The organism is Achromobacter kerstersii, from assembly GCF_902859595.1.
Classification (GTDB): Bacteria; Pseudomonadota; Gammaproteobacteria; order Burkholderiales; family Burkholderiaceae_B; genus Achromobacter; species Achromobacter kerstersii.
The window spans coordinates 114,404-172,074 of the sequence record NZ_CADIJQ010000003.1; the positions used below are offsets into that span (position 1 = coordinate 114,404).

37 protein-coding genes, 1 tRNA gene and 1 pseudogene (1 of these 39 cut by a window edge) are annotated in these 57,671 nt (G+C 62.5%); 22 read left to right on the plus strand and 17 right to left on the minus strand.

Annotated elements, in window-relative coordinates; translation table 11 throughout:
• The 5 genes and pseudogenes from HV765_RS11955 to HV765_RS31850 all read left to right on the plus strand — a co-directional run.
• A protein-coding gene (locus HV765_RS11955) for a type II and III secretion system protein family protein (RefSeq protein ID WP_175169813.1) crosses the window boundary here: on the plus strand, positions 1-137 show its end. It extends 1,264 nt beyond the left edge of the window; 137 of the gene's 1,401 nt are visible here — the last part of the coding sequence; its start codon lies beyond the left edge, outside the window; the stop codon is at positions 135-137.
• A 13-nt stretch (positions 138-150) separates the two neighbouring features.
• On the plus strand, positions 151-1,839 hold the full coding sequence (locus tag HV765_RS11960; RefSeq protein WP_254600543.1) for a TadA family conjugal transfer-associated ATPase: 1,689 nt from the start codon (positions 151-153) through the stop codon (positions 1,837-1,839).
• Complete coding sequence (locus HV765_RS11965) at positions 1,836-2,681, plus strand: type II secretion system F family protein (RefSeq protein ID WP_054427470.1); 846 nt, start codon at positions 1,836-1,838, stop codon at positions 2,679-2,681. Before HV765_RS11960 ends, HV765_RS11965 begins: the two co-directional genes overlap by 4 nt.
• Positions 2,682-2,692: 11 nt before the next feature.
• Positions 2,693-3,562 carry a type II secretion system F family protein gene (locus HV765_RS11970; protein WP_175170010.1) on the plus strand — a complete coding sequence of 290 codons (870 nt, stop codon included), beginning with the start codon at positions 2,693-2,695 and terminating at the stop codon, positions 3,560-3,562.
• A 119-nt stretch (positions 3,563-3,681) separates the two neighbouring features.
• Positions 3,682-3,792, plus strand: a pseudogene (locus HV765_RS31850) (DUF192 domain-containing protein); the annotation flags it as partial.
• A gap of 6 nt (positions 3,793-3,798) precedes the next feature.
• On the opposite strand, the gene HV765_RS31855 reads toward HV765_RS31850, so the two are convergent.
• Both HV765_RS31855 and HV765_RS11980 read right to left on the minus strand, forming a co-directional pair.
• Positions 3,799-4,602, minus strand: a complete 804-nt coding sequence (locus HV765_RS31855) for a BPSS1780 family membrane protein (protein ID WP_054427471.1) — start codon at positions 4,600-4,602, stop codon at positions 3,799-3,801.
• A gap of 66 nt (positions 4,603-4,668) precedes the next feature.
• On the minus strand, positions 4,669-5,637 hold the full coding sequence (locus HV765_RS11980; protein ID WP_175169815.1) for a homoserine kinase: 969 nt from the start codon (positions 5,635-5,637) through the stop codon (positions 4,669-4,671).
• 183 nt (positions 5,638-5,820) lie between these two features.
• Here HV765_RS11980 and dusA point away from each other — a divergent pair, with 183 nt between their 5' ends.
• A complete protein-coding gene (dusA, locus tag HV765_RS11985; RefSeq protein ID WP_082387277.1) occupies positions 5,821-6,837 on the plus strand; it encodes a tRNA dihydrouridine(20/20a) synthase DusA in 1,017 nt (338 codons plus the stop codon).
• Positions 6,838-6,928: 91 nt separating this feature from the next.
• Here the strand turns inward: dusA and HV765_RS11990 are convergent, their stop codons facing one another.
• Entirely contained in the window at positions 6,929-7,387 is a 459-nt protein-coding gene (locus HV765_RS11990) for a CBS domain-containing protein (protein WP_006218678.1), read from the minus strand.
• A 36-nt stretch (positions 7,388-7,423) separates the two neighbouring features.
• Positions 7,424-8,737, minus strand: a complete 1,314-nt coding sequence (locus HV765_RS11995; protein WP_054427474.1) for a YihY family inner membrane protein — start codon at positions 8,735-8,737, stop codon at positions 7,424-7,426.
• 17 nt (positions 8,738-8,754) lie between these two features.
• Here HV765_RS11995 and HV765_RS12000 point away from each other — a divergent pair, with 17 nt between their 5' ends.
• The 3 genes from HV765_RS12000 (at position 8,755) to HV765_RS12010 (ending at position 11,556) form a co-directional block, all read left to right on the plus strand.
• The gene (locus tag HV765_RS12000) at positions 8,755-9,126 is read left to right on the plus strand and encodes a DUF2069 domain-containing protein (RefSeq protein WP_054427475.1); all 372 of its coding nucleotides are present in this window, start codon (positions 8,755-8,757) and stop codon (positions 9,124-9,126) included.
• Complete coding sequence (locus HV765_RS12005) at positions 9,123-10,622, plus strand: protein adenylyltransferase SelO (RefSeq protein WP_175169816.1); 1,500 nt, start codon at positions 9,123-9,125, stop codon at positions 10,620-10,622. The genes HV765_RS12000 and HV765_RS12005 overlap by 4 nt, the downstream gene beginning before the upstream one ends.
• A 214-nt stretch (positions 10,623-10,836) precedes the next feature.
• Positions 10,837-11,556, plus strand: coding sequence for a response regulator transcription factor (locus HV765_RS12010; protein WP_054427477.1), 720 nt, complete (start codon positions 10,837-10,839; stop codon positions 11,554-11,556).
• On the opposite strand, the gene HV765_RS12015 is transcribed toward HV765_RS12010, so the two are convergent.
• Positions 11,538-13,136, minus strand: a complete 1,599-nt coding sequence (locus tag HV765_RS12015; protein WP_338077797.1) for a sensor histidine kinase — start codon at positions 13,134-13,136, stop codon at positions 11,538-11,540. The genes HV765_RS12010 and HV765_RS12015 overlap by 19 nt on opposite strands.
• 47 nt (positions 13,137-13,183) lie before the next feature.
• On the minus strand, positions 13,184-15,076 hold the full coding sequence (locus tag HV765_RS12020; RefSeq protein WP_254600545.1) for a bifunctional diguanylate cyclase/phosphodiesterase: 1,893 nt from the start codon (positions 15,074-15,076) through the stop codon (positions 13,184-13,186).
• Between the two features lie 606 nt (positions 15,077-15,682).
• Between HV765_RS12020 and HV765_RS12025 the strand changes: the two genes are divergently transcribed.
• Genes HV765_RS12025 through HV765_RS12035 form a run of 3 tightly spaced genes read left to right on the plus strand, consistent with a single transcriptional unit; the run spans position 15,683 to position 19,039 of the window.
• Positions 15,683-17,065, plus strand: coding sequence for a putative bifunctional diguanylate cyclase/phosphodiesterase (locus HV765_RS12025; RefSeq protein WP_175169818.1), 1,383 nt, complete (start codon positions 15,683-15,685; stop codon positions 17,063-17,065).
• A gap of 36 nt (positions 17,066-17,101) precedes the next feature.
• On the plus strand, positions 17,102-18,169 hold the full coding sequence (aroC, locus tag HV765_RS12030; protein ID WP_054427479.1) for a chorismate synthase: 1,068 nt from the start codon (positions 17,102-17,104) through the stop codon (positions 18,167-18,169).
• Positions 18,170-18,211: 42 nt separating this feature from the next.
• Positions 18,212-19,039 carry a M48 family metallopeptidase gene (locus tag HV765_RS12035; protein ID WP_175169819.1) on the plus strand — a complete coding sequence of 276 codons (828 nt, stop codon included), beginning with the start codon at positions 18,212-18,214 and terminating at the stop codon, positions 19,037-19,039.
• Here HV765_RS12035 and HV765_RS12040 read toward each other — a convergent pair.
• From HV765_RS12040 to HV765_RS12075, 8 genes are all read right to left on the minus strand, one after another.
• The gene (locus tag HV765_RS12040; protein ID WP_175169820.1) at positions 19,029-20,981 is read right to left on the minus strand and encodes a bifunctional diguanylate cyclase/phosphodiesterase; all 1,953 of its coding nucleotides are present in this window, start codon (positions 20,979-20,981) and stop codon (positions 19,029-19,031) included. The genes HV765_RS12035 and HV765_RS12040 overlap by 11 nt on opposite strands.
• Positions 20,982-20,998: 17 nt before the next feature.
• Positions 20,999-21,682: a transglutaminase-like cysteine peptidase gene (locus HV765_RS12045; protein WP_054427494.1), complete on the minus strand. Its 684-nt coding sequence runs from the start codon at positions 21,680-21,682 to the stop codon at positions 20,999-21,001.
• 119 nt (positions 21,683-21,801) lie between these two features.
• A complete protein-coding gene (locus HV765_RS12050; protein ID WP_175169821.1) occupies positions 21,802-39,192 on the minus strand; it encodes a VCBS domain-containing protein in 17,391 nt (5,796 codons plus the stop codon).
• Positions 39,193-39,278: 86 nt separating this feature from the next.
• Complete coding sequence (locus HV765_RS12055; RefSeq protein WP_054422379.1) at positions 39,279-39,935, minus strand: response regulator transcription factor; 657 nt, start codon at positions 39,933-39,935, stop codon at positions 39,279-39,281.
• Between the two features lie 18 nt (positions 39,936-39,953).
• On the minus strand, positions 39,954-41,375 hold the full coding sequence (locus HV765_RS12060; protein ID WP_054422378.1) for an HlyD family type I secretion periplasmic adaptor subunit: 1,422 nt from the start codon (positions 41,373-41,375) through the stop codon (positions 39,954-39,956).
• A gap of 7 nt (positions 41,376-41,382) precedes the next feature.
• The gene (locus HV765_RS12065; protein ID WP_420840115.1) at positions 41,383-43,548 is read right to left on the minus strand and encodes a type I secretion system permease/ATPase; all 2,166 of its coding nucleotides are present in this window, start codon (positions 43,546-43,548) and stop codon (positions 41,383-41,385) included.
• Positions 43,532-43,744 carry a hypothetical protein gene (locus HV765_RS12070; RefSeq protein WP_006226998.1) on the minus strand — a complete coding sequence of 71 codons (213 nt, stop codon included), beginning with the start codon at positions 43,742-43,744 and terminating at the stop codon, positions 43,532-43,534. Before HV765_RS12070 ends, HV765_RS12065 begins: the two co-directional genes overlap by 17 nt.
• 26 nt (positions 43,745-43,770) lie before the next feature.
• Positions 43,771-45,273 (minus strand): TolC family outer membrane protein, encoded by a 1,503-nt coding sequence (locus HV765_RS12075; protein WP_054422376.1) that lies wholly within the window; start codon positions 45,271-45,273, stop codon positions 43,771-43,773.
• Between the two features lie 528 nt (positions 45,274-45,801).
• On the opposite strand from HV765_RS12075, the gene leuC reads away from it, so the two are divergent.
• The 10 genes from leuC to HV765_RS12125 all read left to right on the plus strand — a co-directional run bounded on the left by leuC (position 45,802) and on the right by HV765_RS12125 (position 56,415).
• On the plus strand, positions 45,802-47,205 hold the full coding sequence (gene leuC, locus HV765_RS12080; protein WP_054422375.1) for a 3-isopropylmalate dehydratase large subunit: 1,404 nt from the start codon (positions 45,802-45,804) through the stop codon (positions 47,203-47,205).
• Positions 47,206-47,231: 26 nt separating this feature from the next.
• Positions 47,232-47,882: a 3-isopropylmalate dehydratase small subunit gene (gene leuD / locus HV765_RS12085; RefSeq protein ID WP_054422374.1), complete on the plus strand. Its 651-nt coding sequence runs from the start codon at positions 47,232-47,234 to the stop codon at positions 47,880-47,882.
• 31 nt (positions 47,883-47,913) lie between these two features.
• On the plus strand, positions 47,914-48,990 hold the full coding sequence (gene leuB / locus HV765_RS12090) for a 3-isopropylmalate dehydrogenase (protein WP_054422373.1): 1,077 nt from the start codon (positions 47,914-47,916) through the stop codon (positions 48,988-48,990).
• A 278-nt stretch (positions 48,991-49,268) separates the two neighbouring features.
• Positions 49,269-50,399 (plus strand): aspartate-semialdehyde dehydrogenase, encoded by a 1,131-nt coding sequence (gene asd, locus HV765_RS12095; protein ID WP_175169823.1) that lies wholly within the window; start codon positions 49,269-49,271, stop codon positions 50,397-50,399.
• 256 nt (positions 50,400-50,655) lie between these two features.
• Entirely contained in the window at positions 50,656-52,653 is a 1,998-nt protein-coding gene (locus HV765_RS12100) for a type IV pilus assembly protein FimV (protein WP_175169824.1), read from the plus strand.
• A gap of 3 nt (positions 52,654-52,656) precedes the next feature.
• A complete protein-coding gene (gene truA, locus HV765_RS12105; protein ID WP_054422370.1) occupies positions 52,657-53,466 on the plus strand; it encodes a tRNA pseudouridine(38-40) synthase TruA in 810 nt (269 codons plus the stop codon).
• 51 nt (positions 53,467-53,517) lie between these two features.
• Complete coding sequence (locus HV765_RS12110; protein WP_175169825.1) at positions 53,518-54,612, plus strand: TRAP transporter substrate-binding protein; 1,095 nt, start codon at positions 53,518-53,520, stop codon at positions 54,610-54,612.
• A 61-nt stretch (positions 54,613-54,673) separates the two neighbouring features.
• Positions 54,674-55,348 (plus strand): phosphoribosylanthranilate isomerase, encoded by a 675-nt coding sequence (locus HV765_RS12115; protein ID WP_276529728.1) that lies wholly within the window; start codon positions 54,674-54,676, stop codon positions 55,346-55,348.
• A gap of 177 nt (positions 55,349-55,525) precedes the next feature.
• Positions 55,526-55,602: transfer RNA gene (locus HV765_RS12120), tRNA-Val, on the plus strand.
• 243 nt (positions 55,603-55,845) lie between these two features.
• Positions 55,846-56,415: a hypothetical protein gene (locus tag HV765_RS12125; protein ID WP_175169827.1), complete on the plus strand. Its 570-nt coding sequence runs from the start codon at positions 55,846-55,848 to the stop codon at positions 56,413-56,415.
• A gap of 233 nt (positions 56,416-56,648) precedes the next feature.
• On the opposite strand, the gene HV765_RS12130 is transcribed toward HV765_RS12125, so the two are convergent.
• From HV765_RS12130 to HV765_RS12140, 3 genes are all read right to left on the minus strand, one after another.
• On the minus strand, positions 56,649-56,897 hold the full coding sequence (locus HV765_RS12130; RefSeq protein ID WP_420840116.1) for a hypothetical protein: 249 nt from the start codon (positions 56,895-56,897) through the stop codon (positions 56,649-56,651).
• Between the two features lie 71 nt (positions 56,898-56,968).
• Positions 56,969-57,181: a hypothetical protein gene (locus HV765_RS12135; RefSeq protein WP_175169770.1), complete on the minus strand. Its 213-nt coding sequence runs from the start codon at positions 57,179-57,181 to the stop codon at positions 56,969-56,971.
• A 9-nt stretch (positions 57,182-57,190) separates the two neighbouring features.
• Entirely contained in the window at positions 57,191-57,469 is a 279-nt protein-coding gene (locus HV765_RS12140; protein WP_175169829.1) for a hypothetical protein, read from the minus strand.
• Positions 57,470-57,671 lie beyond the last annotated feature (202 nt).

Sequence of the window (57,671 nt, forward strand, 5' to 3'; positions counted from 1 at the left end):
CGGCGACGCCCGCCGTCATCGACGGATGGAATCCGTATTCGGGCGAGGGTTCCCAATGGATTGGGCAAGGCAGGACTGCGCAGGACAGGATTGCACAAGACAGGACTGCACAAGACAGCGCAACGCAAAAGCGATAACGGGGGAATTTACATGCTGGATATCGAGATGACGTTTGAAGACTCGGGCGTTCGCCGCCAGACTGCCCACGTGCCGGTGTTGATTGGCAGGGGCGCGCAATGCGACTTGCGTATCGTGAACTGGCGGGTGGGGCGTCAGCACGCCAGGTTGTCGCGCGAAGATACCGATATTGTGCTGGAGGATCTGGGCACGCTTGCCGGCACCCTGGTGAACGGCGTCAGGGTGGCGCGGCATGCGCCGGTGCTGCCTGACGATGACATCCTGATCGGCCCATGCCGCCTGAGGGTGCGATGGGCTGCGAACGGCGACGCCAATCAATTGAGCGCGCCGCCGCACGGGCCGTCCGAAGCCGCCGACCCCCTTCCCGAGGCGGCGCTGCCAACGGGCACGGTGGCAGCCATTACGCCAATGGCGCCGCAGCGGTTGCACGAACGGCGGCGTTTGCATGCGGCGTTGCTGGAAGCGCTGGATTTGCGCAGGCGCGATGTGGCTGGCATGAGCGATGACACGTTGCGTGCTGAAGCCGAGCGGCTGCTCACGCATATCGTGGCTACCGATATTGACGTGCCCGCGGAGGCGGACCGAGCGGCGTTGTGCCAAGAGGTGCTGGACGAGGCCGTGGGTTTGGGTCCCCTCGAACCTTTGCTGGCCGCGCCAGAAATTACCGAAATCATGGTCAACCGCTATGACGAGATCTATGTCGAGCGCGGCGGACGGCTGTGGCGGCATCCGGCGGCATTCACCAGCGAACAGTCGGTGCGCTGGGTGATCGAACGCATTGTCACGCCGTTGGGCCGCCGTATCGACGAAAGCTCGCCAATGGTGGATGCGCGCCTGCCAGATGGGTCGCGGGTGCACGCCATCATTCCGCCTGTGGCGATGAAAGGCGCCAGCCTGACGATACGGAAGTTCCCGCAGCGGCGTCCCAAAATGCCCGATCTGATTGCGGCGGCATCGCTGAGCAACGCGATGGCGCAGTTTCTCTCGTTGTGCGTGAAGATGCGCAAGAACCTCGTCGTGTCGGGCGGGACAGGCTCGGGCAAGACGACCTTGCTGAACATCTTATCCAATGAAATCCCAGATGGCGAGCGCATTGTCACCATCGAAGATGCCGCCGAGTTGCGGTTGAATCACGATCATCTGGTGGCGCTGGAGGCGCGGCCGGCCAACCAAGAGGGCAGGGGGCATATCGATATCCGCGAACTGGTGCGCAACGCCTTGCGCATGCGGCCGGATCGGATTGTCGTCGGCGAATGCCGGGGAGCGGAAGCGTTCGATATGTTGACGGCGATGAACACTGGCCACGAAGGGTCATTGACGACCTTGCATGCGAATTCGCCGCGTGACGCGCTCGGCCGCCTGGAGTCGATGATCCTGATGGCGGGCCTGGATTTACCGCTGGGCGCAGTGCGTGAACACATTGCCGCCAGCGTGGATCTGGTCGTGCAGCAGGCCCGGCTGGCGGACGGGCGGCGCGTTGTGACGTCTATCGCGGAAGTCGCGGGCATGGAAAGCGGCCGCATTCAACTGCAGGATCTGTTTCGGTTTGACCGCCAGTCTGGCTTTATAGGTTGTGGTGCGTTGCCAGGCTTTGCGCAGACGTGGGCGGATGAGGGGGCCACGCTAGACCCCGGCTGGTTTACGGAAGTGGGTGGTCCGGTCAGTCCGATTGCCGCCACGTTTTCACAAGGCTCGCCGTGATCTGGCTGGCGGCGTCGGCCGCGATGTGCTGTGTCGCACTATTGGCTTGGCATGCCCAGGTGTGGTTCGCGCCTGCGTTGCGCAAGTATCGTGAACTCTACACGCAAGACGCTGGCGTCCGCTTAAGTGAAGTGTTTCTCTTTATTGATCCGGCCCAGCTATGGATGGCGGCCGTTGCCTGCGCGGGCGTGACGGCCACGCTGGTGTTTTCAGTGACGGCAAGCGCAGTGGCGGCGGCGCTGTCGGCCGGGGTCGCGTCAAGGGCGCCACGCATGATGGTCGATGTGCTGCGCCGCAGGCGGGCTTGCCGTTTCGAACAGCAGTTGCCAATGGCGTTGCTGATGTTGGCGTCGGCATTGCGGGCGGGCGTCGCGTTGCCTACGGGTTTGCGTCATGTGGTGGAACAGAGCGGCGCGCCGCTGGCGCAGGAATTCGGGCTGATGCTGCGCGAGCAACGGCTGGGCGTGACCTGGGATGCCGCGCTGGAAAATCTGCAGCAGCGTATGCCGGCGGATTCAACCGCCTTGGTGGTTGCCGCCATGCGTATCGCCGCGCAAACGGGCGGCAATCTTGCCGAGGCGCTGGAGAGCATCGCGCAGACCTTGCGCGCCCGGCTGCAGTTGCAGGCGAAATTGCAGGCGCTGACGTCTCAAGGGCGATTACAGGCCTGGATCGTGGGGGCGTTGCCCTTGGTGTTATTGGCGGTGCTTGATCAACTTGAGCCGGAAGTCATGGGTTTGTTGTGGCACACCCCGATGGGGTGGGGCGTGCTGGCGATCATAGTGGTGCTTGAAACCGCTGGCGTACTGCTGATCCGGCGAATCATCCGGATTGATATCTGACGGGGGCAATGATGTGGCTGACTCTGGGAATGTTGACGGCAGCGGCAGGCGCCGGGGGGCTGACGTGGTTGGCGTTGCGGCCATTGCTGTGGAGTAAGCAGGGGGTATCTGCCGACTTGCCGTGGTGGTGGCGGGCTGCCTGGCCTTGGGTGTCGGCGGTGGCGCCGTTGCTGGGGCCGCTGTGTTCCTGGCGATTGCGCGTTCGCCTGACCCGGCTGATTGAGCAGGCGGCGTTACCCGCCAGCGTAGGCTATGCGCATATCGCCGCGTTGTCCGCCAGTGTTGCGCTTGTCGCGGGCATGGCCGCGGCCGGGCTCTTGTTGCTCAACGATTATCCGGTGGGGTTGGCGTTGCCATGGACGGCGATTCCGGTTTTGGCCGCGGGCATCGCACCAGGGTTATGGTTGCGCAGCCTGGCGGAAAAGCGCCGCCGCAGTATCGAACGCGATCTGCCTTTCGTGTTCGACATGATGACCCTGTGCGTGGAGGCCGGTTTAAGTGTGCAAGGCGCATTACAAACCGCCGCGCAGAGCGGACCGCCCGGGGCCTTGCGAGACGCCCTGGCCGATGCCCTGGCCGAGATGCGCGCAGGGGTGGCGCGCACCGCCGCGATCAAGGCGTTGGCGGAACGCAGCAACAGCCCGCTTGCCCGGACATGGGCTGCGGCGCTGGCACAGGCGGAAGCATTGGGCATCAGTCTGGGGCCGGTGCTGCGTGCCCAGGCTGCACAATGCCGCAGTGACCGGCACCTGCGCGCCGAGCAACTGGCCATGCAGGCGCCTGTGAAAATGCTGTTGCCGCTGATCGGATGCATCTTTCCATGCACTTTCATCGTGCTGGCGTTTCCGATTGCCATCCAACTGCTTCAAAGCGTGCAATGAGCCGTCATCCTCCACTGACCAGGGATCGGCTGCGGTTGCTGCGAGTAAACAGCTGGGTGGGGCGGATGCGGGGGCTGCTGGGACGAAGGCCGCCCGGTGGGCGGTCCGGCATCTTGTTGATGCCGTGCGCGGCAGTGCATACCTTTGGTATGCGTTACCCCATCGACGTGGCGTTTGTGTCGCGCGAGTTAAGCGTGATGCGGGTATGCAGGGCGCTGCCGCCCTGCCGCATCGCCTTATGCCTGGGCGCTATTGCTGTTGTCGAGCTGCGAGCTGGCGTTATTGATGCCGAACACCGAGGTATAGGCCGGATAGAAGCTGCAATACAACACGCCACCCGCCGCGATGTTGAACGGGATCTGCAACGTGCCGGCGAATTGGGGCGACAGCCCCATCGACACCAGCAAACCCGCGCACAAATCTATGAACAGGAATATCAAGGCCCAGGTGGCGCCATAGACCAGGAACGGCCACTTGTTGCGCCAGCAGGCGATGCCAGAAAAGAACAGCGCCTGTACCAAGCGCAGGCCATGCCAGGCAACCAAGACCGGGGCATGCCAGAACAGCGCCGCAATGATCACATAGAGGATCGCGAAGATGGTCAGCGGCACTCGCATGGCCAGCAGGACGGGTTCCAACGTGCGCTCAACCGAGGCGATGCGGAACGCTTCGGCCATTGAGTCCATGAACGGCAGGAACGTCAGCAGGCCAGTCACCATGCTCAGCCCCGCGTACAACAACCCCATCAGAAAGAGTTTGCGGAATACGCCGGGCTGCTTGAGGGGCTTGCCCCACATCGATGGAAGCATGACGCGGTCGGCGTCCACGTGCTTGCACGCCGATAGCGTCATGAGGGTGATGATGGGCATGAGCGCCACGACCAGAATCGGTCCCACCGGCGGCGTCGCGCTGGCGAAGACCACCAAAAGGCTGATGAACATGGCCCAGGTGAACATGGCCAGAGGTTGTTTGCGGAACAGACGGAAGCCGTCTCGAACCCATTGCCAGCCGGATGTCGCGGGTAGGAATGCTGCTTGCATGGCTCTCTAAAGGGTGTGATCTCTCAAAAATTGGACGCGCTAGCCCCATTATGGGGGGCGTAACGGTTACGGCAATATTGGCAAGCCGGGGCGGTGGCGTGCTTGCAACACTCTTTCGAAGTGACGCGGGTCGTGTGGCTTCAGGGTTTGCGCCGGCCGGGGCAGGAAAAAGTCGTACAGGCGCGACACCCAGAAGCGCAGGGCGGCAGCGCGCAACATCAACGGCCAGACTTCGCGTTCCGCATCGGTAAACGGGCGGACGCTGGCGTAGGCGGCGAGCCAGGATTGCACCAGTTCCGGAATGAACTCCCCCGTATCGCGGTCAATGCACCAGTCGTTGACGCTGACTGCCACGTCGAACAGCCAGGTGTCGCAGCCCGCGAAATAGAAGTCGATGATGCCGCCCATGAGCGGGTCTTCGAAGGTGCCGGCGAACAGCACGTTGTCGCGGAAAAGATCGCAGTGCGCCGGGCCGGTCTGCAGCGCTTGCCAGGCGGGCGTTGCGACGGCGGCCTGCTGAGCAGCCAGCTCGGCGCTCAGCAACAGGGCTTGCGCGGGTTCCAGGAACGGCATGACCTTGGGCGCCGTTTCCACCCACCAGGACAGGCCACGCAGATTGGGCTGGTGAATCGGGAAGTTCTGGGCGGCCAGATGGGCGCGGGCCAGGGTGGCGCCAGCCAGGGCGCAGTGCGCGGCCCCGGGGGCAGGTTCATAGCCGCCGGGCAGGCGCGAAACAATGGCGGTGGGCTTGCCATGCAGCGTGGTCAGCCGCGTGCCGTCGCGCAGGGTCTGGGGCTGCGGCACCGGGATGCCGCGCTCTGCCAGGTGATACATCAGTTCGATGTAGAAGGGCAGTTGGGCGTGCGTCAACACTTCGAACAGCGTCAGGACGTATTCGCCCCGCGTGGTGTAGAGGAAGTAGTTGGTGTTCTCGATACCCGCCGTAATCCCTCGAAGCGAGACAAACTCGCCCAGGTCGAATTGCGCCAGAAGGGCGCGCGCGTCGTCGTCAGATACGGGAGTGAATACGGCCATTGATATGCAAAGGTGATGGGTTAACGGACGCTCGGACATGCCTGTGCGGCGGCGGCGGCGCAATTTTAGACCACATAGCGGGTGGGGTTGCGCAGAGCCCGAAGGCCCGGCCGCGCACGCACGCCGGACATAATGCCGCTAAGCCCGTAAAATACCGCATCCCCTTGTTTTGTAGAGTGATTCTTGGACTCCCCCGACTGGCGGCTGTGTGTCGCCCCGATGATTGACGTGACCGACCGCCATTGCCGCTATTTCCACCGGCTGCTGGCCCCCCGCGCACGCTTGTATACGGAAATGATCACGACGGGCGCGCTGCTGCACGGCAATGTCCCGCGTCATCTGGATTTCGACGAAGCCGAGCATCCGGTGGCGTTGCAGCTGGGCGGCAGCGAGCCTGACGCCTTGGCGCAAGCGGCCAAGCTGGGCCGCCAATGGGGCTATGACGAAATCAACCTGAATTGCGGCTGCCCGTCGGAGCGCGTGCAAAAGGGCGCATTCGGCGCCTGCCTGATGGCGGAGCCGGCGTTGGTGGCGGATTGCATGAAAGCCATGCAGGACGCCGTCGATATCCCCGTCACCGTCAAACATCGCCTGGGCTTGGATTACGAAGAATCCTACGCATTCGTCCGAGACTTCGTCGGCAAAATCTACGACACGGGATGCCGGATTTTCATTGCCCACGCCCGGAACGCGGTGCTCAAGGGTCTGTCACCCAAGGACAACCGCGAAATTCCGCCGTTGCGCTATGACGTGGTCAAGCAGCTGAAACAAGACTTTCCCGACTGCACGTTCGTGCTGAATGGCGGGCTGGCTGATGCGGAGCAATCCGTCCAGGCTGCGGACGAGTTTGATGGCGTGATGCTGGGCCGCGCGGCGTGGCACACCCCGCGCGTGCTGTCGGAAGTCTCGTTGCGGCTGTGGCCGTCGGTGCGCCTGCCCAGCGATGCGCAGGTCGTGGACGCCATGACCGAATACGCCGCCCGGCAAGTCGCCAAGGGCGTGCCGCTGCGTGTGATGACGCGGCCGATGCTGGGGTTGGTGAATGGTCAGTCAGGCGCGCGCCGCTGGCGCCGCATGTTGTCGGACCCGGCGCTGCTGGCCGCCAACAACCCTGACCTGATCTACGACGCCTGGCGCAGCCAGCGGCAGGCGCCGGAAATGCGCGGCGCCGCATTTCAAGCGGCGCCGGCGGGGGTGTAGCAAGCAGGGGGTGGTAGCGAGCAGTGGGTGGGTAATTGCCAGCCGTTGCCGCCAGAAGACTGCGGGGGACCGCAGTCTGACCCCCTGGCAGTTATGACTTGGCCGGTTCGGCGGTTTCCGCGGGCCAATCGCGGATATACGCCTTTAGCATGTTGTTTTCGAACTGCTGGGCGGCAACGATGGCCTGCGCCATGTCATAGAACGAAATCACGCCCATCAGCGTCGGGCCGTCCATGACCGGGATGTAGCGCGCGTGCTTTTCCAGCATCAGGCGCTGTACTTCGTCGGCGCTGGTGTTGGGCGACACGCTTACCGGGGCGTCATCCATGATCGAGCGGATGGTGGTTTCACCGGCGCCGCCATGGGCATGCATGTGACGGATGATTTCGCGGAACGTCAGCATGCCGGTCAGCGTGCCGAATTCCATGATCACCAGCGAGCCTATGTCCTGCTCGCTCATGGTTTGCACGGCCTGGGACACAGGCATGTCGGGCGACGCCGTATAGAGCGTATCGCCCTTGACGCGCAAAATCTCGCTGACCTTCAACATCGGTTCCTCCTGGGCGGACTACGCCCGAATGCATTGCTATTTCTTATTCGCTTCCAATTGCAGCAAGGGAGCGATTCCATTTTCGGTATTCTGCGCTTCTCCGCACAGTTCTTCCAGCGTGGGCGTATTTTGCTGGGAAATTACGGCTGAAGCGACTCGCAATATCTCCGGGTCGTCGCGGACCCTGGGCTGATTGCGGTCAAGCAGGAAATTGTCCACCACGGGCGCCATCGACGTTTCGCGTGCGTCGCACGTCAGCACCCAATTGTCGTCGGGGGTGCGCGTGGCCAGCCCCATGGCATTCAGCGTTTCAAGCACCTCGTTCAGTTCGTCCTGGTGCAGGTGCAGCTCAGACGCCAGCACATTGGCCGGCATGCCGGGCGGGTTGGCGGACTGGACGCGGCGCAGCGCGCGCAACGCATCCAGCGCATCAACAAACTGCGCGCCCGGATAACGGTTTATTTCCCAGCGGCCCAGGCGGATCAGCGGGGCGCTCGAGGCCAGGGTGGCGCCCAGCAGCACTGCCAACCAGGACAAATAGATCCACAGCAGGAAGATCGGCAGCGTTGCGAACGCGCCATAAATGATGGTGTACGTGGGAAACCGGGTCAGGTAATAAGCGAACCCCGACTTCATGACCTCAAGCACGATGGCCGTCACGCAGCCGCCCACCAGCGCGTCGCGCCACAGCACTTCGCGGTTGGGCACGACGACGAACAGGGCGGCGAAACCCAGCGCAGTCAGTATTAGAGGGATGAAGGAAATGGCGATGCTGATGACTTCGGGCACATCCGCCACCAGCCCCAGCGATTCGCGCGCCACGAACGACGTGGCCCACAAACTGGCCCCCGCCAGCACCGGCCCCAGCGTGATGATGGCCCAATAGACCAGCGCCCGTTGCGGCAGGGGGCGCTGGCGCGTCACGTGCCAGATGTCGTTGAAAGCCTGGTCGATCGTCATGATCAGCAACAGGGAGGTCACCAGCAGGAACGCGCCGCCGATCGCGGTCAGGCGCGAGGCCTGGCGGGCGAACTGGTTCAGGTATTCCATGATGTTGTCCGAGACGGACGGCGGCATCAGGCTGTTGGTCAGGAAGTCTTCCAGGGCAACGCGGAATTCCTGGAACACCGGGAAGGCAGTGAACAACGACAGCACCACGGCCAGCATGGGCACGATGGCCAGCACCGTGGTGAACGTGAGGCTGGAGGCGACTTGAAGCAGCTTTTCTTCGTTCGCGCGTTGCGCGGTGAATCGGAAGACGCGTCCGGCCCTCGCGACCCATGAAGAGCGCGAAGTCGAGGGGTCGGTAGCCGCCGGGGTTGCGGCGTCGGGCTCGGCGGGGCGATTCATCAGGCGATAATAGCAGCATGAACCCTGAACTCAACCCCCGCTTGCGCCTCGTGGCCTCGGTTTCACTGTTCGCCCTGATCGTCTTGTGCGTCACCTGGGAAACCGTGGTGGCGCCGGTGCGGCCGGGCGGTTCCTGGATGCTGCTGAAGGCGCTGCCGCTGGCGTTTCCCTTGCGCGGCATCCTGCGCGGAAATCTCTATACCTATCAGTGGGCGTCGATGTTGTCGTTGCTGTATTTGATGGAAGGGGCCGTGCGCGCGATGTCCGATCCCGCTCCGCTTTCCGTGCTGATGGCATGGGGCGAGATCATCCTTTCGGCGACCTTCTTTCTTAGCGCCATTTTCTATGTGCGGCCCGCCAAACGGGCTGCCAGGAGCCAACGCGCATGAGCGTCCCTTCGAGCGTCCATTCCCTGTCAGATCTCCAGGCAGACAATTCATTCGCGGCGCTGCCCGCGGCGTTCTATACCCGTTTGACGCCCCAAGGGCTGAATAATCCACGCCTGTTGCATGCCAACGCGGATGCGGCGGCGCTGATCGGCCTGGACCCGTCGGCGTTTTCCACGCCTGAATTCCTGCAAGTATTTTCCGGTGCGCAGCCCTTGCCAGGCGGGGACACGCTAGCGGCCGTTTATAGCGGCCATCAGTTTGGGGTGTGGGCGGGGCAACTGGGGGATGGGCGCGCCCATCTGCTGGGTGAAATCAAGGGCCCGGCGGGCGGCTGGGAATTGCAATTGAAGGGCGCGGGCATGACGCCGTATTCCCGCATGGGGGATGGCCGCGCCGTCTTGCGGTCGTCGGTGCGCGAATATCTGGCCAGCGAAGCCATGCATGGGCTGGGCATTCCCACCACGCGCGCGCTGGCGCTGGTGGTGTCCGATGATCCGGTCATGCGTGAAACCGTCGAAACCGCCGCCATCGTGACGCGTATGTCGCCTAGTTTTGTGCGTTTCGGCTCGTTCGAGCATTGGTCGTCTCGCCGCCAGCCAGACATGCTCAAAACGCTGGCCGATTATGTCGTTGACCGCTTCTATCCGGAATGCCGCGAGGCGTCAGCGGGCGAGCCGCGGACTGATGCGGCCGTCTATATGAATCTGCTGCGCGCCGTCACGCGGCGTACCGCCTTGCTGATGGCCGATTGGCAGGCGGTGGGGTTTTGCCACGGGGTGATGAATACCGACAATATGTCGATCCTGGGCCTGACGCTGGACTACGGTCCGTATGGCTTCATGGATGGATTCCGTCTGGGCCATGTCTGCAACCATTCCGACACGGAAGGGCGCTATTCCTGGAACCGGCAGCCGTCAGTGGCGCTGTGGAATCTGTATCGCCTGGGCGGCAGCCTGCACACGCTCGTTCAAGACGTGGAAGGGCTGCGCGCGGTGTTGGACGAGTACGAAGCGGTGTTCACCCGTGCCTTCCATGACCGGATGGGCGCCAAGCTGGGCTTGGCGGCATGGCGGCCGGCTGACGAACCCTTGTTGGACGACCTGCTCAAGCTGATGGACGCCAACCAGGCGGATTTCACCTTGTCTTGGCGCAGGCTGGCGGATGCCGTGCTGGGGCAGCGCAGCGCGTTTGAGGATTTATTCATTGACCGAGCCTCGGCCGCAGCCTGGCTGGACCGGCTGCTGGCGCGCCATCAGGAAGAGGGGCGGTCGGCGCAAGACGTGGCAGACGCCATGAACCGCGTCAACCCGCTCTATGTCTTGCGTAATCATTTGGCCGAAGAGGCCATTCGCGCGGCGAAGACGGGCGATGTCAGCGAGATCGATACGCTGATGACGCTGTTGCGCAATCCGTATGTGGCTCAAGCGGGCTATGAAAGGTATGCCGGGCTGCCGCCGGATTGGGCGGGCAGTTTGGAAGTCAGTTGCTCGTCTTGACGCAAAATGCGTTCGTTTCCGAAAATAAACTAACCAATTCTTGTGCTTTTACGAGAAAAAGCGGTGATAGGCAGTGAAATATGGCGTTTTTTTTCACTGCAATCATTCGTTTCCATTGTAAATCTCGTAAGATTGTCGCCTGCGGGACACTCAGGATGGTATGCCGCATCCTTGGGGCATTTGTCGACAATTTTCAATATAAAGCACTCTGAATATGCCTGGCGCAGATGGTTTGCTATGTATCGGTCTGCTCGAGGATGATGCCGACTTCCGTGAGGAGTTGGCGTTAGGCTTGGGCGGATATGGTTTTCGGGTGGCATTTGCTTGCGACAATGCTGCGGCGTTTTATCGCCGATTGCAGGAGCAGCCGTGCGATATCGTCATTTTGGATGCTCACCTGCCCGGCGAAGACGGATTCTCCGTCGCCACCCGCCTGCGCGCGTTGAGTCCGGTTGGCATCGTCATGCTGACGGGGCGCAGTGCGCTTGAGGATCGCGTGCGGGGGCTGGAAGGCGGGGCGGACGTCTATATGACAAAGCCCGTGGATTTGCTGGAGCTGAGCTCGGTCATTCGCAGCCTGGCCCGACGCATGCGTCTGGCCAAAGCCCCGCGCCCTGCGGATACCGAAACGCGGGCCTCGGCAGACAGCACGTGGTCATTGCAGGACGGAGGCTGGATTCTGGTGGCCCCCGACGGTGCGTCGCTGCATCTGAGCGCGCAGGAGCGAACCTTTCTGATGGCCTTGATGGATGCCGCCGGCAGCGCGGTCAGCCGCCAGGTCTTGGCGGAACTATTCCTGCCGGACAGCCCCGGTGGATTCGAACTGCGCCGCATCGACGTGCTGGTGAGCCGTCTGCGCGCCAAGGCGCAAAGCGCGGGGCTCAAATTGCCGGTGCTGTCTGTGCGCGGCCAGGGTTACGTGTTCGCGGCCTGAGCGTCTGGCGAATCTGACGAATCGGCTGCGCTGGCGGGATTTGCCGGATTTTCCGAGCTCGCTGCGTTTACCTGGTCTGGCGAGTTTGCCGAATTTGCCTTCACTGGCAGCGTAATCACAAACCGGGTCCCCACGCCGACCGTGCTCTGCATGGTCAGAGACCCACCTTGGTTCTGGCAAATGCGGCGCGCCAGATACAGCCCGATCCCCATGCCCTGCGTTTCCCGGTGCGCGGAGCGCCGGAAATGCGGCTCGAAAATTCGAGTTTGTTCTTCCTCGCCAATGCCCGGGCCGCGGTCAACCACGGCAATCCACGCCATCGGCACGTCATTAACGCGAACCTGGCCGGCTTCGATCTTGACCGGCTCGTTGGCAGGCGAATATTTGATGGCGTTGTGGATCAGGTTACGCACGACCACGCTGGTCAGCGGGCGGTCGCAATAAACAGGCAATTGATCATCGGCCTGTACCACGAGCGCGTGCGCGGTGTCGGGCTGCATGGCGGTCACGACGTCGCGGGCCAGTTCGGCCAGATCGGTGTATTCGCCACGCGGCGTCCAGGCCTGCTCTTCAAGTCGGTCCTGATTCAGCAGTTGGTCCATCAGCTCTGTCATGCGGGCAACCGAGCGATGAATGCGGCCCAAGCGATTGTCAACGGCTTCGCCACTGTCAGACAGAATCATGTCCAGCGATTGCGCCGCCGCGCTGATCGTCGCCAGCGGCGCGCGCAATTCGTGGGAGATCAACGCATTCATCTGCCGCTGGGTGTCCAGCGCGCCCGCCAACTCGGCCAGGCGCAGCTCACCTTGGGCGACATGTTCGGCATCGGCGTAATCGTGTGCTGGCTGTTTTGCGCTGAGGGGCGGGCGGCTCTGCCGCGCCAGGGCCACACTGAGCAAGGCGCCAAAAACCAATAGCAACCGGACCAGTTCGGCCACGGTGCCGGCGTTGTCGGCTCCATCGGACAACCATGCGTCATGCCCCAGCATCCACGCTGACGCTACATACACACCGGCCAAGGCGAGCGACAGCAGGCGATCCGTCTTGCGCAGCAATGTGCGTGCGCCGAACCACAGGCAAAGCGGCACGCTGATGCCCGCACAGACGCCGGCGATCAAGGCGGGGATCAGGCCGTTCTCGGTTTCATAGACGAAGATCAGCGCCAGCGCGGCCACGCCCGCAAGCACGATGGCAAGTCCGCGGCAAGCGCTCGCCAGCAAGGAAGCTTGCGGGGTATCGGCAAACCGCGTGGCAAGCAGTGGCGCGGTCAGCGCCAGCAAGGCAGCAAAGGAACCGGCTTGCAATGCGCCGGGAGGCAAGAAGGCGGGCAGCGACCGGAACAGGCCTTCCAGCAGCATGAAGGCCAGTCCCGCGCCGAAGAGGGCGTCACGGGTGTAGCCCCACGCCACCACGCACGCCAGGCCGCAAGCCATCGCGACCCCGGCCGTCAGGCCAAGTTGCATGTCGTCGTAGGAGCCATTCAAGCCATACGCCCACACCACACCCGGCCAGAGCAACACGCACAGCAGCATGCCGAATCGCGACAGCGAGGCTTGCGATCCGGCGAGGGCACGATGCACACGTTGTTGGCGAAAACGCCAGCGGGTGCGAAGAAACAATCCTTCCGTCAACTAGGAACCCATTGGTGATCCGGCGCGAGGCCGCGCGTATGGGCGAAGTTTACGACAGCCCCGCGGATTGCGCGGACGCCAAGGTCTTCCAAAATCTCTTGGGTGGCGGAATCGGGCACATCTTCGGCGTAAACCGCCATGTCCAATGTCGTGGCCGTGGCCACGACCGTGGCGGCCAGATGTTGGCTGCCAGGGCTGTGAAGCAAGCCGGTAATAAAGCCGCCGCACAGTTTCAGATACGACACCGGGTACTCATGCAGCCGTTCCATCGCGCCGAATTGCTGTGACAGCCGCGACACCCCGACACGTGCGCCGGCGGCGGTGACGATGTCGCACAGCTGGCGCAGGTCGCTGCCTTGCTCGACGAGGCCTGCGGCGTCCACTTCAATGATCAGGCGTGCCGTCAGCGCCGGCCGGTCTGCCAGCATGCGCTCCAATCGGGAAAGAAAGGACGTCTGCGCGAGCGAGGCCAGTGATACGGGCACCGTCAGCGATTCGGAATGCGTGAACAGCCAATCCATGCCCAGGCGGATAGCCTGAATATCGCATTCGGCTGACAGGCCCAGCCGGACGGCAGGCGGCATGAAAATCGAAGCTGGAACGGGATCGCCGCCAGAGGTGTCGTGCAGGGTCAAGCTGGCTTCGTAATGCAGCAGTGCGCCCGACACGTCATAGAGCGGCAATACCGATAGCGAAAAGCGGTGCTGCTCCAGCGCCGTCGCCAAGGCGTCGTGCCAGCTGTATTCACCTATACGCGTGCTGTCGGCCGCTTGGCTGGCGGGCGCAATCTGGTCATCGTCGGCACTTTCCGCGCACATCAGCGCATGGTCCAGCCGCGCCAGCGTATCGCTCATGTTGTCGCCCGGCGCGAACGCCGTCATGGCCAGCGCCCAGCGGCACCACCCGTACTTATCCATCGGCACCCGCAGCGACCGCAGCTCACGGCGCACGCGTTCGGCCAGCAGGCTGGCTTGCGGCGCGGACGTGCGGGGCATGAGGAGAGCGAAGTCCGAACCGCTGATGCGTGCGATTTGCGCATCCGGCCCGCCGAACTCGGCAATCAGCTTGCGTAGACGGTCCGAGGATGAACGCAGCCACTGGTCCGTAAACGCCCGCGACAAATGGCGATTAATCTGCGCCAGGTCACGCTGCCGGAACATCAGGATATGGCCTGCGGATTCAGACGACTTGTCAGCCAGCGCCGACCTGAACTGGTCAACAAAATATTTGCGGTTGTGCAGGCGGGTGATGGGGTCCCGATAGATCTCGCTTTGCAGGGACTCGATCTTGGCGTTCTGTTCTTCGACCGTCGCGGCCACGCGGCGCTGGGCGTCGACCAGCGCTTGGTCCACCCCCGCCAGCTCGCACGACCCGGCAGGCGCCGTACTGTTGCCGGGGGCCAATGCGCGAACGCGTTCGCAGATGTCGCGCGACGTTCGCGTCTCAATCCATCGCACCAGGTTCACGGCGAACAATGACCAGAAGACGCCCGCGGCCAACACCAAGCCCAGCACGCGCACGCCGCCTTGCCACAGCGTATCGCGCGCCAATCGCGTGTCGGCCTGTACCGTGACGGTGCCTCGGACACGGCCGTCCGCCGACACATACGGGCGTGATATCGCGGGTGCCTGCACGTTCAGCCACGCGTTGCGCCAGTCCCCGTCTCGCGTCGAAGCGCCAGGCTGCTTTTGCCGTTCGACGACCGGGGTGCCCCCTTCGTTTGTGATACGCACCAGCGCATACAAGCCCTGCCCAAACAGCTCATCCGCCAAGACGGCCCGGTCCCCGGCGCTGGACGGAGAGTGGGACAGCGCCCAGGTCAGGGCGCTGGCGCCGCCTTCACTTTGTTGCGTCAGCTGCGTGTTCAGATAGCGGTGAGCAGCCAACATCCCCAGCGCCTGAGCGCCGAGCAGGATGAAGCCGATCAAGAGGGCAGTGCAAAGAAGTATCCGGCGTAATGTCGACATGGGTGTGGGATTCCCTTCGCGGGCAGTGAGCCAGTTCATCGCAATACTGGCGGGCCGCCGGTTAAAGGGGGCGTCGGGCTACGAGTGTGCCCGACGGAAAAAAACCTGGATAAGAAACGTGACACACGTTACTAATACCGCAGTGGCGCCTCGGACACTGTAATTCGGTATGTCACAGAACGTACAGAATATTACGAAAATCGCCACCATATCTGACAACCTGTGCAATTATTTCGATCGTGATAATTGCCCGATTGAGAACTATTGAGACAGGGCGTATTAATTTTTGGGCGTTGGCTGTCGTAGTAAGGGTAGGGCATGGATCTTTGGACCGGCCAGCACATGCTACCCAAGGACCACATGACCATCCACGAGCAACCTGAGAGCCTTAGGATTTCAAGGAAAAGAGGCGCGTTGCCTCTGAAGTGTGGCGTTTTTTTGCGAAAATAATGCATAATTTAAAAAATGTTACAGCCCTTGGGTTCTTTCTTGGACCGCAACGCCAGGGGTTTCTAGATAGGGGGCTCCGTGCGTGAGAGTTACCTGCTCGCACTGTGCCTGACGCTCGCGGGCGCACTTGCGGCGATAAGCGTGTTCTTTGTTCGCAGGGAACGCGCATTGCGTCACCGGCTGACGCGCGATGAATTGACCGGCGTCCTTAGCCAGCAGGAGCTGCATCGTCGCGCGCGTTTGTTGCTGGCCCAGAAAGAAGGGCCGGCGCGCCGGGGCGCCTTTTTCCTGGTCAGCTTTGAGCAATACGCCGAGATCAGCGCGATGCTGCGCGCCGGCGAAGAGCAGGCGCTGCTGGTGCAAGTGGCCAATCGGCTGGGTTTGCTGGCCCGCACGCTGGGGGGCTTGGTGGCGCGTACCGGTACCGACGCCTTCACGCTCTGTGTGCCCGAGGTGGATGAGCCCGGAGCAGCGCAGGTGTCGGCCAAACTGCTGGAAGATCTGAGCGTGCCTTATGAGCTGGGTGGCCGCCCGCTGATTGCGGTCTTCCGCATCGGAGCGGCGTTGTACCCCGAGCACGGCCGCACCGTGGAAGAGCTGCAACGCTGCGTCCAGGTAGCCATGGTTCCCTTGAAAGAGCGTGGCAACCCGGGATGGAATCTGTTTGATTTCAGGCTGTTAGCCCGCCATCGGGACGAGCAAGGCCTAGAAAACGACCTGCGTCTGGCGCTGACCACGCCCGCCATGGAACAGTTCGAATTGTTCTATCAGCCGGTCTGCGATAGCGGCACCGGAGTGGTGCAAGGGTGCGAGGCGCTGCTGCGTTGGCATCACCCCACGCTGGGCAGTGTGTCGCCCGCCGTCACCATCGAGCTGGCGGAACGCAGCGGCCTGATCGTGCCGCTGGGCGCATGGATTCTGGAACGCGCCTGCTCCCAAGCCGCGCAGTGGCCGGCGGCTTGGCGCGTGCATGTGAATTTGTCGGTCAAGCAGATGAACGAGGACGGCCTGGTGCAACTCGTGTCGGATGTGCTGGCTGCCACGGAACTGTCACCCCGCAAGCTGGTGCTTGAGATCACGGAATCGATCTTCATCCTGCATTACGAGCGGCATGTGAAGATTCTGAACATCCTGCGCGCGCAAGGCATCGGCGTTGCGCTTGACGATTTTGGCTGCGGCTATTCCAGTCTGAATCATCTTCGCCACCTGCCCATCGATTGGGTGAAGATCGATCGCAGCTTCATCTCGGCGCTGGAATCCGATGCCGGCAGCCGCGAAGTCGTCTCTGCGCTGTTCGGCCTGTGCCAGGCGATGCGCCTGCCCGTCGTGGCCGAAGGCGTTGAAACCGAAGGTCAGCGCGAAATCCTGAAGTCCCTGGGTTGCCGCGTCATGCAGGGATTCCTGCTGGGACGGCCGGCGCCTGCCGCCGAAATCCAGGCTTTGGCCGCGGCGGTGTCATAATCTGGGTTGCTCGCAAACCCGACCTGTTGACCTCCTATGCCCGGCAATACCCTAGGTACCCTTTTTACCGTCACGAATTTCGGCGAATCCCACGGGCCGGCCATCGGTTGCGTCGTGGATGGCTGTCCTCCGGGGCTGAGCCTGGACGCCGCCGATATCCAGCTTGAATTGGATCGCCGCCGCCCTGGCACCTCGCGTCACGTGACGCAGCGCCAGGAAGCCGACCAAGTCGAAATCCTGTCGGGTGTGTACGAAGGCGTGACCACGGGCACCCCCATTGGTCTGCTGATCCGCAACACGGATGCGCGCAGCAAAGACTATTCCAACATCGCCGACACGTTCCGCCCCGGCCATGCCGATTACGCCTACTGGCGCAAGTTCGGCGTGCGCGATCCGCGCGGCGGCGGCCGGTCGTCGGCCCGCCTGACGGCGCCCACGGTTGCCGCCGGCGCCATCGCCAAGAAATGGCTGGCCGAACAATACGGCGTGAAAGTGCGTGGCTACATGAGCCAGCTGGGTCCCATCGAGATTCCTTTCGTGACGTGGGACGAAGTTCCGAACAACGCGTTTTACGCACCCAATGCCGACGTCGTACCTGAGCTGGAAGCCTACATGGACCAGTTGCGCCGCGACGGCGATTCCATCGGCGCGCGCATTGAAGTCGTTGCCGAAAACCTGCCAGCGGGCTGGGGCGAACCCATTTACGACCGCCTGGACGCCGACATCGCTCACGTGATGATGGGCTTGAACGCCGTCAAGGGCGTGTCGATTGGGGCGGGCTTTGCCAGCATTGCGCAACGCGGCTCCGAGCACGGCGACGAAATCACGCCAGACGGTTTCCTGACCAACCACGCGGGCGGCGTGCTGGGCGGTATCTCGACCGGCCAGCCGATCACCGTGTCGCTGGCCATCAAACCCACGTCCAGCATTCGTGTCGAGCGCCGTTCGGTCAATCGCGCCAATGAACCCACCGTCGTGCAGACGCTGGGCCGCCATGATCCGTGCGTGGGCATCCGCGCAACCCCGATTGCCGAAGCGATGCTTGCTCTGGTGCTGATCGACCACGCCCTGCGTCATCGCGGGCAGTGCGGCGACCCCATCTGATCTATCCCCGGCAGTCTTGCCCATCGTCTCCAGGAGGCCGATTTGAACCGTAAACGTCATCTGTTGCGCGGCACGGCCGTCGCGCTGGCGCTGACTGCGCTAGCCGGTTGCACCGGCATGAACACCACGCAGTCCGGCGCCATCGGCGTGAACCGCACGCAGTACATGTCCAGCCTGGTGCCCTCGCAGGCGCTGGAGCAAGAAGCCAGCCAGCAATACACCGACATCCTCAAGCAGGCCCAAGCCAAGGGGCTGCTGGATCGCGATGCGCAGCAGGTGGCACGCGTGCGCGCCATTTCCCAGCGGCTGATCGCGCAAGCGGGGGTGTTCCGCCCCGACGCCAGCGCCTGGAAGTGGGAAGTGCATGTGCTGTCCAGCGACGAGGTCAACGCCTGGTGCATGCCGGGCGGCAAAATCGCGGTCTATACCGGCCTGATTTCGAAGATCAAACCCACCGATGACGAGCTGGCCGCCGTGCTGGGCCACGAAATTGCCCATGCCTTGCGCGAGCACGCGCGCGAACGCGTATCGCAGCAGATGGCCACGAACCTGGGCTTGCAGGTCTTGTCGATTGCCACCGGTTCCAGTGCGGCAGGTGATCTGGGCGGGGAACTCACCAATGTGATGTTCACCTTGCCGAACAGCCGCACGCACGAGACCGAAGCGGATCGCATGGGCGTGGAACTGGCGGCCCGCGCGGGCTTTGACCCGCGCGCCGCCGTCACGCTGTGGCAGAAGATGGGCGCGGCGGACAGCGGCAATGCGCCGCCCGAAATCCTGTCTACGCACCCGTCGGCGGCCTCGCGTATTACCGACTTGCAGGCCGCCGCGCAGCAGGTGATGCCGCTGTATCAGCAGGTCAAGAAGTAGCGCTTGGCGCTGGCTTGACACCCGGCCCGCGCATGATGGTGATACCCAGGCTGGCCAGGATGCGCCGCGTTTCGGCATCCGGCACGTCTTCGGCATACACCGCAATGTTCAGCGTGCGGGCGGTCTCAAGCACCGAGGCCGTCAACTGCTGGCTGCCCGGGCTTTGCGACATGCCGCCCACAAAACCACCCCCCAGCTTCACGTAGGACAGCGGCAGCGTATGCAGTTGGGCCACCGCGCCAAACTGCTGCGCCAACCGGCGCACGCCGATATGGGCGCCGAATTCCGACGCCACGCGGGCGAGCGTCGCGATCTGTTCGTGGCATTCCACCAAACCGTGCGCATCGATTTCCAGGAACAGGCGATGCGCCAGCGGGCGGCGTTCCGTCAGCAGCAGCGCCAACTGGCGGAAGAACTTCTGGCCACGCAATGAGGGCAGGGCAACGCGCACCGCCAATTCGCCGTCGTGGCTTGCCAGCCAATCCAGCCCCAAGCGCACGGATTCCAGATCGCAATCGGCCACCAGGTCGAGCCGCACCGCGGGCGGAATGAACAGCGTGGCGGGAATGGCCTCCTGGTCGGGGGCCGTGCGCAGCATCAGCATGGCTTCGGTGCGCACCGTGCCACCGTCAGCAGCCAGCAAAGGCTCCGTCGCCAGTTCGAAATGCTTGTCTTCCAGCGCGGTCAGAATCGCGTCCTTCCACGCCCGCTCACCCGATTCCGACGGCGACTGCATGTCGGTCGCGCCCGCAATCACGACGTGATCGTTGTTGGCGCTTTCGGCGCGCATCAGCCCGAAGTCCAGGCGCGCCAGCACGGGGCCGGCCTGATTGCCCTGGCTGTAATCCGTCATGGCCGACGCCCAGCGGCAGAGATGGCCTTCGCCCACCGGGATGCGCGAGGCGTGCAGGTCCGCGCGCAGCCGTTCGGCAACCATCATCGCCTGGGGCGCTGCGCAATTCGGCAGCAGCAACGCAAAGTCAGAACCATTCAGACGAGCCAGCATGGGGGCGGCCACGTTCAAGGACTTCAGCGTTCCTTGAATGCGTTCGCACGCGGCGCGCAGCCATTGGTCGATGAATTCGCGCGGCATGTGTCGGTTCAGGTCGGCCAGATCACGTTGGCGGAACACCAGCACATGCCCGCCGCGCTTGGCGGCCGGATCTTCCAGCGCGCGCCGGAACTCGTTGACGAAGTACTTGCGGTTGGGCAGGCCGGTCACCGGGTCCTGGTTAAGCTCCAGCTCCAGCGATTCGATCTTGGCGTTTTGTTCCTCGACGCTGGCGTACACGCGTTCGCGCGTTTGATTCAGGGCCTGCACCACGCCCGACAGCTCGGGCACGCGCGCTTCAACTTGTTCGGGCGGCGAGTCCTGGCCAATGCTGCGCACGTGGTCGCTGATTTCCCGCAACAGGCGGTTTTTGATCCAGCCCACCAGCACGAACGCGAACACGGCCCACAGCACGCCCGCGCCCACCACCAGCGCGATCATCTTCAAGCTGCTGCGCCACAGGGCTTCCCAGGCGTAGGCATCGTTGGCGGTGAGCGTCACTTCACCAATCTGGCGCCAGCCGTCGCTGACCGCGTGGCTGGCCGATTGCGTGTCCAGCGGCGCCAGCTTCTGGAACCAGGCGGGCACCGCGTTCGGCGTGGCGGTGGACTTGCGTTCGATCAGCACCTTGCCATCGGGGTCCGTCAATCGCACCAGCGAAAAATGGCCGCCGTCATACAACGCGGACAGCAGCAGTTCCTGAAGCACCGGATCGTTATTGGCGGGCTGCGACAAGGACAGCGCCAGCGATACCGCCGCGTCGGTGCTTTGCACCTGCAATTGGCCCGACAGGTATTCACGCGCCGAGTTCACGCTGAGCGCCAAGGTACCCAGCAAGATGACGCCAATCGCCAAGGTCACGCTGAGCAGTAGCTGTCGAAGTATGGACATAGTCTTGTTTCCGGCGATCAGGGGCGGATGCCTTCCCGATCCATGCGTTGAAGTAGATCACGCCAGCGGCTGAGCCGATCAACCGGCGCGGCGGGTTTGCCATCCACGTAGACCCCGTCGGCATTAAAGCTGAACACCGGCGTCAGATCGCGGCGCTGCGTGGCGGGCAGGATGGTTGAAATCAGGCTGTCCAGCACCAGCGGGACTGCATTCGGCGTTTCGTAATAGCCCAGCACCATGTGGGCGACCTGGCTGCTGCTGGCCGGTCCGCCGACACGCGCGCGAACATAGATGAAGCGCAGCTTGTTGGCGGGTACGCCCATGGCCAGCAGCGTGAAGTACTTGCCGATGACATAGTCTTCGCAGTCACCCGCGCCTTTGCCCAGCGATTCCAGCGGCGTGGCCCAATAATCGGCCTGCCCCCAGATGGTCGCGTCTTCGCCAGACAGCAGCGCGCGATTCCAAAAATCATTCGCCGTCGTGAGACGGTCGCGTTCCAGCGCCGGCGGCGGGGCACGCAACAACTGTAGCCAGTTCCCGACCGACTTTGCACCCTTGGCGCCATAGCGGCTGGCGGCCAGGCTTTGCAGACGATCGGAATTTACCTCGAGCGCAAAGCTGCCGCCCCAGACGCAAGCCAGGCATAGCAGCACCAATCGGCACAGGGTCACCAAGCCGCGGAAACGGTGAGTCGAGGACATGAAACGGATTTTCACATTTTTCCGACTGTCGCAGACATGCCAGAGGAAAAAATGCTGGCGAACAAGGGGCGGGCCGCGGCCGGCCCGCCCCTTGCCACACCAAGGTATCGCCGTGGTGCTTAGCTGTGGTCGACGTTCAGCTTCCCCTTTTGCAGCAGGTCATTGATGATGGCCTGGTTGCTGAGCGCACCGTTGTTCGTCAGGTCCACGTTCTCCAGCACGATCTTCTGGTCAGCGCCTTGGGCAATCTGGCCCTTGGTGTTGATGTCGATGACCGTGTTGTTGCCTTCCTTGTGGATGTTCAGGTACTGCGTCAGCGTGCCGTCCTTCTCGCCAATCAGCAGATCCTTCAGATCCAGAACGTCGCCGCCATTGGCGATGGTGTCGGCGGAGAAGTCCTTGATCGTGTCGACCGACGGCGCGCCCACGGCGCCCTGATCGTTCAACTCCCACTTGAACGTGTCGCTGCCGGCGCCGCCGTACAACGTGTCGTCGCCCTTGCCGCCAATCAGCGTGTCAGTGCCCGACCCGCCATCCAGCACGTCGTTGCCCGCGCCACCATGCAGGTAGTCGTTGCCCGAGCCGCCGTAGAGGACGTCGTTGCCGTCATCGCCATACAGGGTGTCGTTGCCGCCCTGGCCGTAGATGATGTCGTCGCCCGTGCCGCCGTGGACGGTGTCGTCCCCGCCGCGCAGATCATCCGTCAGGTTGAACTGCGCGTGGTTGGCCTTCAGGTAGTCGTAGATCTCCGTGCTGGTCGCGGCATGGCCGTTCTGGTAGGCCAGGAAGTCCTGCAACGCCTTCAGGCCTTGGCCATCGTGCGATCCGGCGGCGACGGTGCCCCAGGCAAGGTGATCGGTATTGATCGTGTCGCCAAAGATGATGTCGTTGCCCGCGCCGCCGTTGATGACGTCGTTACCCACCACGGCCGGGTCCAGGCTGGAGCTGCCGCTTTGCAGCGCGGCGGCCAGGTCTTCACCCTTAAGCACGATGTCCACATCGCCGCCAGGGGCTGCGATGACGTTGCTGGCCGTGTAATTCGTACGCATGATGTCGTCGATATACACCGTAGCGTTGCCGCTGCCCGAGGTGTTGTCGGCCACATCGAACACAAAGCGATAGGTGCCGCCCGCGTACGTATTGGTGGTGATGGTGGTCCAGTTTGACATGGCGCTGGTGATGCTGCCCTTGTCGATGGTGATCCAGCTGCCGTCCGCCTTCTGCAACTGCAACGACCACGTGAACACGTCGCCCGTGTTGAAGCTGCCCGTGGCTGCCGAGAAGCTCATCTTGCCGTAGCCGGAGTAGTTGAACGTCGGCGTGATGGCGTTGGTGCTGGTGCCGCCAGCCGTATCAATGATGCGGATGTAGTCGCTGCTGACGCGGCTCACTGACCCGCCATTGCCCGTACCGGAAACCGTCCAGGTGCCAACGTTGCCCCAGCCCGAGCTCGAGTTGAAGTTGGCAATGGTGCTGGTGCTGGAACCGCTGCCGAAACTGGCATAGGTCGTCACCGCGCCGCCCGTGCTGCCCGTGTTGTCGAACAGGCGCAGGTAGTCTTCATTGACGCCGTTGCCGATGCCAATACCGTGCACGGTGCTCATGTTGGACAGCGGCGTGAACGCATTCACGGATTCCTGCACCGTGGTCTGGTCGGTCGTGCTGCCATCGCCACCCGTCGTGCCGTTGCTCTTGATGTAGTAGGTTGGGTCCCCGTCAGTCAGGAAGAACGTGACGTTTTCATACCCGTTCGCCACCGATTTGCCTGCCGCCGTCTGGCCGTTGAACCACGACACGGCGCTGTTGAAGGCCGCTTCGTAGTTCGTACCGCCGGTTGCCGACAGATTATTGATGGCGTTCAGCAAGGTCTGGACGTTCGACGACGTCAGATTCTGCAGCGTAACCGGCGTACCCGCCGACGTCGCAAAACCAATCAGCGTGACGTTGACGATGCCGTCATGGCCCACCAATTGGTTGGCCAGGTTCGTCAGTGCGTCCTTGACGAGCGCAATGCGCGACTGGCCTGAACCCGAGGTCGAACCGTCCAGCTTGTACGCCATACTGCCCGACGTATCCACGACCAGGGCAATGTTGTAGTTCTTGCCCGGCTCTACGGTCACGACCGTGCCGCCCTTGTCGCCCAGGATGATGTCGTCGCCCGAACCGCCGTTCAGCACCGGCGTGGTGCCCGTGCCGCTGCCGACGTTTTCGCCCGTCACCACATTGTTGGTGTTCAAGACGAAGTTGTACGTGCCCGAGGTGTTCTGGCCGCCATGGTCGGTGCCACCGCCATCGCGCACCTGGAACCCGATCGAGGTATCCAGGCCATTGGCCGACGGCGTGAAGACGAGCTTGCCAGCCGCGATATCCGCCGCCGACACCGCCGTGTTCAGCGCGACGGGGCTGCCGTTCAGCGTCAACGTGCCATCGGTGGGCAGGCGCGAGATGATCACGCTTTGCAGGGCGTTGCTTTCGGCGCCGTCGCTGAAATTGAACTCGGCCACCGTGAAGACATGGCTGGTGCCGATTTCCACATTGGCAGAGTTATCCGCAGCAACCGGCGCGTCGTTCGTGCCCACAATCGACACCGAGATCGGTTGAACCGTCGTGCCGTCGCCCGCGACCACGTTGAACGACTCGGAAAGCGTGGCGCCAGCAGGCAGGTTCTGCACCGCCGGCAGGCTGTTGTTCAGCGTGTACGTCCAGTTCCCGTTGGCGTCGATCGAGAACGTGCCGTACTTGCCAACCACATTGGTCTGCGCCACCACGCCGCTCTGGCCCACGTCCGCATCCACTACGTTCAGCTTGCCGCTGGTGGACAGGGTGTAGTCCTCGGTCACCGTGCCGGACGTCTGGCCGGTGATCGCCGGCGCGTCGTTCGTGCCCGTGATGGTGACCGTGACCGGCAACTGTGCCGTGCCGCCATGGCCGTCGTTGACGGTCACGGTGATGGTGTCCGTCACTTGCTGGCCTTCCTTCAGGCCTTGGACATTGGCGCTGGCGTTATTCAGCGTGTAGGTCCACTTGCCCGAGCTGTCGACCGTAAACGTCCCGTACGTGCCGGCCCCGCTGTTGCTGACCGACCACGTGTGCGTATCGGTCGTATCGATGTCGGTCTTGGTCAGTTGGCCGGTGGTAGTCAACGTGCCATCTTCCTTCACCGCGCCCGTCGTCACGCCGGCCATGGTCGGCGCATCGTTGGAACCGGTGACGGTCACGGTGATGACCTGCGTGGCCGTACCGCCGTGGCCGTCATTGATGGTCACGGTGATGGTGTCGGTCACCTTCTGGCCATCGGCCAGCGCCTGAACCTTGGCGTTGGCGTTGTCCAGCGTGTACGTCCACTTGCCGGCCGCATCCACCACGAAGGAACCGTACGTGCCCTTGCCGGCGTTATTCAGCGTCCACGTGTGGGTGTCGGTGGTATCGACATCCGTCTTGGTCAACTGGCCGCTGACCACTTGCGTGCCGTCTTCGGTCACGCCACCACTGACAACGCCGCCGATGGTCGGTGCATCGTTCGTGCCGGTGACGATGATGGTGACGACTTGCTGCGCCGTCCCGCCGTGGCCGTCGTCGACAGTGACGGTGATGGTGTCGGTCACTTGCTGGCCATCGGCCAGGGCTTGCACCTTGGCGTTGGCGTTATCCAGCGTGTACGTCCACTTGCCAGTGCTATCCACCGCCAGCGTGCCGTACGTGCCCTTGCCAGCATTGTTGACGGACCAGGTGTGCGTGTCGGTTGCGTCGACATCGGTCTTGGTCAACTGGCCGGTAATGACTTGCGTGCCATCTTCCTTCACTGCACCGGTCGTCACGCCGCCAATAGTCGGGGCATCGTTCGTGCCGGTAACGGTGATGGTAATCACCTGCTGCGCCGTCCCGCCATGGCCGTCGTCGACGGTCACGGTGATGGTGTCGGTCACTTGCTGGCCGGCAGCCAGGGCTTGGACCTTGGTGCTGGTGTTGTCCAGGTTGTACGTCCACTTGCCGGTGGCATCGACGGCGAAGGAACCATATTGGCCCTTGCCGGCGTTGTTGACCGACCAAGTATGCGTGTCCGTGGCATCAACGTCGGTTTTGGACAGCTGGCCCGAGATGCTGCTTTGTGCGGCATCTTCCGTAACCGCGCCAGTCGCCGCGCCCGAAATGGTCGGGGCATCGTTGGAGCCAGTGACGGTGATGGTGATGACTTGCTGCGCCGTCCCGCCGTGGCCGTCGTCGACGGTCACGGTGATGGTGTCGGTCACTTGCTGACCGGCAGCCAGGGCTTGCACCTTGGTGCTGGTGTTGTCCAGGTTGTACGTCCACTTGCCGGTCGCGTCGACCGAGAAGTTGCCGTACGTACCCTTGCCAGCGTTGTTGACGGACCAGGTGTGCGTGTCGGTGGCATCAACGTCGGTCTTGGACAGCTGGCCCGAGATGCTGCTCTGCGTGGCATCTTCTGTAACCGCGCCAGTCGACGCGCCCGAAATGGTCGGGGCGTCGTTGGAGCCGGTGACGGTGATGGTGATGACCTGCTGCGCCGTCCCGCCATGGCCGTCGTTGACGGTCACGGTGATGGTGTCGGTCACTTGTTGGCCGGCAGCCAGGGCTTGCACCTTGGTGCTGGTGTTGTCCAGGTTGTAAGTCCACTTGCCGGTCGCGTCGACCGAGAAGGTGCCGTACGTACCCTTGCCCGCGTTGTTGACGGACCAGGTGTGCGTGTCAGTGGCGTCAACATCGGTCTTGGACAACTGACCCGAGATGCTGCTTTGTGCCGCATCTTCCGTAACCGCTCCAGTCGATGCACCTGAGATGGTCGGGGCATCGTTCGTGCCGGTAACGGTGATGGTAATCACCTGCTGCGCCGTCCCGCCGTGGCCGTCGTCGACGGTCACGGTGATGGAGTCGGTCACTTGCTGGCCGGCAGCCAGGGCTTGCACCTTGGTGCTGGTGTTGTCCAGGTTGTAAGTCCACTTGCCGGTGGCATCGACGGCGAAGGTGCCGTACGTACCCTTACCCGCGTTGTTGACGGACCAAGTATGCGTGTCCGTGGCATCAACGTCGGTCTTGGACAGCTGGCCCGAGATGCTGCTCTGCGCGGCATCTTCCGTAACCGCGCCAGTCGACGCGCCCGAGATGGTCGGGGCGTCGTTGGAGCCAGTGACGGTGATGGTGATGACCTGCTGAGCCGTCCCGCCATGGCCGTCGTCGACGGTCACGGTGATGGTGTCGGTTACTTGCTGACCGGCAGCCAGGGCTTGGACCTTGGCGCTGGCGTTGTCCAGGTTGTACGTCCACTTGCCGGTGGCATCGACCACGAAGGAACCGTACGTGCCCTTGCCGTCGCCCGGAACCGACCACGTGTGGGTGTCGGTGGTATCGACGTCAACGGCAGTCAGTTGGCCATTGATCGTCTTGACGCCGTCTTCAACGACTGCGCCGGTCGATGCGCCCGTGATGGTGGGGGCGTCGTTGGCACCCGTGATGGTCACGGTGATGACCTGCTGCGCCGTCCCGCCATGGCCGTCGTTGACGGTCACGGTGATGGTGTCGGTTACTTGCTGACCGGCAGCCAGGGCTTGGACCTTGGTGCTGGCGTTGTCCAGGTTGTACGTCCACTTGCCGGTCGCATCGACCGAGAACGAACCGTACGCGGCCTTGCCGTCGCCCGGAACCGACCAGGTGTGGCTGTCGGTGGCGTCAACATCCACGGCAGTCAGTTGGCCCGAAGTCGTCTTGGCCAGGTCTTCGGTGACATTGCCCGTTGCCGCGCCCGTGACGGACGGCAGGTCGTTGGAGCCGGTGACGGTGATCGTAATGACCTGCGTAGCCGTGCCGCCATGGCCGTCGTTGACGGTCACGGTGATGGTGTCGGTCACTTGCTGGCCGGCGGCCAGGGCTTGCACCTTGGTGCTGGTGTTGTCCAGGTTGTACGTCCACTTGCCGATCGCGTCGACCGAGAAGTTGCCGTACGTACCCTTGCCGTCGTTGTTGACGGACCAGGTGTGCGTGTCGGTCATGTCGACGTCGATGGCCTTCAGTTGGCCATTGATGGTCGTTGCGACGTCTTCAGTCACCGCACCCGTCGCCGCGCCGGAAATGGTCGGAATGTCGTTAGTGCCGACGATCGTGACGACGACTTGGCCGGTGGTGCCATCAGCCGTCGTGACGGTGAAGGTCTCGGTCAGGGTCTTGCCCGCGCCCAGGCCTTGGACGGCCGGATCGTTGTTGGTCAGTGTGTAGGCCCACTTGCCATTGGCGTCGATGGAGAAGGTGCCGTGCTGACCGGCTGCATTGGTTTGCGTTTGGAAGACCGCTTGGCCAGCGTCGGGATCGGTGACTTCGAGCTTGCCGCCGGTCGTAAGCGTCACGTCTTCGGTGACCGAACCCTTGTCATCGCCGGGTTGAGCCGGGTTGATGATGGCGCCGTCATCGGTGCCATTGATGGTGACCGTGACTTGCTTGTCGACGATTCCGCCGTTGCCGTCGTTCACCGTCACAGTGAAGGTTTCGGTAAAGGTGTCGCCGGACTTCAGGCCCTGAACAGCCTTGTTGGCGTTGTCCAGGTTGTACGTCCAGTTGCCCGAACCATCGACGGAGAACGAACCATATGTACCCTTGCCGTCATTGTTGACGGTCCAGGTGTGCGTATCGGTCGTGTCAATGTCAGCGACATCGATCTTGCCGGTGGCGACGAGCGTGCCGTCTTCCGTGACCGCGCCGTCAGCCTTGCCGCTCAGAACCGGAACATCATTCGTACCAACGATGGTGACAACCACCTGACCGGTGGTGCCATCAGCCGTCGTGACCGTAAAGGTCTCGGTCAGCGTCTTGCCAGCGCCCAAGCCTTGAACAGCCGGGTCGTTATTGGTCAGGGTGTAGTTCCACTTGCCATCGGCGTCGATGGAGAACGTGCCGTGCTGACCGGCTGCGTTGGTCTGCGTTTGGAAGACCGCTTGACCTGCATCCAGATCGGTCACTTCCAGCTTGCCGCCGGTCGTAAGCGTCCCGTCTTCGGTAACCGAACCCTTGTCATCGCCGGGTTGAGCCGGGTTGATAATGGCGCCGTCATCGGTGCCGTTGATGGTGACCGTGACTTGCTTGTCGACGATTCCGCCGTTGCCGTCGTTCACCGTCACAGTAAAGGTTTCGGTGATCGATTCGCCGGACTTCAGGCCTTGAACGGTCTTGTTGGCGTTGTCGAGGTTGTACGTCCAGTTGCCGGAGCCATCGACGGAGAACGAACCATACGTACCCTTGCCATCATTGTTGACTGTCCAGGTGTGCGTGTCGGTCGTGTCGACGTCAGCGACGTCGATTTTGCCGGTGGCAACCAGCGTGCCGTCTTCGGTAACCGCACCGTCAGCCTTGCCCGTCAGAACGGGGGTGTCGTTCGTACCGACGATCGTGACGACCACTTGACCGGTCGTGCCGTCAGCCGTCGTAACGGTGAAGGTCTCGGTCAAGGTCTTGCCAGCGCCCAGGCCTTGAACGGCCGGGTCGTTGTTGGTCAAGGTGTAGTTCCACTTGCCATCGGCATCGATGGAGAAGGTGCCGTGCTGGCCGGCTGCGTTGGTCTGCGTTTGGAAGACCGCTTGACCTGCATCCGGATCGGTCACTTCCAGCTTGCCGCCGGTCGTGAGCGTACCGTCTTCGGTGACCGAACCCTTGTCATCGCCGGGTTGAGCCGGATTGATGGTCGCGCCGTCATCCGTGCCGTTGATGGTGACCGTGACCGCCTTGTCGACGATCCCGCCGTGGCCGTCGTTGACGGTCACGGTGAACGTTTCGGTGATCGATTCGCCAGATTTCAGACCCTGAACGGTCTTGTTGGCGTTGTCGAGGTTGTAGGTCCAGTTGCCCGAACCATCAACCGAGAACGAACCATACGTACCCTTGCCGTCATTGTTGACGGTCCAAGTGTGCGTGTCGGTGGTATCAACATCAGCAACATCAATCTTGCCGGTGGCAACGAGCGTGCCGTCTTCGGTAACCGCGCCGTCAGCCTTACCCGTCAGAACCGGGATGTCATTCGTACCGACGATCGTGACCACGACCCGGCCCGTCGTGCCATCAGCCGTCGTAACGGTGAAGGTCTCGGTCAGGGTCTTGCCCGCGCCCAGGCCTTGAACGGCCGGGTCGTTGTTGGTCAGTGTGTAGTTCCACTTGCCATCGGCGTCGATGGAGAAGGTGCCGTGCTGACCGGCGGCATTGGTCTGCGTTTGGAAGACCGCCTGGCCAGCGTCCGGATCAGTCACTTCCAGCTTGCCGCCGGTCGTGAGCGTCCCGTCTTCGGTAACCGAACCCTTGTCATCGCCCGGTTGAGCCGGGTTGATGATGGCGCCGTCATCGGTGCCGTTGATGGTGACCGTAACTTGCTTGTCGACGATTCCGCCGTTGCCGTCGTTGACGGTCACGGTGAAGGTTTCGGTGATCGATTCGCCGGACTTCAGACCCTGAACAGCCTTGTTGGCGTTGTCCAGGTTGTAGGTCCAGTTGCCCGAACCATCGACGGAGAACGAGCCATACGTACCCTTGCCGTCATTGTTGACGGTCCAAGTGTGCGTATCGGTCGTGTCAATGTCAGTGACGTCGATCTTGCCGGTGGCAACCAGCGTGCCGTCTTCCGTGACTGCACCGTCAGCCTTGCCGGTCAGAACCGGAACATCATTCGTACCAACGATGGTGACGACCACCTGGCCCGTCGTGCCATCAGCCGTCGTGACGGTGAAGGTCTCGGTCAAGGTCTTGCCAGCGCCCAGGCCTTGAACAGCCGGGTCATTGTTGGTCAGGTTATACGTCCACTTGCCATCGGCGTCGATGGAGAAGGTGCCGTGCTGACCGGCTGCGTTGGTCTGCGTTTGGAAGACCGCTTGGCCCGCATCCGGATCGGTGACTTCCAGCTTGCCGCCGGTCGTGAGCGTACCGTCTTCGGTGACCGAACCCTTGTCATCGCCGGGTTGAGCCGGGTTGATGATGGCGCCGTCGTCGGTGCCGTTGATGGTGACCGTAACTTGCTTGTCGACGATTCCGCCGTTGCCGTCGTTGACGGTCACGGTGAAGGTTTCGGTAAAGGTCTCGCCGGACTTCAGGCCCTGAACAGCCTTGTTGGCGTTGTCGAGGTTGTACGTCCAGTTGCCCGAACCATCGACCGAGAATGAGCCATACGTACCCTTGCCGTCATTGTTGACGGTCCAGGTGTGCGTGTCGGTCGTGTCGATGTCAGCGACGTCGATCTTGCCGGTGGCAACCAGCGTGCCGTCTTCCGTGACTGCACCGTCAGCCTTGCCGGTCAGAACCGGAACATCATTCGTACCAACGATGGTGACGACCACCTGGCCCGTCGTGCCATCAGCCGTCGTGACGGTGAAGGTCTCGGTCAAGGTCTTGCCAGCGCCCAGGCCTTGAACAGCCGGGTCATTGTTGGTCAGGTTATACGTCCACTTGCCATCGGCGTCGATGGAGAAGGTGCCGTGCTGACCGGCTGCGTTGGTCTGCGTTTGGAAGACCGCTTGGCCCGCATCCGGGTCGGTCACTTCCAGCTTGCCGCCGGTCGTAAGCGTACCGTCTTCGGTGACCGAACCCTTGTCATCGCCGGGTTGAGCCGGATTGATGGTCGCGCCGTCGTCCGTACCGTTGATGGTGACCGTGACTTGCTTGTCGACGATTCCGCCGTTGCCGTCGTTGACGGTCACGGTAAACGTTTCGGTAAAGGTCTCGCCGGACTTCAGGCCCTGAACAGCCTTGTTGGCGTTGTCCAGGTTGTAGGTCCAGTTGCCGGAGCCGTCGACGGAGAAGGAACCGTAGGTGCCCTTGCCGTCATTGTTGACGGTCCAGGTATGGGTATCGGTCGTGTCGACGTCAGTGACATCGATCTTGCCGGTGGCAACCAAGGTGCCGTCTTCGGTGACAGCGCCATCGGCCTTGCCGGTCAGAACCGGAACATCATTCGTACCGACGATGGTGACCACGACCTGGCCTGTGGTGCCATCCGCCGTCGTAACGGTAAAGGTCTCGGTCAGCGTCTTGCCCGCGCCCAAGCCCTGAACGGCCGGGTCGTCGTTGGTCAGGTTATACGTCCACTTGCCATCGGCGTCGATGGAGAACATGCCGTGCTGACCGGCTGCATTCGTTTGGACTTGGAACACAGCTTCGCCCGCGTCCGGATCAGTGACATCCAGCTTGCCGCCAACAGACGACGTCACGTCTTCTGTAACGGTGCCCTTGTCATCGCCCGGTTGAGCGGGGGTGATGACGGCGCCGTCGTCCGTGCCGTTGATCGTCACCGTGACTTGTTGCTGCGTCACGCCGCCGTGGCCGTCGTCGACCGTGACAGTGAAAGTCTCGGTGGCAGTTTCTCCAGCCTTCAACGCCTTGACGTCGGGGTTGGTGCTATCCAGGTTGTAGGTCCACTTGCCGGAGTTGTCGACCGAGAAGTTGCCGTACTCGCCCTTGCCATTGTTGTCTACGGACCAGGTGTGCGTATCGGAGGTGTCGACGTCAGTTTGCGTCAACTGGCCGGTGGTGCTCAGCGAGGTGCTTTCGGTAACGGAGCCGGCGGCTTCGCCAGCGATGACGGGAGCGTCGTTGGTGCCGTTGATGGTGACAACAACCTGGCCGGTGGTGCCGTCTGCTGTCGTGGCAACGAAGGTCTCGGTCAGTTTTTCGCCGACGGCCAAGGCTTGGATCTTGGGATCTTCATTATTCAGGGTGTAGGTCCACGTCCCATCCTTGCCAATGGTGAACGTGCCATGATCGCCAGGCGTGTTGCCTGCCTTGAATTCAGCTTGGCCTGCGTCCGGATCGGTGACTTCCAGCTTGCCGCCGGTCGTGAGCACCTTATCTTCGGTGACCGAACCCTTGTCATCGCCCGGTTGAGTCGGGGTGATGATGGCACCGTCGTCGGTGCCGTTGATGGTGACCGTGACTTGCTTGTCGACGATTCCGCCGTTGCCGTCGTTGACGGTCACGGTAAACGTTTCGGTAAAGGTCTCGCCGGACTTCAGGCCTTGAACAGCCTTGTTGGCGTTGTCGAGGTTGTAGGTCCAGTTGCCCGAACCATCGACCGAGAACGAACCATAAGCACCCTTGCCGTCGTTGTTTACGGTCCAGGTGTGCGTATCGGTCGTGTCGACGTCAGTGACGTCGATCTTGCCGGTGGCAACGAGCGTGCCGTCTTCGGTAACCGCGCCGTCAGCCTTACCCGTCAGAACCGGGATGTCATTCGTACCGACGATCGTGACCACGACCTGGCCCGTCGTGCCATCAGCCGTCGTGACGGTGAAGGTCTCGGTCAAGGTCTTGCCAGCGCCCAGGCCTTGAACGGCCGGGTCGTTGTTGGTCAGGGTGTAGTTCCACTTGCCATCGGCGTCGATGGAGAACGTGCCGTGCTGGCCGGCAGCATTGGTCTGCGTTTGGAAGACCGCCTGGCCAGCGTCGGGATCGGTGACTTCGAGCTTGCCGCCGGTCGTGAGCGTACCGTCTTCGGTGACCGAACCCTTGTCATCGCCGGGTTGAGCCGGATTGATGGTCGCGCCGTCATCCGTGCCGTTGATGGTGACCGTGACCGCCTTGTCGACGATCCCGCCGTGGCCGTCGTTGACGGTCACGGTGAACGTTTCGGTGATCGATTCGCCGGACTTCAGACCTTGAACGGTCTTGTTGGCGTTGTCGAGGTTGTACGTCCAGTTGCCGGAGCCGTCGACGGAGAACGAACCATACGTACCCTTGCCGTCGTTGTTGACGGTCCAGGTATGGGTATCGGTCGTGTCGACGTCAGCGACGTCGATTTTGCCGGTAGCAACCAGCGTGCCGTCTTCGGTGACCGCGCCGTCAGCCTTGCCGGTCAGAACGGGGATGTCGTTGGTGCCGACAATAGTGACGACCACCTGACCGGTCGTGCCATCCGCCGTCGTAACGGTGAAGGTCTCGGTCAAGGTCTTGCCAGCGCCCAGGCCTTGAACGGCCGGGTCGTTGTTGGTCAGGGTGTAGTTCCACTTGCCATCGGCGTCGATGGAGAACGTGCCGTGCTGGCCGGCTGCGTTCGTTTGCGTTTGGAAGACCGCCTGGCCCGCATCCGGGTCGGTCACTTCGAGCTTGCCGCCGGTCGTGAGCGTCCCGTCTTCGGTAACCGAACCCTTGTCATCGCCCGGTTGAGCCGGATTGATGGTCGCGCCGTCGTCCGTGCCGTTGATGGTGACCGTGACTTGCTTGTCGACGATTCCGCCGTTGCCGTCGTTGACGGTCACGGTAAACGTTTCGGTAAAGGTCTCGCCGGACTTCAGGCCTTGAACAGCCTTGTTGGCGTTGTCCAGGTTGTAGGTCCAGTTACCCGAACCATCGACCGAGAACGAGCCATACGTACCCTTGCCATCATTGTTGACGGTCCAGGTGTGCGTATCGGTCGTGTCGATGTCAGCGACGTCGATCTTGCCGGTGGCAACGAGCGTGCCGTCTTCGGTAACCGCACCGTCAGCCTTGCCCGTCAGAACGGGGGTGTCGTTCGTACCGACGATCGTGACGACCACTTGACCCGTCGTGCCATCCGCCGTTGTGACGGTAAAGGTCTCGGTCAGCGTCTTGCCCGCGCCCAGGCCTTGAACGGCCGGGTCGTTATTGGTCAGGGTGTAGTTCCACTTGCCATCGGCATCGATGGAGAAGGTGCCGTGCTGACCGGCTGCGTTGGTCTGCGTTTGGAAGACCGCCTGGCCCGCATCCGGGTCGGTCACTTCGAGCTTGCCGCCGGTCGTAAGCGTCCCGTCTTCGGTGACCGAGCCCTTCTCATCACCCGGTTGAGCGGGGGTGATGATGGCGCCGTCGTCGGTGCCGTTGATGGTGACCGTAACTTGCTTGTCGACGATTCCGCCGTTGCCGTCGTTGACGGTCACGGTGAAGGTTTCGGTGATCGATTCGCCAGATTTCAGGCCCTGAACGGTCTTGTTGGCGTTGTCGAGGTTGTAGGTCCAGTTGCCCGAACCATCAACCGAGAACGAACCATACGTACCCTTGCCGTCGTTGTTGACGGTCCAAGTGTGCGTGTCAGTCGTATCAACATCAGCAACATCAATCTTGCCGGTGGCAACCAGCGTGCCGTCTTCGGTGACCGCGCCGTCAGCCTTACCTGTCAACACCGGAGTGTCGTTGGTGCCAACGATCGTGACGACCACTTGACCGGTGGTGCCATCCGCCGTCGTAACGGTGAAGGTCTCGGTCAGCGTCTTGCCCGCGCCCAAGCCTTGAACGGCCGGGTCGTTGTTGGTCAGGGTGTAGTTCCACTTGCCATCGGCATCGATGGAGAACGTGCCGTGCTGGCCGGCTGCATTGGTCTGCGTTTGGAAGACCGCCTGGCCAGCGTCCGGATCAGTCACTTCCAGCTTGCCACCGGTCGTGAGCGTACCGTCTTCGGTGACCGAGCCCTTATCATCGCTCGGTTGAGCGGGGGTGATGATGGCGCCGTCGTCGGTGCCGTTGATGGTGACCGTGACTTGCTTGTCGACGATCCCGCCGTTGCCGTCGTTGACGGTCACGGTAAACGTTTCGGTAAAGGTCTCGCCGGACTTCAGGCCTTGAACAGCCTTGTTGGCGTTGTCGAGGTTGTAGGTCCAGTTGCCCGAACCATCGACCGAGAACGAACCATAAGCACCCTTGCCGTCGTTGTTTACGGTCCAGGTGTGCGTATCGGTCGTGTCGACGTCAGTGACGTCGATCTTGCCGGTGGCAACGAGCGTGCCGTCTTCGGTAACCGCGCCGTCAGCCTTACCCGTCAGAACCGGGATGTCATTCGTACCGACGATCGTGACCACGACCTGGCCCGTCGTGCCATCAGCCGTCGTAACGGTGAACGTCTCGGTCAAGGTCTTGCCCGCGCCCAGGCCTTGAACGGCCGGGTCGTTGTTGGTCAGGGTGTAGTTCCACTTGCCATCGGCGTCGATGGAGAACGTGCCGTGCTGACCGGCTGCATTCGTCTGCGTTTGGAAGACCGCTTGACCTGCATCCGGATCGGTGACTTCCAGCTTGCCGCCGGTCGTAAGCGTCACGTCTTCGGTGACCGAACCCTTGTCATCGCCGGGTTGAACGGGGGTGATGAGGGCGCCGTCGTCGGTGCCGTTGATGGTGACCGTAACTTGCTTGTCGACGATTCCGCCGTTGCCGTCGTTGACGGTCACGGTAAACGTTTCGGTAAAGGTCTCGCCGGACTTCAGGCCTTGAACAGCCTTGTTGGCGTTGTCCAGGTTGTAGGTCCAGTTACCCGAACCATCGACCGAGAACGAACCATAAGCACCCTTGCCGTTGTTGTTTACGGTCCAGGTGTGCGTATCGGTCGTGTCGACGTCAGTGACGTCGATCTTGCCGGTGGCAACCAGCGTGCCGTCTTCGGTGACAGCGCCATCGGCCTTACCGGTCAGGACCGGGATGTCGTTGGTACCAACGATCGTGACCACGACTTGGCCAGTGGTGCCATCAGCCGTCGTAACGGTGAAGGTCTCGGTCAAGGTCTTGCCAGCGCCCAGGCCTTGAACAGCCGGGTCGTTATTGGTCAGCGTGTAGTTCCACTTGCCATCGGCATCGATGGAGAACGTGCCGTGCTGACCGGTTGCATTGGTCTGCGTTTGGAAGACCGCTTGGCCAGCGTCGGGATCGGTGACTTCGAGCTTGCCGCCGGTCGTAAGCGTCACGTCTTCGGTGACCGAGCCCTTGTCATCGCCGGGTTGAACGGGGGTGATGAGGGCGCCGTCGTCGGTGCCGTTGATGGTGACCGTAACTTGCTTGTCGACGATTCCGCCGTTGCCGTCGTTGACGGTCACGGTAAACGTTTCGGTAAAGGTCTCGCCGGACTTCAGGCCCTGAACAGCCTTGTTGGCGTTGTCCAGGTTGTAGGTCCAGTTGCCCGAACCATCGACGGAGAACGAGCCATACGTACCCTTGCCGTCATTGTTGACGGTCCAAGTGTGCGTATCGGTCGTGTCAATGTCAGTGACGTCGATTTTGCCGGTAGCAACCAAGGTGCCGTCTTCGGTGACCGCGCCGTCAGCCTTACCGGTCAACACCGGAGTGTCGTTGGTACCAACGATGGTGACGACCACCTGGCCCGTCGTGCCATCCGCCGTTGTGACCGTAATCGTCTCGGTCAGCGTCTTGCCCGCACCCAAACCTTGAACGGCGGCGTCGCCATTGTTCAGGTTATACGTCCACTTGCCGTCCGCATCGATCGAGAACGTGCCGTGTGCGGCGGGGGTGCCGGACTGAACCTGGAACACGGCTTGGCCGGCGTCTGGGTCGGCGACGTTCAACTTGCCGCCGACGGTCAGAGCCACATCTTCGGTGACGGTGCCTTGGTCTGCGCCCGGGATGCCCGGGGTGATAACGGCGCCGTCATCCGTGCCATTGATCGTGACCGTGACTTGTTGCGTCGTGACGCCGCCGTGGCCGTCGTCGACCGTGACGGTGAAGGTCTCAGTGATCGATTCGCCGCTCTTCAGGCCCTTGACGGTGGTGTTGCTGTCGTCCAGGTTGTAGGACCACTTGCCGGTGTTGTCGACCGTGAAGCTGCCAAAGTCGCCCTTGCCGCCGTTGTTGACCGTCCAGGTGTGCGTGTCGTTTGCGTCGACGTCGGTCTGGGTCAGTTGGCCGGTGACGTTGGTGGTGCTGCCGTCAGTGACGGAACCGGTGGTCTGGCCGCTGATGACCGGCGCGTCGTTGGTGCCGTTGATGGTGACCGTGACGGCTTGCGTGGTCACGCCGCCGTGGCCGTCGTCGACGGTGACGGTGAACGTCTCGGTCAGCGATTCGCCGACGCCCAGTGCTTGCACCTTGGGATCAGCATTGTTCAGGTTGTAGGTCCACTTGCCGGTGCTGTCGACCGAGAAGTTGCCGTGGTCGCCGTTGCCGCCGTTGTTGACCGTCCACGTGTGCGTGTCGTTCGTGTCTACGTCGGTCTGGCCCAGTTGGCCGCTCACCGTCAGAGAGCCGTCTTCTTTGACGGAACCCGAGGCTTCTCCGCTGACGACGGGCACGTCATTGGTGCCGTTGATGGTGATCGTGACGGCTTGCGTGGTCACGCCGCCGTGGCCGTCGTTGACCGTGACGGTGAAGGTTTCGGTCAGCGACTCGCCTGCGCCCAGCGCTTGCACGGCCGGGTTGGTGTTGGTCAGGTTGTAGGTCCAGGTGCCGTCGGCGGCAATGGTCAGCGCGCCGTACTGGCCGGCGCCATTGTTGTTGATTGACCACGTGTGCGTGTCGGACGTATCGACGTCAGCCACATCAAGCTTGCCGGTGGCGGCGAGGGTGGTTTCTTCGGTGACGGCGCCGGCGGCTTGGCCGCTGAGCGTGGGCACGTCGTTCGTGCCTTGGATGGTGACGGTGACCGTGCCGGTGGTGCCGTCTGCCGTGGTGACGGTGAAGGTCTCGGTCAGCGTTTCGCCGACGGCCAGCGCTTGCACGCGGGCGTCGTTGTTGTTCAGGTTGTAGACCCACGCGCCGCTGGCGTCGATCGAGAATGTGCCGTGCTGGCCAGCCTGGCCGGATTGCACGACGAAGCGGGCTTCGCCGTCGTCGACGTCGGTGACGTTGAGCTTGCCGTTTGCAGTGAAGGTGGTGTCTTCCTTGACTGTGCCGGCGTCATCGCCCGCGTTGGCGGGGGTGATCTGGGCGGGGTCGTTCACGCCGACGATCGTGACTTCGACCGTGGCGGTAGACGTCGCGCCGCTGGGATCGGTGACGGTGTAGGAAATCGTGGTGGTGGCGGTTTGGCCGGCCGGCAGGTTCTGAAAGCCCGTGCCCGGCGTGAACGTGTAGCTGCCGTCAGGCAAGACGGTGAACGTGCCGCCATTGGTGCCGGTGACGGTAACGCCGCCCGCGGTCATGGGGCGGCCGCTGACGGAGACGATCGCCAGGGGATCGCCATCGGGGTCGGCGTCGTTGGTGAGCAGGTTGCCGCGCTGGACGGCATTCTGGTCGCCGCTGCTGACGTCGTTCAGGGCGGACGGCGCGGTGTTGGTCGCGGCCGGCGCGGTCGTATCGTCGGTGTTGTCGCCGGTGGCGCCCGCCGCCGAGGCACGGGGAAGGGTGTCGTCGCCGCGGCTGGGGTTGGGATAGGCCAGGTCCAGCGGAGTCGTGGTTTCCAGGATGCGGGCCAGGCGCACGAAGCTGCTGCCGCCGGCATCGCCGCCGCCGGCCACGATGGCGGCGGTGGGGTCCAGTTCGTCGAAGGGGTCGCGCCCGGCCTGCAGCGCAGCCAGCAGGCGGTCGGAATCGGTGCCGGTCGGCGGCGTGATGGCCGCTTCGCTCGGATCGGCCAGCGGGCCGGTGAGGTCCTCGTTGATGGCGACCTCGCGGCTTTCACCGATCACGATCGGCATGCCGTTTTCAACCTGAAGGGAAACCGTGGCGCCCGAGGCCGTGACGATGTCACTGCCGGCAGGGACTTTGCTGCCTTGATGCAGTTCAGTCAGCGAGCCGTCGCTATTGCGTATCCACGCGCGGCCGGAAATTTCATTGACAACTGCGGCGGGGGTAAAGGTGGCCATGTGGGTTCCGTTTCAGGGAGTTATCCAAAGATGGCCAAATACTAGGGTTTGCCCCAAAGGGAGGCATATTGTCCTCAAGGACAATATCAAGAGGTAATTTTGCTCCGTGAGTCTGCGGGTGCGGAAATACCATGGACGAGCAGGGCGAGCTGCAGGCGGTCCGCGACCTTGAGCTTGTCGAAAACGGCAGACAGATGGGCCTTGACCGTGCGCTCAGTGATGCCCAGGGCTTCAGCGATCTGGGCGTTGGACTGGCCGCTGGCGGCGTAGCGGGCAACGGTGACTTCGCGTTCGGTAAGCAGGCCGTTGTCCCAGGAATGGGCATCCTGGGCGCGTTCGGTCATCAGTTTGAGCAGGCGCGTCACCAGCGACCGGCCCATCCAGATGCCGCCCGACGCCACCACTTCCAGCGCCTGCGACAAGGCGGCGGCCGAGGCATAGCTATGGCAATAGCCGTGGGCGCCCGCGCCTAGCGCCTGGGTGCCTTGCTCGTCATTCGGGCTGGGGCTGGCCACAACCACATGCAAGCCGGCCAGGGACGAGGACCAGATCGGGTCTTGCCATGACGGCAGGCGCGGCACGTCGGTATCCAGCACCGCCACAGCGCGGCCTTGCTCGCGCCAGCGTTGCAGGTCAGCCAGACCCCGCCCGCGGGCAGCCAGCCAGCGCGTGGAATCCAGCGCGCGCCAATGCTGCCACAGCAGGTCGTCGTGCGTAATCAACAGGACGGGAACAGGTTTCATAAAGCCTTCCAGCTCTCCTTAACGTTCGGTAAAGGCGTTAGCCTTGGCACGCAAGATCGGTTTGAGCAGGTACTGCAGCACAGTGCGTTTGCCCGTCAGGATATGAACCTCGGCCACCATCCCGGGGATGATGGGCAAGAGCTTGTCCCCCACGGTGCTGCGGTCCGTGCGGACGCGCACCACGTAATACGAATTGCCTTTCTCGTCGGTGACCGTGTCGGCGCCGATCTGTTCGACCTTGCCTTCCAGGCCGCCGTAGATGGCGAAGTCATAGGCGGTGAATTTCACTTCGGCCTTCTGGTCGGCGTGCAGGAAACCGATGTCGCGCGGCTGGATACGCACTTCCAGCAGCAGCGTGTCGTCCTTGGGCACGATCTCGATGATGTCCTTGCCCGGCTGCACCACGCCGCCCACGGTGTTGTTGAACAGCGTCTTGATGGTGCCGGCCAACGGGGCGCGCACTTCAGCCAGCTTCACGCGATCGGCCAGCGCCAGCTTGCCTTGGCGCAGGGTGGACAGCTTGGTGTTGGTTTCCGAAAGTTCGCTGCGTGCCTGGTTGCGGATGTTCAGCTCAGACTCTTCGAGCTTGCTTTGCGCTTCCTTGATCGACGCCTGGAAGCGGTCGATCTGCGCCTCGGCGCCTTTCTGTTCACCGCAGTAGCGGGCCACGTCGCGTTGCAAGCGCAGCAGATCCACTTCGGACACGGCGCCGCTTTTCAGCAGGGGACGCGTCACCTGAAGTTCGCGCGAGGTCAGGCCGCAGCTGGCCGATGCCTGGTCGCGCTTGGCGATCGTTTCGCGCAGGTCTTCCTGGCGCTGCTTGAGCTGTTCGCGGGCGACGTTGACCGTGGCGTTCAGTTCGGTATTGCGCGCTTGCCACGCGTTGCGCTCCATTTCGGCCAGGCCGGGCGCCTGCTTCAGCACTTCTTCCGGGGCCACAAAGGGCTCGCCAGTGGCCAGCGCTTCCAGACGGGCGGACTTGGCCAGCAAGGACAGGTATTCCGCATTGTTCTCGCCCAACGAGGACGCAAAACGTGTGGAGTCGATTTTCAGCAGCGTCTGGCCGGCTTGCACTTCCTGGCCCGGACGAACCAGAATTTCTTCGACGATGCCGCCATCCAGGCTCTGGATGATCTGCACCTGGCGCGACGGCACAACCTTGCCTTCGCCGCGCACCACCTCGTCAATGCTGCCGGTCGCTGCCCAGACAAGCAGGAGCGCCGTGGCCAGCAAGGCCACCCACAGCAGCACACGCGAACTGCGGGCCTGCGATTCGTGAATCACCCATTCGGCGTTGCCGACATAGTCAGACCGCTTTTCGACTTTGCCTTTTTCCGTGCCATCCAGCAGCCGGTCGAAAAAGAATACGAAGACGTTGCGCAATTTGCGCCACAAGCCGCCCAACAGGCCGTGCTTGGTCTCTCCAGGATTTGTCTGCATGGCGCCCTTAACTCCCGCGTCCAACGCGTCCCTGACGCAGTGCTTCCACAACTTGCTCCTTGGGACCGTCGGCCACGATGTGACCGTTGTCGATCACGATCAGGCGGTCGACCAGGTCCAGCAACGCGGTCCGGTGCGTGACCAGAAGAATCGTCTTGGTCGCGCTGGCCTCGCCCAGCCGCTTGCGCAGTTGGGCTTCGCTTTGGTGGTCCATGTTGCTGCTGGGTTCGTCCAGCAGCAGGATGGGAGGATCGTTGATCAGGGCGCGGGCCACGGCAACGGATTGCCGTTGGCCGCCTGACAACGATTCACCGCGTTCGCCAATGATCATGTCGAACCCGTTGGGGTGCAGGTTGGCGAAGTCGGTGACGCCGGCCAGATTGGCGGCCGCCAAAATGCTGGCGTCGTCGGCATAGGGCGCGCCCATGGCCAGGTTGTGCTTCAGGCTGCCGTAGAACAGCGTCGGGTCTTGCGGCACATGGCCGATCGCGCGGCGCACGTCGGCCGGGTCGATCTGGCGGACGTCCACGCCATCGAGCAGCACGGCGCCTTCGGTGGGCTGATATAGCGCCAGCGCCAGCTTTTCCAGCGTGGTCTTGCCCGAACCGATGCGGCCGATGATGCCGACCTTTTCACCGGGCTTGAGCTTGAACGACACCTTCTTCAGCACCGGCTGCGTGCTGCCGGGATACGAGAACGTGACGTCGCGGAATTCCAGGCCGCCGTGGAACACCGGGCGATGCAGGAACTCGGATTCGGCGGGGCGTTCGATCGGCAGCTTCATGTAGTTGTCGATGGAACCCAGCGAGGTGCGGGCGTTTTGATATTGCATCAGCAGGCCGGCCACCTGGCCCAGCGGCGCCAGGCAGCGGCCGGCAATCATGGATGCGGCGATGATGCCGCCCATGGACATGGCCGATTCCTGTGCCTGGTACACGCCGATGATCACGACGGCGATCGACACCAGTTGTTGAATTGCCTGTACGAAGCCGACCGTTGACGACGAAATCAGCTTGAGCTTGCCGCCCGTTTGCGCGATGAATTCGGTAGCGCGTTCCCAGTTGCGCTGGATGGCGCCCTGGGCGTTGAGCGTCTTCACGGCTTCCAGGCCGGTCAGCGCTTCCACCAGCGTGGCGTTGCGTTGCGAGCTGGCTTGGAAAGACGCCATCGTCAGCGCTTCCATGCGCGCCTGCGCGGCAAGCGACACCAGCAGAATCAGCACGATTGCCACGAGCGGCGGCAGAATCATCCATGGCGAGATCCAGGCCAAGGCGGCCAGGAACAGCACGATGAAAGGCAGATCGACCAGCGTGGTGATGGTGGCTGATGCGATGAAGTCGCGGATGGATTCGAATGAACGTAGGTTGGCCGCGAAGGAACCCACCGACACCGGCCGGCCCTCCAGGCGCAAGTCCAGCACGCGTTCCATGATCTGCGCAGACAGGCGCACATCGACCCGTTTGCTGGCGCTGTCTACTACGTGCGAGCGCGCCGTGGACAAAATCATGTTGAAGATCACGACCAGCGTAATGCCGATGGCCAGCACCCACAGCGTCTCGACGGCGTTGTTGGGCACGACGCGGTCGTACACGTTCATGGTGAACAACGGCATCGCCATGGCGAAGATGTTGATCAGCAGGGCGGCGATCAGCGCGTCGCGGTACAGGCGCCGGTTTTCCATGATGGCGGCCCAGAACCAATGGCGCTCGCGCACCTTGGCGACTTCCGGCGCTCGCGCGTCAAAGCGGAACTGCGGGCGCACAAAGCACACCAGGCCGGTGTACTGCGCGGCCAACGCTTCGGGCGTCATCTCGACAGAGCTGCCGCCTAGTTCAGGATGGCTGACGATGTATTTGCCGTCTTCTTTCTTGAGCAGCAGGCAGGCGCGTTCGCCCTGCAGCAGCAGAATCGCGGGCAACAGGTCTTGAGAAATGCTGTCCAGCGTGCGTTTGACGACGCGCGCGGAAAGTTGCGCGCGCGCAGCGGCGCGAGGCAGCAGGGCAGGGGTCAGCCGGTGTTCTTCCAGCGGTAAACCCGAAGACAGCGCCTGCGCCGTGGCGGTCACGCCGTGCAGGCGCGTGATTTCAACCAGGCAGTCCAGCAGCGGGTCGTCGTGCGCCGCGCGGGCATCGGCACGCCATTTCCGAGCGGCCTTTTCAGATAACTTGTCCATCTTCGTCATCCAAGAGGTCGAGGTGTTCGGACAGGCGCGCGCGTTGCTGCTTGCGCTGTGAAAGTTTTTGCTGGGCCTGGATAGGCAGGTCCGTCATGCGCAAGGTGCCATTGGCGATCAAGGCGTCGATCAAGTCTTCCAGGACGCGGACAAAGTCCGCGTCCAGCTGCGAAAATTCTTTGCCCTGGGGGGTCATATGGCCTCCTTGCGACCCAACACCGGTCAGGGCTTGGCGTTGGGTGCGTTCAGCGGCACGAGCGTGGGCGGCAGCGTGCCTTCGTTGTATTGCACGCGCACGGGCGCCAAGCGGGCAGCGTCGGGAACCGTCGAATTGCAAAGCTTGATCACTTCGTCGGAGACTTCCAGCTTGCCGTTTTCCTCGGGCATCTCATTGCGCGCGGGTTGCAGCGACAGCGCAGGCAGCAGTGCATGCGACAGCGCCAGCCAGCGGTATTGCGCAAGCTTGAGGTCATACAGGCCGTTGGTCAATGCGCGGCGTGACTCAAACAACTCGTTTTCGGTGTCCAGCAAGTCCAGCAGCGAACGTTGGCCAATCTGGAATTGTTGGCGATACGCGTCACGGACTTTTGTGGTGGCCACTTCGTGGTCACGCAGGAACGGCAGCTTCTGGCTCAGGCTCTGGACGTTATTCCAAGCCACGGCCAAGTCCTGCTGCACATTGCGGCAGGTGTAGTCGCGGATGTCGCGTGCGGCGTACGACTGCGCGGCCGTCTGGCGGACGCGGGCCGAATCGGCGCCGCCGCGGTACAGGTTGTAGCTCATCACGACTTGCACGCTGGAGCTTTGAATATCGCGGGTTTGCGGGGTGGGGTCGTTCTGGTCGCGGCCCGTGGAAGCCACGAATTCAAACTTCGGCGAGAACGCGCCCTTGGACGAGGCCACGCCCGCTTGCGCGGCTTGCAGGCCGGCTTGCTTGGACAGGAAGCTGGGGTTGCGGCGCAGCGACTCATTGAAGTCGCCCGGTTTCACAGGAAGCTTGTCGCCAATGTCGGGCGGCGGCTGCATGGCTTCGGGCGGGAAGGCGCCGGTGACGCGCTGAAAGCGCTGCTGTACGTCCAGCAGGTTGGCGGTTTCCGTCATCAGGTTGGTCTGAGCCAGCGACAAACGGCCGCCCGCCTGTTCCAGGTCGACCCGGCGGCCAACGCCCGATTCGGTGCGCTCGCCAATCTGCTTGAGCGTTTCTTCGTGCAAGGAATAGTTCTGGCGGGCCAGCAGCTCCATATCGCGATAGCGTTGCAGGTCGATATAGGCCTGCACGGCGGAAAACGCCGTGCTGTCGCTGGTGGCCAGCACGTCATAGAAGCGTGCGAGCTTGTCGAAACCCGCTTGCTTGACGTCGTTGTTGGTACGGAAGCCGTCAAAAATCAGCTGGCGCAGTTCGACGTTGTAGCCCGGGCGGCTCCAGTTCTGCGAGCCCACGGCCGGCACGTTGCTGCGATATTCGCGGCCCAGATAGCCCTGGGCATTGATCTGCGGAAAGTACGCGGCGCGGGCAACCGACTGGCCTTCCAGCGACGCTTGGAAGTCGTGGTACTTGGCTTGGATTTCGGGATTGCTGAGCAGCGTCTGTTCAACGATCTGGTTCAGCGTCACTGCGGACGGGGCGCCGGTTGCGGCGGCGGGCGCTGCGGACTGTGCAAATGCTGCGGGAACAAAGGCCAGGGCAAGGATCGAAGTCGTGCTCTTAAGCAAAAACGAAGCCATAGTGATTATTCGCGAGTAGGTTTAGATTGAGTGGCCGACATCTTGTATGAAAATGTCATATCTTCCGAGTCAAGATTTGTTAAATCGTGGCAGGCAGATACGACTGGCCAAAACGTTTCGTCGCGCAACATCACTTAAATTTCCTGAATTTGCACGAACTTCACAGTAGCTGAAATTCCCAGCTTGATTAATACGTTTTATTTCGCATTATTTCGAAAAAGACGCAACCGTAGTGAAACTAGATTATATCGGCTAGATAATTCTGAATCTATTTTCCTTAACAAAGTTTTTCTATGTGATTAATTTTCCACAACCTCTTCCCCAACTTTTCAGGAAGGGTGCGGAGTGAGGCGGATAGCGTCCGTTTTGCGCCCATCATGGTAGTGGTGGTACTAGTATCCATGGTGTGGTTGTACTAGGTTCAGACCGTGTGCATAATTCCTCCATGCCGCAGTGGCCGGCGCGGGAGCGACTTGCTTTTCAACCGCGTGAGGCACGAGCCGGATTGTCTATTTGCAGAGCGCATCCATGGCCCAAACCCTTTACGACAAACTCTGGGACGCCCACATCGTCCACCAGGAATCAGACGGCACCTGTCTGCTCTATATCGATCGCCACCTGCTGCACGAAGTGACCAGCCCGCAGGCGTTCGAGGGCTTGGCCATTGCCGGCCGCAAGCCGTGGCGCACGGGCGCCAACCTGGCGGTGGCGGACCACAACGTGCCGACGATCAATCGCGCCCAGGGTATTGATGACCCGGTCTCCCGCCTGCAAGTGGATACGCTGGACACCAATTGCGATAAGTACGGCATTACCGAATTCCGCATGAATGACTTGCGCCAGGGCATCGTGCACGTGATCGGGCCGGAGCAGGGCGCAACGCTGCCCGGCATGACGGTCGTCTGTGGTGACTCGCACACCAGCACGCACGGCGCGCTGGGCGCGTTGGCTTTCGGTATTGGCACGTCCGAAGTCGAGCACGTGCTGGCTACGCAAACGCTCTTGATGAAAAAAGCCAAGAGCATGCTGATCAAGGTTGAAGGCGAATTGCCCTTCGGCTGTACGGCCAAGGATGTGGTGCTCCACATCATCGGCATCATCGGTACGGCGGGCGGTACGGGCCACGCCATCGAATTCGCCGGCAGCACGATCCGCGCGCTGTCCGTGGAAGGCCGCATGACGGTCTGCAACATGGCCATCGAAGCGGGCGCCCGTTCGGGCATGGTCGCGGTGGACGACAAGACGGTCGAGTATTTCCGCGGCCGTCCGTTTGCGCCCCACGGCGTGGTCTGGGATCAGGCCGTCAAGTACTGGCGCACGCTGCACACCGACGAAGGCGCCAAGTTCGACACCGTTGTGGAAGTCAATGCGCGCGACATCAAGCCGCAAGTCACCTGGGGCACGTCGCCCGAAATGGTGTTGCCGGTGGACTCCCGCGTGCCGGACCCCGATCGTGAAAAAGACGATGTGCGCCGCAGCGGCATGGAGCGCGCGCTGGAATACATGGGCTTGAAGCCCAACACGCCGCTTACCGATATCCGCGTGGACCGCGTGTTCATCGGCTCGTGCACCAATTCGCGTATTGAAGACTTGCGCGCCGCGGCCGTCGTGGCCCGCGGCAAGCGCGTCGCGTCCAATGTGCGCCAGGCGATGGTGGTGCCGGGTTCGGGCTTGGTCAAGCAGCAGGCCGAGCGCGAAGGGCTGGACAAGATTTTCATCGAAGCCGGCTTTGAATGGCGCGAACCGGGCTGCTCGATGTGCCTGGCCATGAACGCCGACCGCCTTGAACCGGGCGAGCGTTGCGCATCCACGTCGAACCGCAACTTCGAAGGCCGCCAAGGCCAGGGCGGCCGCACGCACCTGGTCAGCCCCGCGATGGCGGCCGCCGCCGCCGTGGCCGGCCACTTCGTCGACGTCCGCACGTTCCGTTAAGCGATACAGCACCGAGTACCGACATCATGCAAGCATTTACCACTCACGAAGGCCTGGTGGCTCCGCTCGATCGCGAAAACGTCGACACGGACCTCATCATCCCCAAGCAGTTTCTCAAGTCCATCCAGCGCACGGGTTTCGGGCCCAACCTCTTTGACGAGCTGCGTTATCTGGACCACGGCGAACCCGGCATGGACAACAGCAAGCGTCCGCTGAATCCGGATTTTGTGCTGAACCAGCCGCGTTACCAGGGCGCTTCGGTGCTGCTGGCCCGCAAGAACTTTGGCTGCGGTTCCAGCCGTGAACACGCGCCCTGGGCGCTGACGCAGTTTGGCTTTCGCGCCATCATTGCGCCGTCGTACGCCGACATCTTCTTCAACAACAGCTTCAAGAACGGCTTGCTGCCGATCGTGCTGTCTGAATTGGAAGTGGCGCGCCTGTTCGATGAGGTCAAAGCCTTCCCGAACTACAAGCTGAACATCGACCTGGACCGTCAGGTTGTGATCGCCCCGGACGGCCGCGCGATGGGCTTCGATATCGAACCCTTCCGCAAGTACTGCCTGCTCAATGGCTTTGACGATATCGGCCTGACCTTGCGTCACGCCGACAAGATCCGCGCCTTTGAAGCCGAACGCCTGGCCCGCCATCCCTGGCTGGAAAGCCGTCCCATCGCCTGAACCCTATTCTGATCACAGGATCGCTTCTTAAATGACTCACAACATTGCAGTCTTGCCGGGTGACGGCATCGGCCCGGAAATCGTTGAGCAGGCCGTGCGCGTCCTGAAGGCGCTGGACGTTTCCTTCGACATCAAGCAGGCTCCCGTGGGCGGCGCCGCGTTCGACCAGTTCGAACACCCGCTGCCGCCGGCCACGCTGAACCTGGCCAAGGAATCGGACGCCATTCTGTTTGGCGCCGTCGGCGACTGGAAGTACGACAGCTTGCCGCGTGAATTCCGTCCGGAACAAGCCATTCTGGGCCTGCGCAAGGCGCTGGGCCTGTTTGCGAACCTGCGTCCGGCCATTCTGTATCCCGAGCTTGCCAGCGCCTCGTCGCTGAAGCCCGAGATCGTGTCCGGCCTGGACATCCTGATCATCCGCGAACTGACCGGCGACATTTACTTCGGCACGCCGCGCGGTGTGCGCTCGTCGCCGGACGGCGCCTTCACGGGCGAACGCGAAGGCTACGACACGATGCGCTACGCCGAAACCGAAGTGCGCCGCATCGCGCGCATCGGCTTCGAATCGGCCCGCAAGCGCAACAAGAAGCTGTGCAGCGTGGATAAGGCCAACGTGCTGGAAACGTCGCAGTTCTGGCGCGATATCGTCATTGAAGTGGCGCGTGAATATCCGGACGTCGAGCTGTCGCACATGTACGTCGACAACGCCGCCATGCAACTGGTGCGCAACCCGCGCCAGTTTGACGTCATCGTCACGGGCAACCTGTTCGGCGACATTCTGTCGGACGAAGCGGCCATGCTGACGGGCTCGATCGGCATGCTGCCGTCGGCATCGCTGAATGCCAGTGGCCAGGGCTTGTACGAACCCAGCCACGGTTCGGCTCCGGACATCGCCGGCCAAGGCATCGCCAATCCGTTGGCGACGATTCTGTCGGCCGCCATGCTGCTGCGTTACTCGCTGAACCTGGCGCCCCAGGCTGACCGTATCGAAGCCGCCGTGCGCCGCGTGCTGGCCGACGGCCTGCGCACCGCCGACATCTTCGAACCGGGCACGACGAAAGTCAGCACGGCGGGCATGGGCGACGCAGTGCTGAAAGCCCTGGCCTGATCGTCAAGCAAGGGGCGCGCCCTTGCGGCGCAGCCCCAAGATTTTGAAGGGCCGCCCGCAAGGCGGCCCTTTTTGCGACCCAGCTCTGAGCCGCCGGTGGGCTTGCCATTGACCCGATGCGGCCCTGTTGTGAAGGCGCCGCGAAAGGGCATGCCTTGTCTTGTGGCCCCGATTTTTTCTAGCTGCGCCGCAACATCTCCCCGTGCATTCTGATAAATTGTTGAATTGCACGTTTTTTTCTACCCGGACCTTGTCTCCACCTTTATAGAGCGATTGAAATGAATCATGCAGTAGGCCTTGTCGGCTGGCGCGGAATGGTCGGCTCGGTGCTCATGCAACGCATGCGCGACGAGAACGACTTCGCACTGATCGAACCGGTGTTCTTTTCCACCAGCAATGCTGGCGGCGCTGCGCCCACGTGGGCCGAAGGCGCGGGCCCGTTGCAAAATGCCTACGATATTGATGCTCTGAAAAAACTGCCGATCATTCTGACGGCACAAGGCGGCGACTACACGTCCGAGGTTTACCCGAAGCTGCGCGGCGCGGGCTGGAACGGCATCTGGATTGATGCGGCCAGCACCCTGCGCATGGCTGACGACGCCATCATCGTTCTGGACCCGGTCAACCGCCCGGTCATCGACGCAGCGCTCAAGCGCGGCGTGCGCAATTTCATCGGCGGCAACTGCACGGTCAGCTGCATGCTGATGGGTCTGGCCGGCCTGTTCAACAACGACCTGGTGGAATGGATGACCTCCATGACGTACCAGGCCGCATCCGGCGGCGGCGCGCAACACATGCGCGAACTGCTGACCCAGTTCGGCGAGATCAACCAAGCCGTCAAGCCGTTGCTGGACGACCCCGCGTCGGCCATCCTGGCGATCGACCGCGGCGTGCTGGCCAAGCAGAAAGATCCGGCGCTGCCCCACGAACACTTCGGCGTGCCGCTGGGCGGCAACCTGATTCCCTGGATCGACAAGGATCTGGGCGACGGGATGTCGAAGGAAGAGTGGAAGGCCGAAGTCGAAACCAACAAGATCCTGGGCCGTGGCGCTGCTTTCGGCACGCCGGCCACCCCGATCGACGGCCTGTGCGTGCGCATCGGCGCCATGCGCTGCCACAGCCAGGCGCTGACCATCAAGCTCAAGCGCGATGTGCCGATCGACGAAATCGAAGCGCTGATCGCGCAAGGCACGCAGTGGGCGAAGGTGGTTCCGAACACCAAGGAAGCCACCGTCTCTGCGCTGACCCCCGTGGCCGTTACCGGTACGCTGGATATTCCGGTGGGCCGCCTGCGCAAGCTGTCGATGGGCTCGCAGTACCTGGGCGCCTTCACCGTGGGCGACCAACTGCTGTGGGGCGCCGCCGAACCGCTGCGCCGTATGTTGCGCATTGCGCTGGCCGAAGCCTGATGCCGGTTCGGGCGCCGCGCGGCGGGGCCTGATCGTGTAGCAAGTGAAGCAAGGGCACCTTCGGGTGCCCTTGACGTTTGAGCGATAGTGAAAAGGTGTGGCGGATGCGCCCGCGAGTCAATGCCGATGCGCCTTTCAGGTTTGTGAAATGCCCGTCATCCATTACACTTTTCCGGTGAATTGAGGCCTGTTCTCACTGATTTGGTGCGGACGGGCTCTAGCCCGTAATTCGACTACAAGAACGGAATTCCAGCTTATGACCCAGCGTTCGCGCCACGTGAAGCATGCCCGCCGTTTGAAAGCCCTTCAATGGGCGATCGCCTTGGCGATCGGGTCGAGCATGTGCAGTTCGGCGCTGGCCATGCGCGTGGGGCATTCGCGTGTCGTGTCCGTGCCGGGTGCGCCGTTGCAGGCGGTTGTGGGCTTGCAGGAACTGACGCCGGATGAAGTCGCGTCGCTGAAAGTATCGGTGGCGGATGATGCGGCCTGGCAACGCGCTGGCCTGAAGCCGCCGGTGCCGTTGGGCAGCATGGTTGTCCGGGTCGAAGACGGCATGGACGCCACGCGCAAGAATTTGCGCATCCGTGGCACCCAGCCGCCGGCAAGCGGCGCGGTGGATCTGCTGCTGGATATCAGCTCGAGTTCGGGGCAGCGCCAAGTGCAGGTCAGCATTCTGGTGCCATTGCGCGGAACCGGCGCTGACGTGACGCCCGCCGCCGTCGGCACCGCGCGTGCAGGGGGCACGACGGGCTCGGTCAACGTCAAATCGGGCGACAACCTGTTCGCCATCGCACAACGCAACGCGGTGCCCAACGCCTCGGTCTACCAGATGCTGGTGGCGCTGTGGCGCGCCAATCCCGAGGCGTTCATCCAGAGCAATATGAATCTGGTGCGTGCGGGACAGAAGCTGAAAATTCCTGATGCGGCAACGGTGCGCGCGATTGACCCGGCCGAAGCGCGCCGCATTTTCAATGAACACGCCGAAGCCTTCGCCAAGTATCGCGCCCGTCTTGGCGCGGCCGCCGGTGCGAATCCGTCGGTGGTGAAGGGCCAGGACGCCGCCTCCGGCACCGTCGCCCGCCCGGGCGACACCGGTGTCGCCAGTGCTGCGCCCACGCAGGATCGTGTGCGCCTGTCTTCAGGCGAGGCATCGAACAGCCCGTCCGCGCAAGCCGACGCGCAGGCGGATGCCAGGACGTCGAGCGAGCGCGCGATGAAAGACGTCGAAGGCCGCGTCAATCAGCTGCAAAGCAATGTGGACGAGTTGAATAAAGCGGTTGCGCAGCAGGGAGCGTCGGGCGGTGCAGGCGCAACGGGCGCATCAGGTGCTTCGGGTGCAGCAGGTACCTCGGGCACGTCGGGCGCAGCAGGTACACCGGGCGCAGCAGGCACACCGGGTGCAGCAGGCACACCGGGCGCAGCGGGCACACCGGGTGCAGCAGGCACGCCGGGCGCAGCAGGTACGTCGGGCGCAGCAGGTACGCCGGGTGCAGCAGGCACATCGGGTGCAGCAGGCACACCGGGTGCAGCAGGCACACCGGGCGCAGCAGGAACACCGGGTGCAACAGGCGCAACAGGCGCAGCGGCCGCAGCAGGCTCACCGGCCGCAGCAGGCTCACCGGGTGCAGCAGGAACACCGGGTGCAGCGGGTACTCCTAGCGCAGCAGGCACGTCGGGCGCAGCAGGCACGCCGGGCGCAGCAGGCACGCCGGGTGCAGCAGGCACGTCGGGCGCATCAGGTGCACCGGGCGCAGCAGGCACGTCGGGCGCATCAGGAACACCGGGCGCAGCAGGCACGCCTGGCGCAGCAGGCACGCCTGGCGCAGCAGGCACGCCTGGCGCAGCAGGCACGCCTGGCGCAGCAGGTACGCCGAGTGCAGCAGGCACGCCTGGCGCAGCAGGCACCCCCGGCGTAGCAGGCGCTCCCGGCGCTGCCGCGCCGTCATCCGGCGACAAGGCCGTCACGGGCACTCCGCCCTCAAACAGCAAAGATCTCACCTCCGGCATGCCCAGTTGGCTTGCCGACAATTTGCTTGTCATCGTCACCGCCGTGTTGGCGCTGATTGCGTTCGCCATTGCCTGGCTGCTGCGCCGTGCCGGCGCCCGGCGTGACGACGATGATGAGGAAACGTACGCCTATAACGAGCCGGCGCTGGACACGGCAGCGCTGAATCGCAAGCTCGATACGATCAATCTCGACCTGGACGAACCGCCCACGGACGAACCGCGCCGAGTCAGCGGACCTCGAGTTTGAATAATGTCTAGAGTTGCATTGGGGCTGGCGTACGACGGCTCCGCTTGGCAGGGTTGGCAGACACAGCCGCATCGGCAAACGGTGCAGGACACGCTGGAGTCTGCGTTGGCAAGCTTCTGTGGGGTGAAGGGCGCGGTGCCCACGATTTGCGCGGGGCGTACCGACACCGGCGTGCATGGCGCGATGCAGGTCGTTCATCTGGATACGGAGTTGGACCGGCGCATGGAATCCTGGGTGCGGGGCGTGAATGCGTTTTTGCCGCCCAGCGTATCGGTGCAGTGGGCGCAGTTGGTGTCAGACGAATTCCATGCCCGTTTCTCGGCGCGCGCCCGTACTTACGTTTATTTAGTGTGGCGAGGCCGCGTGCGGCCGGCGTTGTGGGCGGGGCGGGCCGGCTGGTGCTTTCAGCCGCTGGATGTTGATGCCATGCGCGCTGCCGCGCAGGCACTGTTGGGTGAACACGATTTCTCCAGCTTCCGGTCGTCGCAATGCCAGGCCAAGCATCCAGTGCGCCACATGCATCGGCTGGACATCGAGGAACGCGGCCCGTTCCTGGTGTTCACGCTGAAGGCCAACGCGTTTTTGCACCACATGGTGCGCAACATCATGGGTGCGTTGTTGCAGATCGGGCAGGGCAGGGAAGCTGTGGACTGGATGGCGCAACTGCTGTCGTGGCGTGACCGCAAACGAGGCGCGCCGACGTTCTCACCAGACGGCCTGTATTTGTCCGCGATTGATTATCCCGCCGAGTTTGGCCTGGAAGAGCTTGATGGCGGATCGCTGTTGCTGTCGCCGTTCACACAGACCTATTAGGAAGCTGTTGTCATTGATGGCGCGGCCTCGCGCCTGATGGAGAGGAATGCCATGCAACGCCGCGCGTTTTTGAAGCAAGCCGCTCTGGCCGCCGCGGGCAGCGCCGCACTGGCCGCCCCGGTCTACGCGCAGGATGCGCCCACAATCGCGTGGCGGCTGGCATCCAGCTTTCCCAATGAGTCGCCGACGTTGCTGGCGGGCGCCGAGGACGTCGCGCGCTACGTGGCCGAGGTCACGGACGGCCGCTTCACCATCGACATTTTCCCGGCGGGCGATCTTGTGGAATCCGGCCAGGTGCTCGATGCCGTGCAGCATCGCGTTGTCGAGTGCGGCCACACGGCATCCACGCGTTACTTCGATATTGATCCCGCGCTATGTTTTGATGCCGGCGTGCCGTTCGGCCTGAACACGCGCCAGATGAATGCCTGGATGTTGCAAGGCGAAGGCCTGGCGCTGACCCGGGTGCTGTTCGACAAGTACAACATCCTGAACTTTCCCTGTGGGTATACCGGCGCGCAAATGGGCGGCTGGTTCCGGGGCGAAATCAAAAACGTTGACGATTTGCGCGGCCTGAAAATCAAGGCCGGCGGCTTCGCGCGCCATGTGCTGGCGCGCTTGGGCGCGACGCCGGTCGACGTGCCGGTCTCGGAAAGCTATGCGGCGTTAGAGCAGGGCACGGTGGACGCGGTCGCGTGGATTGGTCCGTACGACGACGAAAATCTTGCGCTCCATAAAGTGGCGCGGAACTATTACTTTCCTGGCTGGTGGGCGGGCACCTTGCAGCTATCGCTATACGTCAACCAGGACGCTTACGATGAGCTGCCCAAGCCCTATCAATCGGCGCTGGCTTTGGCGTGCAGAATGGCCACGGGCAACATGATCGCCAAGTACGACGCGGGCAATCCCGATGCATTGCGCCGGCTGGTATCCCGAGGCGCGCAACTGAAGGCGTTTCCGAAGCCTGTCTTGCAGGCATGCTACGAGGCATCGATGGCGGCGTATAAAGAGATGAGCGCCAAGGACCCGATGTTCAAAAAGCTCTATGACAGCATGACCGCTTTTCGCGACAAGGAAGTGCCGTGGTTCCGCGTGGCCGAAGGCAGTTTCGACAATCTGCTTGCCACTTTGGGCCAGCCTGCTGCCTGAACGTGGCTTGCCCGCGCGGCAGATATACTGAATCGTCATGCCGCGATGGGCGGCACAGGTAATGAGTTCCATGCGCACACGCATCAAAATCTGCGGATTGACCCGCGAACAAGACATCGACGCCGCCGTCTCGGCCGGCGTCGATGCGATCGGCTTCGTCTTCTATGCCAAGAGCAGGCGCTGCCTGACGCCCACGCGCGCCGCGCAACTGCGCCGTGCCGTGCCGGCGTTCGTCGATGTCGTGGCCCTGTTCGTGAACCCCGACCCGGCCGATGTGCAGGCGGTGCTGGACCAGGTCGGCCCTGAACTGCTGCAATTCCACGGCGATGAAACGCCGCGGGATTGCGCGCGATACGGCCACCGTTTTCTGCGCGCCTTCCGGGCGGGCGCCCCGGGTCTGGATACCGCCGAAGGTCTGGCCACGCACTGCCGCGCCTACGGTGAAGCGGCGGGGTGGTTGTTCGATAGCTACAGCGCGGGCTACGGCGGCAGCGGCCATGGTTTCGACTACGCGTTGCTGGATGACGTCCGCGCTGATCCGGTGTCGCGCCCGCTGATCCTGTCGGGTGGTTTGAACGGCGACAACGTCGGCCAAGCCATCGAATTCGTCAGGCCGTGGGGCGTGGATGTGAGCAGCGGCGTTGAAGTCGAGCAAGGAATAAAAAGTTCTGATAGAATCTCGTTCTTCGTTGATGCAGCACATGCCGCAGACACGAAGTTGAAGGGAAAAAAGTAGTGCTTGCAGGTGAAGTTTCTGGCCAGAGTTTCGGTTCGCTCCAATCCAATGCGCAACCCCAATCCGGCCCGTTTGTTAGTTCAAACGTTGATGCTTCAAACGCAATAAAAACAGCAAAAAATCTTTTAAGACGATTTGCACAGTTTAAAAAAGCACTATATAATTCTGCTTCTTTGCAGGCGGTTAGCTCAGTTGGTTAGAGCGCCACGTTGACATCGTGGAGGTCGTTGGTTCGAACCCAATACCGCCTACCAGATTCCTGCAAAGCAGTGCCAAGCACTGTGTAGCAATGCCTAGAAAGCCGCGTAAGTCTTTGACTTCGCGGCTTTTTTGCATTCTGCGCCGCTAATGCCACCCACAGCCACAACGGGTGCCAGCAGATTTACGGGTGGGAATACGGGTGGTTGAATCGGATAATGGTGGGCCCCCAATTCCTCATTTCCGGCGTTGGACGCGCAGCTATCAAGAAAATCCGAACCCACCGTAGGGAGTCTGGAGTGTTGAAAAAAGGCGAGACATTGACCCACGTTGATTGGGCCATCTTTGGTTTGGCACTTCTCTTGCTTGCGCCGCCCGTGTTGGTCATTGTTTTCCTGAATAAGTCCAGCGTGTCGGCATTTGTGATTTCCGAGGCCGGGCGGTCGCACTTTCTATCTTATTGCTCGTTTTGGCTCGCAGCGATGGCCGGACTGACAGCCGGGCGCGGCGTAGTGAGACATCAGCGTGGCACGCCTAAAGCGGAACTGGCTGTCGCGTCGATACAGGATTACATCGAAAGCGCCGTGTTGCTGGTCAGTTCTGCGTGCGCATTGGCGCTGACCGCGCTCGATGAGCCACTGCCTCATCGCGCTTTCTTGATGCTGTTGACGTCGTATCCCATCATCTACGGTGGATATCTATTCACTTTAAAAATATGGGAGAAGCAGCGCCGGAAAAGGAACAAGGCATTTTCCTTGGCATCCATCGGCCTGCGCCATTCGCGGCGGTCTTTCCTTATCGCTGCCTGCATTGGGGTCGCGGGGCTTTGGATCATGGACCAGCTCTACCTTCCGAGCTTGATAACGTAAATCAAGTTATGCAAAATTCGCCCAGACTCGTAGCAATTACGACCTAAAGAAATGCCCCGGCTAAAAAACCGGGGCATTTCTTTTTGCGAGGCAGAGTTAACCAAGTATTCACCAGATACCGGTCGTGTCACCTGGCAGTTCATGCATTCATATTGGTTTTCAATTGCTAGGCAGCCGCAAGAATATGCCGGCGCCTGATGCATAACCCGTTATATGCTGCCTTGCGGCGAGGTTTACGCTTGCGGTTCGCTTGGCGTCGAATGTGCGTTCTTGATCACGCCGCGAATATTCAGCGCAGCTAGCCCGACTTGCAGCGCGATCAGTGCGAACGCGCCATCGTGCATGCCCCATGCGATCCACAGCACATTGCTCAGCAGGAATACCCAGAATCCTGCCTTGCGTTTGCCTGGGCCTTGCGAGGCAACGAGCCAAGCCGCCGCAAGCGACGTGACCATGGCCGGCCATTGAAGAAAATCCCACATCGCTTCCATCTGGCGCGTCCAGGGTCAATACCAAGTCAGCCGGTGCCGGCAGGAAATCAGGGCAGACTGAATCAATCAATTCCGGGCGTTTGCTGCGGGTCCACACCGGGCATCGGGTTGGGGATGCTATCGGGCGGCCAGGGTTTGCCGTCCTTCCCGCCGGATTTCGACGGGTCGTCTTTGCCTTCATCCTTTCTTTTGGCGGGCGGGATCTCGGCGGGATGCGGGTCGCGTTGTTGGTCGGACTGTTGTTCGGATTGTTGGCTCGCGTCAGGGGAATTCATGGCTTGCTCCTAGTTGATTTTCTTTAGCAGTCTGGCCACACGCGCGATGCCGCCTGTGCCGCTTGCGGCGCGTCCGATGAGTGCCGTGCCGGCTGCCGTGAAGGCCATTCGTCTGAACACGGTGGTGCCCCGCATGCCGGCCACGAGCAGCCAGGCGCCAAGCCCGAAGACCAGCAGATGCTCACCAGGAAAGTCTGGCCGGCTTGCGTCGATGTCTTTCAATTCCTGTATCAGCGATCGATCCCCGCGAGCGGGAACGTCGGCTTCGGCGATGGCGTCGGATTTCATTGGGGTCTCCCGGGTTCGATGAGCCGGATATTCAGCAAGTGCCATGCCACGCAGGCTGAGTTCAGGCCCAGCGCAAATTTTGCCGGGCCAGCAAAAAAAAGCCCCGCCAAGCGGGGCAAATCCACGGATCAGGTGGTTGTCGCCGCAGCGGCAGGGGGAGTGCCGGTGTCGCCATGCTTGACCCGAATGGCGACCACCGCCG

Coding starts and splice junctions, on each gene's coding strand:
- HV765_RS11960 (WP_254600543.1), top strand. CDS start 151: ATGCTGGATATCGAGATGACGTTTGAAGACTCGGGCGTTCGCCGCCAG.
- HV765_RS11970 (WP_175170010.1), top strand. CDS start 2,693: ATGTGGCTGACTCTGGGAATGTTGACGGCAGCGGCAGGCGCCGGGGGG.
- HV765_RS31855 (WP_054427471.1), bottom strand. CDS start 4,602: ATGCAAGCAGCATTCCTACCCGCGACATCCGGCTGGCAATGGGTTCGA.
- HV765_RS11980 (WP_175169815.1), bottom strand. CDS start 5,637: ATGGCCGTATTCACTCCCGTATCTGACGACGACGCGCGCGCCCTTCTG.
- HV765_RS11990 (WP_006218678.1), bottom strand. CDS start 7,387: ATGTTGAAGGTCAGCGAGATTTTGCGCGTCAAGGGCGATACGCTCTAT.
- HV765_RS11995 (WP_054427474.1), bottom strand. CDS start 8,737: ATGAATCGCCCCGCCGAGCCCGACGCCGCAACCCCGGCGGCTACCGAC.
- HV765_RS12000 (WP_054427475.1), top strand. CDS start 8,755: ATGAACCCTGAACTCAACCCCCGCTTGCGCCTCGTGGCCTCGGTTTCA.
- HV765_RS12005 (WP_175169816.1), top strand. CDS start 9,123: ATGAGCGTCCCTTCGAGCGTCCATTCCCTGTCAGATCTCCAGGCAGAC.
- HV765_RS12010 (WP_054427477.1), top strand. CDS start 10,837: ATGCCTGGCGCAGATGGTTTGCTATGTATCGGTCTGCTCGAGGATGAT.
- HV765_RS12020 (WP_254600545.1), bottom strand. CDS start 15,076: ATGTTGGCTGCTCACCGCTATCTGAACACGCAGCTGACGCAACAAAGT.
- aroC (WP_054427479.1), top strand. CDS start 17,102: ATGCCCGGCAATACCCTAGGTACCCTTTTTACCGTCACGAATTTCGGC.
- HV765_RS12040 (WP_175169820.1), bottom strand. CDS start 20,981: ATGTCCATACTTCGACAGCTACTGCTCAGCGTGACCTTGGCGATTGGC.
- HV765_RS12045 (WP_054427494.1), bottom strand. CDS start 21,682: ATGTCCTCGACTCACCGTTTCCGCGGCTTGGTGACCCTGTGCCGATTG.
- HV765_RS12050 (WP_175169821.1), bottom strand. CDS start 39,192: ATGGCCACCTTTACCCCCGCCGCAGTTGTCAATGAAATTTCCGGCCGC.
- HV765_RS12055 (WP_054422379.1), bottom strand. CDS start 39,935: ATGAAACCTGTTCCCGTCCTGTTGATTACGCACGACGACCTGCTGTGG.
- HV765_RS12060 (WP_054422378.1), bottom strand. CDS start 41,375: ATGCAGACAAATCCTGGAGAGACCAAGCACGGCCTGTTGGGCGGCTTG.
- HV765_RS12065 (WP_420840115.1), bottom strand. CDS start 43,548: ATGGACAAGTTATCTGAAAAGGCCGCTCGGAAATGGCGTGCCGATGCC.
- HV765_RS12070 (WP_006226998.1), bottom strand. CDS start 43,744: ATGACCCCCCAGGGCAAAGAATTTTCGCAGCTGGACGCGGACTTTGTC.
- HV765_RS12075 (WP_054422376.1), bottom strand. CDS start 45,273: ATGGCTTCGTTTTTGCTTAAGAGCACGACTTCGATCCTTGCCCTGGCC.
- leuC (WP_054422375.1), top strand. CDS start 45,802: ATGGCCCAAACCCTTTACGACAAACTCTGGGACGCCCACATCGTCCAC.
- leuD (WP_054422374.1), top strand. CDS start 47,232: ATGCAAGCATTTACCACTCACGAAGGCCTGGTGGCTCCGCTCGATCGC.
- leuB (WP_054422373.1), top strand. CDS start 47,914: ATGACTCACAACATTGCAGTCTTGCCGGGTGACGGCATCGGCCCGGAA.
- asd (WP_175169823.1), top strand. CDS start 49,269: ATGAATCATGCAGTAGGCCTTGTCGGCTGGCGCGGAATGGTCGGCTCG.
- HV765_RS12100 (WP_175169824.1), top strand. CDS start 50,656: ATGACCCAGCGTTCGCGCCACGTGAAGCATGCCCGCCGTTTGAAAGCC.
- truA (WP_054422370.1), top strand. CDS start 52,657: ATGTCTAGAGTTGCATTGGGGCTGGCGTACGACGGCTCCGCTTGGCAG.
- HV765_RS12110 (WP_175169825.1), top strand. CDS start 53,518: ATGCAACGCCGCGCGTTTTTGAAGCAAGCCGCTCTGGCCGCCGCGGGC.
- HV765_RS12115 (WP_276529728.1), top strand. CDS start 54,674: ATGAGTTCCATGCGCACACGCATCAAAATCTGCGGATTGACCCGCGAA.
- HV765_RS12130 (WP_420840116.1), bottom strand. CDS start 56,897: ATGTGGGATTTTCTTCAATGGCCGGCCATGGTCACGTCGCTTGCGGCG.
- HV765_RS12135 (WP_175169770.1), bottom strand. CDS start 57,181: ATGAATTCCCCTGACGCGAGCCAACAATCCGAACAACAGTCCGACCAA.
- HV765_RS12140 (WP_175169829.1), bottom strand. CDS start 57,469: ATGAAATCCGACGCCATCGCCGAAGCCGACGTTCCCGCTCGCGGGGAT.